We start from the raw sequence: 43,345 nt of genomic DNA, 5'->3' as shown, positions 1-43,345 counted from the left end.
GCGCTCGCTACCGCGGCGTCCGCAAGAACCTCTTCGACCTACGCCGCGCCTGCGCCATTCAGAACTTCGAGACGATCCAGCGAAAGGCCGCGTGATGAGATCCTTTTCAAACCGGTCGGCGTTCTAGTGCTGGACGGAGCCGGCCGTGAGCGCGCGTCGCTCGAACCGTTCTATGCGGACGGCGAATCCTTCGTGGATTACACCGTGGACGGGGCCGTTCCCGTGGTGCGGGGGACGATCACGACGTACGACGACCAACTCGCCTCGTTCGGCTACACCCGACGCGGAGCGGCCTGGTGCACTTCGTACCAGGTCATCACGGCCGGGAAGGTGCCCGGGCCGGCAGCGGATTGCGTCTCCGACTCGTCGAACACGTCGCGGTTCCGACTCGCGACGGAGACCCGGACGACGATCCGAACGATCTCCGGCGGTACCTACGGCCTCTACGTCGCGACGGAGGTGATCCCCCCGGACGTGAACGCGATCGGAGGCTCGACGCCTCGCGTGACGCTCGCCGGTCCTGGGGGTGAGCAACTCGGCTCGATCGATGGCGACGGTAACTTCACATGGATCGAGCGGGACGTGATGGGGAGGGAAGTCGCTTCGTGGCGCGAAGGCGCATCGCGGAGCATCCGAACGCCTATCCCGGTGAGCACGATCAAGTACAACCTCGCGGGACAGGTCGTCGAGACCTGGGACGCGAACTTCCCGACCGTCGCGCAGACGAATACGTATGACGAGGCAGGCAGGCTCTCGTTCGTCACGAAGGACCCCAACACAAAGGAAGGAATCGCCTACGTGTACGGGGCGGGCGGTCTCGGGCGCGTGACGGAGGTCCGCGAGGTCACGTATCCGGGAGGCGTCACGACGGAGCGAGTGCTCGCCCAGAACCACTACGACACGGGCTACGGGCCCGACTACACGTTCGTGTCCGGAAAGCTCTCCTGGACGCTCGACGGAGACGGCAATACCTTCGTCGCGTACGCGTACGACGACGCGGGGCGCGTGTCCCGCCGAGACCAGTGGTTCGGGCCGCTCGGCCAGTCGAAGCGCTTCACGGTGAACTCGACCTACGGGGCGGACGGCCGTGTGCTCGACTCCTGCGTCGTGAACCCGTTCGACGCCTCCCGGATCTTCCGCTACAAGGTCGAGTACGACTCCGCTGGGCGCCCAGTGGTGCTGTCGGGCTCGTACCGCGCAGACTGCGGGGGGACGGACATCGCTGGGACGTCGGCGAAGATCTACGAGGCCGTCCTGGGTACGAACGTTTACGGTGCGTACGATGCGCTCGGGCGCGTGCCCGTGATGAGGGCGGACGACGGCCGCGTGGTGAGCGCGCGCGTGTACGGAGCGAACAGCGGAGCGCTCGTTCGCGAGTGCAAACGGTTCTCGAACGACGTGAGCTGCGTCGGGACGTCACTCGAAGCGCAGAAGGACATTTACCGCACCGACGCGGTGGACGCGACGTACCGCGGCGCGAAGCTCGCGAGCTACTCGGACGCGGCGACCGGGACGAGGTACCAGAACGCGTATCTCTCGAGCGGCCGGCTGCAGAACGCGATGGCGACACCGACGAGCACGGTGGGCGACCTGACGCAGGACTGGACGGCGGCGTTCGTGTTCAACGGCATCGGCAATCTCGATGGCATCGCCACAACTCGCGATGCATCGAGCGGGAACGCGCGGACGGACTACTCCTGGACGGAGCGGTACGGTTACGCGTCGACGTCTTCCGGAGAGCTGCTGGACCGGGCCGTGGCCATGACGTCGTCCGGTACCGTGCCGCCGACGAGCGCTGGGACGACGGCGTACGCGTACGATCTCCTCGGCCACCTCACGTCCGTGACGCGGAGCGCCGGAGAGAGCGAGAACCTGTACTACGCTCCAGGCGGCGAGCTCCTGTACCGGCAGATCGGCGAGCGCTTCGTTTTCTATGTCGGCGAGTACGCAACGGTCACCGCGCGCGGCGCGCCGGGGTGCGGCGCGAGCTGCACGCCGCAACTGTCAACGGTCGAGCTGGACGCCCACGTCGTCTTCGCGGGGACGCGGATCGCGAGCGTGAAGCCGTCGCGGACGCTCTACTACTACCGGACGCGCCTCGGGACGGTGATCGCGACGAGCCTCAGCGGCGGAGTTGTGGGGGCGGCGTACCGCTACGACGCATATGGTGCCCTCGATGCAGTAACGAACGAGACCGAGGCGACGCGCTCAGAGCTGGGTTACACCAATGCTTTATTGTTAAGCGGATCGCTCATTTATCTGAAGACTCGTGTTTATGACACCAAGGCGCGATTGTTTATACAGTCTGACATTGTCGACCGCCTCAGGTACGCATACGTCGCCGGCGACCCAGTCAACTCGTCAGACCCGACGGGCCTCGCAGCAATTGAGAGCGCCCCTTCGATGACGGTCTCGATAATCCAGGATGGGAGCGTGTGGCGAGTCGTCGAGCGGGATAACAACACAGGACGTTTGACGGTGACCGCCTGCTACGACGCTCAATTCCCAGGGGACACGGCAAGCCGCGCAAAGTTCGCGCAGCAGATCGCGCTTCAGAGCGAGCAGGGCTCCGTGGAATATGAGCCTGCGGCCGCACCGTCCAGTCGGGAGCAAGGGACATCGTCAGTCCGCGCGACGAGCACTAATGGAGCGTCTAGGATTCCAACCACGTTCGAGGCAAGGAAACCCGGAAAATCGCCGCCCGGCAAATGGCCGGATGAAGGTCCGCCAGAGGAGGCGGTGGGCAAGAAACCGAAATGGAACCCGGAAGGCTACTGGGAAGGAAAGGGTGATCGCAAAGTGACATGGGACGATCGATCTCACGGGACAGGTGTCGATCGTGGCAAGGGAAAGCAAGACGGACACTGGGATGACGAATCTTCGAACAACAGATGGGACCGATACGGGAACCTGCTGCCGGGCTCGCCCGATCTCAAACGGGCTGAATCCCTACGGGCAGCAGAGGCAGCGGCAGCTACGATTGGGGCCGGCTATGTGATATACCGTGTCGTACGTTTCGCGCCGTCTCTGTTTCCGGCCCTATGGCCCACTATTCCTGTGAATGCCGTGGTACCCTGAGCACCTATTATGAAGCTTCCGAAGCGCTTTGAAACGCTCATTGAGTCCGGCCCCGGAGAAGTGCCGGACTTCTGTTGGCTCGCATTCGCCGTGTGCGCGCTGGGCGAGAACCCGTGCGGCTGGTCTGGATGGATCCTTGACGGTGTATTTCGGTCAGTCGTGGGCGAACAAGCACGCGACGATTCGCGCGTATCATTGCCCAGCAGCGATTCACAGACATGCCCAAGCTGCGGCGGCACGCTCTTTCGCACGGGTCACGACGTAAGGATGGACAGATCCGCCTCTCAAGACAAACGCCTGAAGCTAGGCACGGATTACGATCTTGCCGACGACGTCGAGTACGCGTAATTCGTAACTCCTCGCCGAAGCCGGTCGTGACCAAAGGGATCCCGAAACGCCCGACCCAGAGTTCCGTCGGGCGAACGATCCGGCCGAATCGCGGACCGCGACGATCACGCCTCCGGCGGTCTGCGCCCGCTTCTGCACTGAAGCCAGCGACCGCGACGTGCAGGGTAACCGCCCGGCGGCCGACGTGTTGACTGCGAACGGCTATCGCCGACCGAAGCGGAAGGCCCGATTCACGGCGTTCGCGTCGAAGCCCGCCGGGTCGAAGTACCCGCCGAGCCAGGTGACGATGCTGTCGTGCTCCTCGTCCTTCGGCGACTTGAGTACGCGACACAGTTCCTCGTAGCCAGTCGTGCCCCCGCAGTCCTCGGGAGGGCATGCGCGCTTCCCATCAACGCAGAGCGGGTAGTGGTGGCGAGGATCGGGTTCGAGAACGTCCTCGAGGTCCACGAGGTGCTCCCAGTCGTCGCCGTAGTCGTACCGATAGAGCAGGCGCGCCCCTTTGCTCGGGAGGACTGCCGCAAGCTTCACCTTTCGCTCATCCTTGAGGTCGTCGGCGTCCTCCTCGATCCCGAACATCCCGTAGCGACCCGACCAAGTCTCGAAGCAGTGGAGGTGCGAATCGGTCCACCCCATCGCGTCTTGAAGGACGGCGTGGAACTTCGCGAGCGTCATCTCGGCTGGGACAAGGAGCCGCCGCCAGACGGCGGGAGCCGTGTCCTGGAGCGTGACCTTGAGCTGGTAGATCTTCTTCTTCGTCGCGGCCATGTCCCGCAGGCGTACATGGCCTCCGCCCGCGAGGCAATCACTGAGGGGCGGCAGGTTTCCACCGGTACGGCAGCAGCTCGTCGATCCGCGAGGCCGGATGGGTCTGCACGCGGATGAGCACGTCGGCGAGGTAGTCGACCGGGTTCACGCCGTTCGCCTCGCACGTTGCGATGAGCGAGTAGAGCCCAGCGAGGTTCTCGCCGGCCTCGTTCGTGCCCACGAAGAGGAAATTCTTACGGCCGAGCGCGGCGACACGAAGCGCGCGCTCGGAGGCGTTGTTGTCGATGGGAAGGTGCGGGTCGGTGAGGAAGAGCGTCAGCGCGTCCCACTGGCCTACCGCGTAGCTGATCGCCTCGCCCATCGGTCCTTTCGGCGGGTGCCGCGGACGCTCGGCGTCGAGCCACGCCTTGAAGTTCTCCATCACCGCGCGGCTCTCGGTCTGGCGCATCTCGAGGTGCTCGGGCGTGCCGAGGAGATCGGCATCGAGTGCGGCGCGCTCGATCCTGTAAACCTCGAGGATGAAGACCATCGCCTGTATCGCGGCGTCAGGCGCGACCGACTGGCCATCGAAGAACTTTCGCCGGACGTGCGCGAGACAGCCGGCCCGGACGCGCCGGCCCGGCAAGGTGACGCGGTCGTATCCCTTGTACGCGTCGGCGACGAGCTTACCCGCGGTGCCCTCGAGCACGCGGTCGGGCGTCTCACTCGAGCGGCTCGGCGAGAAGACGTACGCGATCATCTCACGCTCGTCCTCGTCCTTTGCGATGAAGCTCCAGAGCCAGGAGCGCCGCGTCTTCCCCTTCGCCTGCACGCGGTGCGATGTCTCGTCGGCGAGGACGATCTCCTTCTCCGCGATCACATCGAGCAGCCGGTCGGAGATGGGCTTCGTGATCTCGGCGGTCCTGTGGAAGTAGTCGCCGAGCGTCGAGTCGTTCACCTGCACGCCGACTCGGCGGTACGCCTTGGCCTGGCGGTGGAGCGGCAGGGCGTCGGCGCACTTGGAGACGGCGACCTGCGCCATGAAGGTCGGGCCGACGCGCGCCTTGTCGAAGACCTTCGTCGGCCCGTCCGCCGTGATGACTGTCTCGCCGCACTTGCAGCGCAGCTTCTCCTGGATGTGGAGCTGCCGCTCGACGATGGCGGGGACGAGCTCGAAGAGCTCGCTCATCGCGCCGTCGCCGAGCTTCGAGAACTCGTGCCCGCCGCACTTCGGGCAGACCTTCTGGTCCTCGCGGACCTTGTGCTCGATCTTGCGGGTGACGAGCTGGCGCTTCTTCTCCGCGTTCTCCCGACGGGTCTGCAGGGCCGCGATGCGGTCGGCCTCAGCGCGCGCGGGGTCGCGGATCGCCGTCGCGAGCGGCGTGATCTTCTCCGACCGCTTTCCAAAGACGTGCCGCTGGAGCTTCTCGACGGTGTCCTTCACCGAGGCGAACTGCTCGCTCAACGTCGAGAGCGACTCGCTCTGAGCCTGGATCGTCTGCGCCTGGGCCGCGATGGTCTTCTGGGCGGCGTCGAGCTGGATGGCGAGGCTCTCGGCCTGCTCGCGCCACTCGCAGTCGTGGTCGCCGCTCCCCATCAACCATGTTCGATCACAATCAGATCGGCTTGTCCATGGGACGGCTGGTCGGACGATCCGCCTGGGACGGCGGCTCCCAGTGCGCGGGACGTCGGACGCGGCCGAACTCGATCCCGTCGAGCAGCATTGCGAGCTGCGTCGAGTCGATCTCGACAGCCATCGTGTCCTGCCCGATGTGCGGCAGCTTGAACTGCCCGCGCTCGAGCCGCTTGTAGAGCAGGACGAACCCGCCCTTGTCCCAGGCGAGGATCTTCACCCGATCCGCCCGCCTCGAGAGGAAGACGAACAGGTGCCCGGAGTAGGCGTCCTGCCGGAGCTCCTCCTGGACGACGCTCATCAGGCCGTCGATGGACTTCCGCATGTCTATCGGGTTCTTCCCGATGAAGATGCGGACGGACCGCGGGATGGTGATCACGGGCTACAGGGCCGCGGCGAGGGCCCGGAGGTACCTGAGATCCGTTCCCGCGGGGAAGCGGACTCGGACGCCGGACGGGAGGGCCAGCTCGAGGAGATCGTCGCCAGGGGCCGCCGCGATCACCGTGGTCCGCGGCTTCGCCGCGGACGTTACCACGCGCACCGGCAGCAGACGCGAGCCCTTCTCGGCGCTCCCCTGCGCGGGGGCTTGATCAGACGACTTCGCCGCCTCCGTCACGAGCGGACGCGATTCCTTGCGGAGCCGGTAGATCCAGTACCGCAGGTGACTGAGCGAGATCCCGCGCTCCGTCGCGAACTCGCGCTGCGTCAGGTCGCTCGACTCGAAGTCTGCGACGAGCTTCGTCCACCGCGTCCGATCCTGCTCGGCCATGCCGTCCTCCGTCGTGAACGGAGGAGCATCAGCCCGGCCGGTCAGCCCCGCCAGACGTCGATCCCCGGGCGGTTACCGTGCAGGGCCGAAGCGCGATCCCTCGGACCGAATACTGGAACTCTGGGTGGGGTCTTCTGAACCAGCACATCAACAGGCCCGGTGTTCGCGCGATTACGGGCACGTACCGAGGCAATCCGGTCACCCACTATCTCGACCCGCAGACCGGACTGAACGTCATTGCCGACCCCGCTGGAAATTACGTGAGCGGCTGGCGGCTCGGGGCGGAGCAGGTCGAAAGCGTCCTCACCAACGGGAGGCTCTTCTGATGAAGACCGAATCCGGGGTCATGCTCTCGTTGACCCATGACCAGGCGCTAGTCCTTTTCGAGTGGTTGAGCAGAGAAGACGGCAGGAGCGGCCTCCCGACTGAGCATCAGGCAGAGCAGAAGGTTCTTTGGGAGGTCGAAGCTCAACTCGAGCGGGCGCTCGCAGAGCCGCTGCAGCCAGTCTATGCGGCGGCGGTTTCCGCTGCACGGGAGCGTCTGATCTCCGAGGGGACATAGACAAGCTGTTAGGCGGTAAGCGCGCGGAGATGGACGTCTGGTGGTCGATGATCCTCACGGCCCTCAACTAAGGAGAGCGCGATGCGCGAGTCGTAACACCTCGCCCCACTCCGTCGTGACGCGAGGGCGAGCGCCGTCGACAGTGGGTGCCCGCGCGCCCATCAGGGACTAAACGCCCGACCCAGAGTTCCGTCGCGCGACCGATCCGGCCGAATCGCGGACCGCGATGATCACGCCTCCGGCGGTCTACGCCCCTTCGCACCCAGGACCAGCGGCAATAGCGGCGATCCCACGGACCGAATGCTGGAACTCTTGGTGGAGTTTTCCGTTTTGGGCGACGGCCGCGGGCGGCAGCGCAGGCGAGGGCGCCGGTCGATGACCGGCGCCGCCCGTACGGCACGCTGACGCCTCCCGTCAGCGCGAATCGACGGCGCGGTAACCGATCCGCACCGCGCCCCAGTGGACCCCCCGGACGAAGATCGGCACGGACAGATCCGCCATGGTCTCGCCGGTGTCTCTCTGGTAGCGCTGGATGAGGAACGGTGCCTCGCTCCGCGCGGCGGCGAGGCCGGTCCGGTCGTTGAAGATCCGCTTCGTGCGGTTGTTCACGAGGTCGTTCGCGAGGTTCCCGGTGAGGGGCTGCGAGTAGCGCTGGTTGTGCGTGGGGAGGTAGCCGTTCCGGTCGACCATCACCGCGAACTGGATGACGGCCGACTTCGCGAGGACGCTCTCCTCGATGGGGAGGATGTCGCGATCGGAGAGGCGGTCCCACTCTGTGGTGAACTTCGGGGGATCGGTCGCCGGGATCGGGTAGTAGAGGAAGCTGAACAGCCGCTCCTTCGTGACCTCCTTGTCGATCCAGCGGTCCAGGGCCGCGGCGCAGCGCGCGGCGAAGTGGGTCGCGAGGTCGAGCATCTCGCGCTCCTGGGCCGTGAGGCCGTCGGCGGACGTCACCGTGGCCGGGATCACGCTGGGGCGCGGCTCGCCCGCGAGGGCCGGGGAGGCGGCCGCCAGCGAGAGGGCGACGATCGCGAAGCGCGTGCGGGACATGGGCACCATGGTCGATTCTCCTCGTGCGCCTAGTGGCCGAGCCGTGCCATCGCCGCCTTCATGCTGACGCGCAGGCGATCGATGGTCTTCGTGAGCTGCCCGATCTCGTCGACCGCGTCCGACTTGATGGGCGTGTCGAGCGCCTCGCCGAGGCTGATCCGATCGGCCGTCTCGGTGAGCGCCACGACGGGCCGCATCGCCCGCCGCACGACGACGAACATGGCCCCGATCGTCACGAGCGCGAAGCCGCCGAAGACGAGGAGCAGCGACAGGAGGAGCTGGCGCTTGTGCGCGCCGATGCGCTCCATCGACACGCCCACCCGGAACCCTCCCCAGTGCTTCCCCTTCACGTAGATGGGCGAGGACACGTCCCACATCGTCTCGCCGGTGTCGCGCTGGTACTCCTGCAGGAACGAGGGCTGCACGTTGCGCGCGGCGGCGATCCCCACCGGGTCGTCGAACATGCGCTTCGTCCGGTTGCCGACGAGGTCCGCCTTGGCGTCTCCGGTGAGCGGCTTCTGGTAGCGGGTGTTGTGGGTGGGCAGGTAACCGCGCTCGTCGACGCCCACCGCGAAGACGAAGTCCTCCTGCTCGAGGACCTTGTCCTCGAACACGAGCACGGCGCGATCCGTCATGGCGTCGTAGCGCGTGTGGAACTTGGGGTGCGGGCCCCAGTCGTATCCCTTGATGGGCGTGTAGCTCTGGTCGAAGACGTCGGCGACGGTGAGCTGGCCGCTGTCGATGGCGTCGTCGAAGAAGCTGCCGTACTGCCGCGCGCCGAGGGAGGCGGCGACGCGCGCCTTCTCGAGAGTGAGCTCCTCCATTCGTCGTGTCTGCCCGACGGTGATGACGGTGGCCGCGATCGCGGTGAGGACGAGGGCGAGCGCGGCGAGCTTCAGCGAGATCGTGGCGGCGAGGCTCGCGCGCACGGATCGAACGATGGACATCGACTCACCTCCCGGGCCGCCGCCAAGGCGACCCGCCTGCGGGTGAATTGCGCTAGGGCTTCTTCTCCAGCGTGCGGAACCTGAGCCGGTCTCCGGCGTCGAGCGCTTCGCGGAACGCGGCGCGGTCCGCCGCGTCCTCGATCTGGGCGGCGAGGTCGTCGACGAGCGCGCGCGACGCCGCGAGCGCGAACGGGTGCTCCGGGGAGACGCGGTGGACGCCCTCCTCCACGTAAACCTTCGAGATCGGCCCCACGTACCGGGCGAGCTCCTTCGCGCAGCGCGACAGGAACGCGGCCGAGGCGGGGTCGGCGACGGCGATCCGCGAGAGGCCGCTGCTCGAGACCTTCGACCAGCTCAGCCCGGAGTTCGCGAGGACGGGCTTCGAGTCGGAGGGGAGCACCGAGGAGGACGCGGCCGGCGGCGGCGCCGCGGAACCGCCGAGGGTCTGCGACGAGGACGCCGCTCCCCCGCCCTCGAGGGCCTTCTTCAGCTTGGCCGTGGCCACGCGGATCGCGACCGTCGCGAACGACGGGTTCAGCGCGGCGTCCGCCACGAGGGCGAGGACGTGGCTCTTCCCGTCGCGGGAGAGGCCGAGGCTGCGCAGCAGGAGCTTGCCGTCAGCGAACTGGGCGGTCATCGACTCCCAGTCGCCCTGCTGGAGCTGGACCGCGTCCACGGCCTTCACGAGCCAGCCGCTCACCTGCTGGCACAGGTCGCGGTCGTAGATCGTGCGGCCGCGATGGGCGACGAGCTGCCCGTCCGCGTCGAACACGAGCGAGGCGTTCACGCCGGGGAGGTCGAGGAGCGACTGAAGGATCGTGTCCATGGTCACCTCCGCCCCTGGAGCGCGTCGTCCCAGGCCTTCTCGATCGCGGCCAGCGCGGCCGGGCGCGCGACGCGAGCCGCGATCACGTGGCCGCCGCGCAAGAGAACGGCGTGAGCGTCCGTCGCGCCCGCGAGCGACACGCGCTCGAGGGCGCCGAGGCCGAGCTCGCTGCCCACCTGGCCGACGAGGCTCGCGAAGAACCCCATCACCGCGGCCACGCCCTCCCCATCCGGCTCCTCGACGTCGTCGAGGAACGTGCCGGCGAGGTCGCCGAGCACGGCGCTCTTCACCTCGGGTAGACCGCTGATCAGCGTCAGGTCCGACATGGGCTCGCTCCTTGCGACGGAAGGCCGGCCGTTCCGCAGTGCGACTGCCTGGTTCGCATCGGTGTCCTCACGTTCGCGACGTCCTTCCCCGCGGCCAGGGAGGAAGGCCCGCGCCACGGCGGCACGCGTCGATGACGTCGGCGACCTCGGGCGGCGGCCAGCGGTCCGGCTGCCGAGGCAGCGCCGCGGCGGCGCGCTCGGACCAGCGCTCCTCGTCGGACGCGACCCACGCGTGCCACGAGCGGAGGACGCGGCGCCGCTCCGCGGCGGCGAGCACCAGCATGTTCTCGGCGATGCAGTCCACCCGGCCGAGGACGCCGTCCGAGCGAAGCGCGAGGAGGAGCACCGCGTCCGGCGAGACCACGATGGGAGGGGCCCCGCGCGCGAGCGCCGCGTCGATGGCGCCCCGCACGTACGCCCCGATCACCTGGGGATCGAGGGACGGCACCGCGAGCTCCGGGCCGCGCCCTTCGGGGAGCTCGATGCCACCCCGAGCGAGGGCCTCGACGAGCCCGGGCGCGCCCGCGAGCAGGACCTTGAACGATCCGGACCAGCGCGCTGCCTCGAGGACCCGCGCCACCCCCGCCGCGCAGGGCGGCGCCGCGGTCACGCCGTCGAGCACGAGGAGGGGCGTCGCCCGGCGGCGCTGCTCCTCGACGAACCGCTCGACGAGCGCGTCCAGGCAGGCCTCCTCGGACGCCTCCTCCGCCATCCCCGCCGCGCGGCAGATGCCCTGGACGAGGCCGCGTGAATCGACACCGGGCGCGGCGGCCACGACGAGCGTGAGCCGCTCGCCGGCGAGCTCACGCGCGAGCTCCTGGCACAGCGTGGTGCGCCCGCTCTCGCCCGGACCGGTGAGCGCGACGAGGAGCCGTCCCTCGTCGCCGACGGCATCGGTGAGCTCTCGCCGGATCGCCGCGAACGGCTCGCCCCCGCGCGGGCCGCCGGCCTTGTCGCCGCCCACGAACGGGCGGTGGACGAACCCGAGCGCCTCCGCGAGGAGGCGCGGCGCCGGGGCAGTGGAGGGGGCGGGCGGCTGCGCCCGCGCCGACGAGGTACGCGCCGTCATCGGGGCTGCGGAGCGGGGCGACCCGCCGGCCGCCGCGATGTCCTGCAGCACCCTCCTCCCCTCCCAGAGAAGGAGCTGCGCGGACGCGTGCCGCTCCCGCGGCGCCTTCGCGAGCGCGCGAGCGAGGAGGGCGGCGCACGAGGCGGGCAGGCTCGGCACGAGGGCGCGGACGTCGGGCACGCGCTCGCGGAGGTGGCCCTGCTCGACCGCCGCGACGTCGGGACCCGGGTACGGAGGGCGGCCGGTGAGCAGGTGGAAGTACGTCGCGCCCAGCGAGTAGATGTCAGAGGCCGCCGTGGCCGCGGCGCCGCTCCAGATCTCGGGAGCGGTGTAGTAGGGCGTGCCGACGCGCAGGTGGGCGGTGCCGATGCGCAGCTCTGCCGAGCCGAGGGCCATCCCGAAGTCGCCGAGCTTCGTGACGCCGCCGTCGCCGACGAGCAGGTTCGCGGGCTTCACGTCGCGGTGGATGACGCCGGAGCGGTGAGCGGCCTCGAGCGCCGCCGCGGCCTGCAGGAGGATGTCCGTCGCCACCTCCGGAGCGAGCCGCCCCCGCGCCGCGACCACGGCCTCGGCGGAGGAGCCGACCACGTACTCCATCGCGATGTAGCAGTGATCGCCGTGCCTCGCGGCGCCGTAGATCTGGACCACCCGCGGGTGGTTGATCCGCGCGACGAGGCGGGCCTCGGTGAGGAACCACTGGACGGGGTCGTGGCCCTGCGCGTCCGCGACTCTCCACGAGAGGATCTTGATGGCGGTGGGGCGGAGCAGCGCCTCGTCCTTCGCGAGGTAGACGACCCCCATCCGGCCGCGCCCGATGAGCCGCTCGAGCCGGTAGTTCCCGAGCTTCACGCCGACGAGGCGCGTCAGGTCCTCCTGCTCGGGACCGCGGGGCTCGTCCGTGGGGGAGGTCCGGTTCATGCGAAGGAGACCTAGAGCTCCACGCCGCTCGCGGCGGGGCGGGCCTGCTCGTCCATTTCCTTGAACACGTTCAGCAGGACCGCCTGGGGATCGAGCGCGACGGAGAGCTGTGCCGAAGTTTCGCCTCCCTCCGGCTCGCGGTTGAACGCGAACTCGCCGTCGGTCCAGCCGACGAGCTCGCGGATGGCGAGCGCGACCTGCTGCTCGAGCGCCTCCTTCACCGCCGCGGCGTCCGCGATGCCCTCGCGCACGAGCACCTCGCCGATCACCGGGTCCGGCTCGTCCTGCACGGCGTGCAGCGCGAGAGGCGAGACCTTCCGCGCGCGGAGGAGCAGCTCTCCCACCCTGGGCGTGCCCGGGGAGGCGCCGCCCGTGATCCAGCCGTCGCGCAGCCTGAGCGCCGCGACGCCCCGCGCGCTGCTGCACACGAGGAGCCCGGTGCGCCTGGCGCTGCGGAGGAACTCGAGCAGGTCGGGGAAGGCGAAGACGCTGAGGCGACCCGAGAACACCGCGTCGAGCGTGCCGAGCGCCTGCGAGCCGCGGGCGAGGAGGGTGGACCCGGAGAGCTGAGGGACGGGCGGCGGCTCCCGCGGCGCGGCCGGCGCGGCGGGGGACGCCACGGAAGCCGCTGCCACCACGGCGCGGAGCGCCGCGGGACCCCTCGCCGGCCGCTGCGCGTGCGAGATGCACCCGAGCCCGAGCATCACCGAGGCGCGATCGCCCGGGGCGAGAGGCTGGCCGAGGAGGCCGCGGAACACGCTGCCCGCCTCCGCGTACTTGCCGACCTTGAGCAGCATCCACGCGAGCGCGTCGCGCGCGGGGACGAACCGCGGCCACGCGTTCGCGATGCGCCCCAGCGCCTGGATCGCGCGCGCGCTCGGGGGCGCGTCGTGCTCCCGCAGGTACTCGCTCGCGTCCGCGCGGCTGACGGCGTCGCCGCGGATCGCCTCGATCACGGTGCGTACGCGGTCGGCGGCCGGCGTCTCCACGGCCTCGAGGATCTTCTCCGCCGCGGCGACGTCATCCCGCAAGAGCGCCCGCCGCGCGAGGAAGACCGCCGGCTCGTCCCACGCCGCGTCGAGCGCCGACGCGCGCGAGGCCGCCTCGGCGGCCTCATGCTCGCGCTCCAGCGAGGCGAGGGTGCGCGCCTCGGAGAGCGACACCTGCGCCGCGCCCCAGGCGTCCCCGAGCCGCTCGAACAGCGCGCGGGCGTCGGCGAACCAGGCGAGGGCGCGCGACGCGTCGCGGTCCTGCGAGAGCACGTCGCCCGCGAGCCACTCCGTGACCGCCCTCGACTCGAGGTCGAGCTGGCGTCCGAGCGGGAGCGCCTCCTTCACGTGGGCCCGCGCCGCGGGGAGGCTCCCGCTCTTGAGCGCGGCGCGCGCGCTCCAGTAGAGGGCGAGCCAGCGGAAGGAGAGGTTCGGCTGCGCGCTGACGGTGAGCTCGCGGAGCGCCCGCTCCCCCCCGATGCCATCGCCCGCGAGGATGCTCCCGACCCCCTCGAGGAGGCTCTCGAGCGTGGCGTCGAGCGCGGCGCGGTCCACGGGCTCGTTCCCCGCGCGCGCCGGAGCAGAGGGCGGACGCTCGCCGAGCGCGGACGCGAGCGTCACGGCCTCGCTGAGGTGGCCGCGCACCATCGCGCGGCGCAGGGCCGCAAAGCGGTCGCTCGCGGCCGAGCGGGTTTTCGGCGCGGACGCCGACGCGGCCTGGCCGCCGGTCGCGCCGCTCGCGACGGGCGGCGCGGGAACCGGAGGCGGCGTGGGCCGGGTGAGCCGCGGGGCGGGCACCGCGACGGCCTCGCGCGACCACTGGTGGAGCGCCGCCTCCACGGCCTTGGTCGCTTTCGAGGGGTCGAGGGCGAGCCGGAGGAACCCGTCCGCCCGGGCGGCGATCGCGATCGCGCTGCCCGTGCACTTGAGGAGCACCGACTCGAGCCGGGTGAGCTTCGCGGCCTCGCCCGCGGCGGTGAGCGCGTTCAGCGCCGCGGCCGTCTCCGCGGCGAGGTCCGCTGCGGCCGGCGTGCCGGGCGACGCGTCGAGGAGCGCCCCGCGCGCGTCGCCGAGGACGCCACCTCGCACCTCGGGCATGGCACGGAGCTGCTCCGGGAGCGTCATGGGCCGCCTCGCGGAACGAGGGCGCTGCACCGCGGCCGCGAGCTCCCGTCGCCCGACGACGCGGAGGCCTCGTCGGTGAGAGCGCGCTCTGGCGACGACGTGAACATCGTTCCCTCGGGTCCGGGTCGTGCCGCGCCACAGGGCCACGGCCTGCGACAAGACGCCGCGATGTTAGGGAGCGCGGTTTCAGCATGTCAATGCGACCATTCACTACCAGTTTACGAGCGATATCGGGCCGTCCCCTCGCTCGGGCTCCGGGCCCGAGCGGCGTGCGCGGGCCCATCGGCTCCAAGGGCGCCGAACTCCTGGAGCGGGGTCCGACAGAGACCGACCGCACCCCACCTTCGCGGATACGCGCACGCGCACACGCCCGACCCAGCGGCGCGCACGCCCGACCCAGAGTTCCGTCGCGCGAACGATCCGGCCGAATCGCGGAACGCGACGGTCACGTCTCTATCCGGATTCCCTGGTGCGACCTATTCCTCGGAGCGACCCGTGCCGCCACGATCGCGGTCGTACCGTCTCGTGAGCGGAAACGGCGGCAACCAGGACTCGCGACGGACGATCCAGCTCTCGTAGGTCGGCATCAGCTGGTCCGGGGCATCCAGGGATCCCAGGTTCACCTCGACCTCGTCTGCGGTGCGTCCAAAGACGGACGAGCCGCAGCGGAGACAGAAGAACCGACCGGCGTAGTCGCCGGTCTCGCCCTCGATCGTCACCGCATCCTGAGGAAACACCGCAGAAGCGTTGAAGAGGGCCCCGTGATGCTTGCGACAGTCGAGGCAGTGACAGATGCCGACGCGGTACGGGCGTCCCGATGCCACGATGCGGACGTTGCCGCACAGGCAACCGCCGGTGAATCGGTCCATGCTCCGTCTCCTCTCGAGCCGGTCGGGGGGCAGTGACGTGCGCGGCTGCGAAACCTCTCCGCCCGGCTGTTCTGTCCCGATATGTGACCGGCCCGCGGTCTACCCCGCCACCCGCTCCAGCCCGCGCACGAGGAAGTAGATCGCGTCCGGGTGGTGCAGGACGATCGCCGAGGTCGACGCCTCCGGCACCATCTGGTTCGCCTCGGTGAGCGAGACGCCGATGGTCCGGTCGGGCTCGAGCAGCTTCCAGACCTGACGCTGGTCGGCGAGGTCCGGCCAGGATGGATAGCCCGGCGAGTAGCGCTTGCCCTGGCCGTCGGGGAGGCCGAGCTCCTTGCGCACCTGGCGGTGCCAGTACTCCGCCATCGCCTCGGCGGTCTCGACGGCGAGGCCGTGCAGGAAGAGCGCGTGGGTGTAGTCGCCGCGCTCCTGCGCCTCGTGCGCGATCCGGGTGGCCTGGTCACCCACCGTGACGACCTGGAAGGCGCACACGTCGGAGCCGCGCTCCTCGCGGAACCAGTCCGCCATGCAGAAGTTCCGGTCGTCGGGCTGGCGCGGGAGCTTCAGGCGCGCGACCTCCGCCTTGCGGTGCACGGGGTCGAGCACCACGAGGTCGTTCCCCTCGGCGTGACAGGGGAAGTAGCCGTAGACCACCTTCGGCACGAGCCAGCCCTGCGCCTGGGCCTCGCTCTTCAGCTCCTCGAGCTTCGGCCCGAACTCCTCGCGGATGAGCTTCTCGTACTCCTCGCCCTTCGCCTTCACGCCCCACTGCAGCTTGAAGAGCTCCGGCAGGTCCAGCATCGGCCACACGTCGGCGAGCGCGATCTCCCCGGCGGGCACCACGCGCGGGCCCCAGAACGGCGGCGCGGGGATGCGCGACGCGGCGGCGACCGACGACCCGCGCTTCGTGGGCGCGGGCGGCGGCGCCGGGGAGGCCGGCAGGTCGCGGTTCGCGATGGCCTTCTGCAGCACCCCGTGCTTGAGCGCGTCGCGCTTCGCCGGGTCTACGAGCTGCTCGACGAGCTCGAGCCCCTCGAAGGCGTCCTTCGCGTAGAAGACGCCGCCCGCGTAGGGCGTTCCGCCCTGCGTGAAGTGGGTCTTGTAGCCGAAGCGCCGGTTGATGGCCGCGCCGCCGATGATGATGGGGAAGGCGAGGTTCCGCCGGGCGAGCTCCTCCACGCAGAACGGCATCTGCTTGGAGGTTGAGACGAGCAGGGCGGAGAGGCCGATGGCGTCGGCGTTGGTGGCGACCGCCTTCTCGATGACGGTCGCGACCGGCACCTGCTTGCCGAGGTCGTGCACCGTGAAGCCGTTGTTCGAGAGGATGGTCTTCACGAGGTTCTTGCCGATGTCGTGGACGTCCCCGTAGACGGTCGCGAGCACGACCGTGCCCTTCGTCGAGCCGGCCTTCTTCTCGAGGAACTGCTCGAGGTGGGCGACCGCCTTCTTCATCACCTCCGCCGACTGGAGCACGAAGGGGAGGATGAGCTCGCCCGCGCCGAACCGGTCGCCGACGTCCTTCATGGCCGGCAGGAGCACCTCGTTCAGCACCGAGACCGCCGAGCGGCGGGTGAGCGCGTCGTCGATGAGGGCCTCGATGCCCTCCGGGCGGCGGTGCAGGATCTGGAGGTGGATCCGCTCCTCCGCGCTCTTCCCGCCCGCGCCGGCGAGCGGGTCCACCGCCGCCTTCTCGGGCGCGCCCTTCGCGCCGAAGTGGGCGATGAGCCGCGCGAGCGCGTCGGGGCGGCGGTCGAAGAGGAGGTCCTCGGCGAGCGCGCGCTCCTCCTCCACGATGGCGGGGTAGGGGCGGATGTCCTTCGGGTTCACGATGGCGAGGTCGAGGCCCGCCTGCACCGCGTGGTAGAGGAAGACCGAGTTCACCACCTCGCGGGCGCCCTTCGCGAGGCCGAACGAGACGTTCGAGACGCCGAGGGTGGTGAGGACGCCCGGGTTCTCCGCCTTGATGCGCCGGATGCCCTCGAGCGTCTCGAGCGCGCTCCGGCGGTACTCCTCGCCGCCGGTGGCGAGCGTGAAGGTGAGCGCGTCGAACACCAGGCTGTCCGGCGGGACGCCGTAGTCCTGCGCGATCGCCACCGTCCGCCGCGCGATCTCCGCCTTGCGCTCGGCGGTCTGGGCCATGCCCTTCTCGTCGATGGTCATCGCGACCACCGCCGCCCCGTAGCGCCGCGCGAGCGGGAGGATCCGCTTCACGCGCTCGCCCGACTTCTCGAGGTTCACCGAGTTCACGATGCAGCGGCCCGGGTACACCTTGAGCGCGCCCTCGACCACGTCCGCCTCGGTCGAGTCGATCATGAGCGGCGCGTCCACCGACTGGGCGAGGAGCTTCGCGAGGGTGCGCATCTGCGCGCCCTCGTCGTCGCGCTCGTTGAGCGCCACGCAGACGTCGAGCACGTGGGCCCCGGCCTCGACCTGGCCGCGCGCGATCTGCACGAGCCCGGCGTAGTCGTCGGCGAGGAGCAGCTCCTTCACCTTCTTCGAGCCCTGGCTGTTGAGCCGCTCGCCCACGATGAGCGGCCGGGGCTCCATGGCGAGCGGGACCGCCTTCATGGCGCTCGACAGCTCGGCGGCGGCCCGCGGCCGGGACCGGCGCGGCGCGCGCAGGCCGCGCACCCGCTCGACGACCTTGCGCATGTGCTCGGGCGTCGTCCCGCAGCAGCCGCCCACGATCTCGACCCCGTACTCGGCGATGAACCCGGCGAGCGCTTCGGCGAGCGCGTCCGGCGAGAGCTTGTAGACCGCGTGCCCGTCCTCGTTCTCGGGCATGCCGGCGTTCGGCAGGACCGAGACGTAGTGGGAGGACCGCTCCGCGAGGTAGCGCACCGAGGCGCGCATCTCGGCGGGGCCGGTCGAGCAGTTGAGCCCGATGGCGTCCACCGGCAGCCGCTCGAGCGTGGCGAGCGCGCTCGCGACGTCGGTGCCGAGCAGCATCCGGCCGTTCGCGTCGATGAGGGTCGGCTGGGCGATGATGAAGACGTCGCGCAGGCACTCCTTGCGGCAGGCGTCGGCGGCGAGCACGGCGGCGCGCAGCTCCAGCATGTCCTGCTGGGTCTCGATGATGATCGCGTCGACGCCGCCCTCCACGAGCCCCTTCGCCTGCTCGAAGAAGATCCGCTCGAGCGCGTCGGAGGTGATGTTCCCGAGCGCCGGGTCCGAGGAGGACGGCAGCATGCCCGTCGGCCCGATGGAGCCGGCCACGAAGCGGGGGTGCTCGGGGCCGTGGAAGCGCTCCGCGGCCCGGCGGGCGAGGATCGCCGCGCGGAAGTTCACCTCGTAGGTCCGGTGGCCGAGGCCGTACTCGTCGAGCTTGAGGCGCGAGGAGCCGAACGTGTTCGTCTCGACGACGTCGCAGCCGACCGCGAAGTAGCGGGCGTGGATGTCCTCCACGAGGTCCGGGCGGGTGAGGGTGAGGAGATCGTTCGCGCCTTCCTTGCCGCCGAACTCCGCGGCGGTGAGCTGGTGGCGCTGGATCTGGGTGCCCATCGCGCCGTCGAACACGAGGGGGCGGCGGTCGATGGCTTCGCGGAAGGTCACTGGGCGGTCCTCGAAAATGGCAGGCCCGCGCGAGCGGCGCGGGCCGTCCTCGACAGATAGCACCGCCATGCGCGTCGATCGAGCGCGCGGACGCCAGGCGCCGCAGGCCGACGGGGCGGCGGACCCGCGGGCGAGGCCCCGCCGGCCCGCCCGCTGCCCCATGCTGGCCGGCCGGCTACGATCCTCCCATGCTCCACGAGGCGCGTCACTGGCAGCCCGCCGCGGACGGGCGTGTACTCTGCACGCTCTGCCCGCGCGCCTGTCGCATCGGGGAGGGGCAGGCCGGGTTCTGCTTCATCCGCCAGAACCAGGGCGGCCGCCTCCTCACCGCCGGCTACGGCCGCTCCACCGGCTTCGCGGTGGATCCCATCGAGAAGAAGCCGCTCGCGCACTACCTGCCCGGCTCGAGCGTCCTCTCCTTCGGCACCGCGGGCTGCTGCCTCGGGTGCCGCTTCTGCCAGAACTGGGACATCTCCAAGGCCCGCCTCGACGACCGCGCCGCCGAGGACGCGTGGACGCCGGAGCGGGTGGTGGACCTCGCCATCGCGCGCGGCGCCCCGGGGATCGCCTTCACCTACAACGACCCCATCATCTGGGCGGAGTACGCCATCGACGTCGCCCGCGAGGCGCACGCGCGCGGGCTCTTCACGGTGTTCGTGACGAGCGGCTACGTGGCCGGCGAGGCGCGGGCCGAGATCTTCCGCCACATGGACGCCACGAACGTGGATCTGAAGGCGTTCACCGAGGACTTCTACGCGCGCATCACCCTCTCGCACCTCGCGCCGGTCCTCGACACGCTCGCCTGGCTCGCGCGGGAGACGGACGTCTGGGTCGAGGTGACGAACCTCCTCATCCCGGGCCTGAACGACGCGCCTGACGAGACGCGGCGGCTGGCGGACTGGGTGGCGGAACACATGGGCCCGGACGTGCCCGTGCACTTCACGGCGTTCCACCCCGACTACAAGCTGCTCGACCGCCCGCGGACGCCGCCCGCGACGCTCACCCGCGCGCGCGCCATCGCCCGCGCCGCGGGGCTCCGCCACGTCTACACCGGCAACGTCCACGACCCCGAGGGCCAGACCACCTACTGCCCGCGCTGCGGCGCGCGCGTCATCGAGCGCGACTGGCACGCGGTGCGGGTGGTGCGGATGAGGGGCGGCGCCTGCGCCGAGTGCGGCGAGCGGATCGCCGGGCGCTTCGCGGAGGGGGAGGTCGCTCCGACCGCGGGAAGGCGCGTGATGCTGGGGCTGCCTGAGCGCTGAGCGCGCCTCCCGGACGTGGCCTACGGCGTGGTGGCAGGCTCGAGCGAGATCCCGCAGGCCGCCTTGGCGTCCGTGGTGTTGATCCACTCGCAGAACTTCGTGTCCGGCGGCGCGTGACAGGTGCCGAGCCAGGCGTCGCACTGCTTCTGCTTCGTGTCGCCCGCGCCGACCGAGGAGAGCCGGTCCTCCGCGCCGCGCTGGCAGGCGTCGCGCGCGCTGCCGCCGCCGGCGCACTCGCACAGGCGGTTCGCGAGCTCCTGGCAGGGCTCGGTGCAGGCGGAGAGCGCGACGAGGGCGAGGGCGGCGAGGAGGGCGCGCATCGAGCCGGGGAGGATCACCTGGGGCGCCCGCGCCGTCAAGGCGTGTGGGTGGCGGCCGTGAATGCCGCCCGCGCGCCGCCCGTCTGCTATCTAGCTCACCATGATCGCCGCCCTCGCCGCCCTGCTCCTCGCCGCCGCCCCGCCCCCCGCGGACGCGGGCGCGCTCGCCAAGAAGGTCCAGACCTTCTACGAGCGCACCCGCGATCTCGAGGCGCGCTTCCAGCAGACCTACACCTACTCCGGCTTCGGCCGGCGCCAGGTCTCCGCCGGAACGCTCCGGGTGAAGAAGCCCGGGATGATGCGCTGGGACTACGAGACGCCCTCCCCGAAGACCGTGGCGGTGAAGGGCTCGCGGCTCGTGCAGTACGAGCCGGAGGAGAACCAGGCCTACGTGGACGAGCACTTCGACGCGACCGCCATGAGCGCGGCGGTCACGTTCCTCCTCGGCAAGGGCGACCTCGCCCGCGAGTTCCACCTCTCGGTGGACGGCGCGGGGGCGCTCCTGCTCCGCCCCAAGGAGGAGGATCCGCGCGTCGAGTCGATCGCGCTCACGGTGGGCCCCGACGGCGAGGTGCGCGCCACGCGCGTCGTGGACGGGGCCGGCAACGTGAACGAGATCCGCTTCGAGAAGGTGAAGCGCAACGCCGGGCTCGCCGACTCCGCCTTCGAGCTCAAGCTGCCGAAGGACGTCCGGAGGATCGCGCCGCCGGGGGCGGAGCGGTAAAGAAGGGGGATGGCCCCTCCCGCTCCCATCCTCGTCGCGAAGAGCACCGAGGAGCTCCTGCTCCTCCCGGCGCTCGCGAACCGGCACGGCCTCGTCGCAGGGGCGACCGGCACCGGCAAGACCGTGACCCTGCGCGTCCTCGCCGAGGGCTTCAGCCGCCTCGGCGTGCCGGTGTTCCTCGCCGACGTGAAGGGCGACCTCTCCGGGCTCGCGCGCCCGGGCGGCGACTCGCCCAAGCTCGCGGAGCGCGCCCGCGAGCTGGGCCTCGCCCTCACTCCCGAGGCGAGCCCGGTCGTCTTCCTCGACGTTTACGGGGAGGCCGGCCACCCGCTGCGGACGACCATCTCAGAGATGGGCCCGCTGCTGCTCGCGCGCGTGCTCGGGCTCAACGAGACCCAGGCCGGCGTGCTGCAGATGGCGTTCCGGGTGGCGGACGAGGGCGGGCTCCTCCTCCTCGACGTGAAGGATCTGCGCGCGATGCTGGAGCACCTCACGGAGCGCGCCGCCGAGCTGCGGGCACGCTACGGGAACGTCTCCTCGGCGAGCGTCGGCGCGATCCAGCGGGCGCTCCTCGCGCTCGAGTCGCAGGGCGCCGACCGGCTCTTCGGCGAGCCGGCCCTCGCGCTCGAGGACCTGCTCCGCACCGACCTCTCGGGCCGGGGGCAGGTGACGGTCCTCCACGCGGAGCGGCTCGTCCGCTCCCCGCAGCTCTACGCGACGCTCCTCCTCTGGCTCCTCTCCGAGCTGTTCGAGCAGCTCCCGGAGGTGGGCGACCCGGAGAAGCCGCGGCTCGTGTTCTTCTTCGACGAGGCGCACCTGCTCTTCGAGGACGCTCCGGACGAGCTGCGCGCCAAGATCGAGCAGGTGGTGCGGCTCGTCCGCTCGAAGGGGGTGGGGGTCTACTTCGTCACCCAGAGCCCGCTCGACGTGCCGGACGCGGTGCTGGGCCAGCTCGGCAACCGGGTGCAGCACGCGCTGCGCGCCTTCACGCCGCGCGATCAGAAGGCCGTGCGCGCCGCGGCGGAGACCTTCCGCGCGAACCCCGGCCTCGACGTCGAGGCCGCCATCACGCAGCTCGGCGTGGGCGAGGCGCTCGTGTCCTTCCTCGACGCGCGCGGCACGCCCGCGCCGGTGCAGCGCGCGCTCGTCGTGCCGCCGCGCTCGCGGCTCTCGCCGCTCACGCCCGAGGAGCGCGCCCAGGTGATGGCCGCCTCGCCGCTGCGCGGCCGCTACGACGCCCCCGTCGATCGCGAGTCCGCCTACGAGCGGCTGCAGCGGCGCGCGACGGAGCGGGAGGCAGAGGGGGAGCGTCCCGGGCCCGCGGGCGGTGCGCCGCGCGGACGGCAGGACGCGGGCGCGCTCGGCCAGGCCGGCGACATGCTCGGCAAGATGGCCACGAGCGCCATGCGCGCCGCGGGGACCCAGATCGGCCGCGAGATCATGCGCGGGATCCTGGGCTCCATGTTCGGCGGGGGCCGCCGGCGCTGAGCCGGAGCCGGCGGTCAGCGCCGCCCGAGCCGCAGCCGCGCGCCGAGCGCGACGAGCTGCAGGCCGGCGGCGAGCATCGCACCGGGGCGGAGCTTCGAGCCGCCCACGTCGCGCCAGGCGAGGAGCGGCACCTCCTCGAACGCGTCTTCCCCGAGGGGCGCGACGCCGGGGCCGCCGGCGCGGAGGCGCGCGAGGAGCTCCACGTCGAAGATCCAGCGCGTGCGGAACGGCGCCTCGAGCGCGGCGGCGAGCGCGGGCGTCGCGCGGAAGAGCTTCGCGCCGCACTGGGTGTCGTAGACCGCGAGGCCGAGGGCGAGCGAGGCGAGCGTCGCGAACACGCGGCCGAGGTAGTGGCGGAGCGGCTGACGCTCGATGCGCCTGCCGAGGAGCCGCACGCGCGAGCCGAGCACCGCCTCGCGGCGCGAGGCACGGGCCGTGTCCACGAGCCGGGCGAGCTCGTCGACCGGCGTCGAGAGATCGGCGTCGGCGTAGCCCACCACCGCGGCGCCGCCCGCCAGCGCCCGGCGGAGCCCCTCCCGCACCGCCTCGGCCTTGCCGCGGTTCCGGGGGAGGAGCACGACGGAGATCCGCGCGGGCTCCGCGCGGCGGAGCTCGTCGAGCACCGCCACGGTCCCGTCGGTGGAGCCGTCGTCCACGAGCACGAGCGAGAGGCCCTCGCGCGCGCGGGCGAGCCGGAGGAGCTCCTCGCGCTGGAGCCGCACCGCCTCATTGAAGCAGGGGATGACGAGCGCTACGGCTTCCGGCATAGGGCCCAGTAGCTCAGGCCGGGCAGGTCGAGCCCGAGCCGCGAGAGCAGGAGCGAGAGGGACGCGTCGAGCGCGAGCGCGCCGCGGACGGCGGCCGTCACGGACGCGGGCGCGTCCCACTCGCCGAGGTCCTTCGGCGGGGGCGCCGAACGGGAGAGGCGCTCGAGCGCGACCTGCGCCGCCCGCGGCGCGACGAGGGCGTGGAAGAGGCCGCCGCCGCGGACCACCTCGAGCCCGGCGCGCGCGAGGACCGCCCGCGCGGCCCGCGGCGCGTAGCGGCGGTGGTGCCGGAGCTTCACGTCGTGGCTCGAGAAGAGGGCGGGCCAGGCCGGCACCGACACGAGCGCGTGCCCGCCGGGCGCGAGCCGCGCCTCGACCACCTCGGCGAGGAACGCGGCGTCGTCCTCCACGTGCTCGAGCACGTCGAGGAGGAGGGCGAGCCCGAACGCGCCCTCCGGCGCGGCGCGGGTGAAGCGCAGGCCTGCCGACGGGGCGAAGGCCTCCGAGGCGAGGTGCGCGTCGGTGTAGTTCGTGTCCCAGCAGGTGACGGACGAGCCCTCGGCGAGCGCCTCGGTGAGCCGGCGGGAGAAGAAGCCGTCGCCCGCGCCCACGTCGAGCACCGCCACGCCCGGCCCGAGCAGGCCCGCGCCGCGCAGGACCCGCAGGAAGAAGGCGACCCGCGCCTCCTCCCAGGGGTGGCGCCGGACGGGGGCGCGCTCGAGCTCCAGGAGATCCATCGTCGGCGGAGACTTTCGCGCGTTCGGGGCCGCGAGGCCAGCCCGTTGACACTCCCATCGCGCGCGCGGATCCTCGCGCCCGCGTGCAACGGATGTCCCCCGGCGCCCCCGACGAGAAGGGATCCGCTCCCGGCGTCCCGGCGGGAAGGGCGGGCGGGCGACTCGCCCCCCTGCGCGCGCGCCTCGCGCCGCACGCCCCCGCGCTCGTGGCGGGACTCGCGGGCGTCGGCTGGCTCGCCTGGAACGCCGGTGGCCTCGCCCTCGCCGCGCCGGGGAACGTCCGCTGGCTCCTGGGCAGCGACTTCGGGGCGAGCTACGTCGGGTGGCTCTTCTTCCGCTCGGCTCCGTTCACGCTGCCCCTCGGCGCGAACCCGCTCTATCCCTTCGGCATCGGCTCGACGCTCGGCTTCACCGATTCGCTCCCGCTCGTCGCGGTGGTCCTCCGCCCGCTCGCGGCGCTCCTCCCGCAGGACTTCCAGTACGTGGGGAGCTGGCTCGTCGTCTCCTTCGCGCTGCAGGGGTTCGTGGGCGCGAAGCTCGCGCGGCTCGCGACGCCGGACCGCGTCGCGCAGGCGCTCGGCGGGGCGCTGTTCGTGCTCGCGCCGCCGCTCCTCCACCGGCTCGTGGGCCCGAAGACCGGTCACGCGAGCCTCTGCGCGCAGTGGATCCTGCTCCTCGCCCTGTGGCTCGCGCTCGCGCCCGCGCGCGAGGACGCGCCCCGGCTCCGCGCGAGGCTCGCCGCGGCGCTCCTCCTCGTCCTCGCCGCGGCGGGGGTGCACCCGTACTTCGTGGTGATGGCGGCCGCCCTCGCCGCCGCCCTCCTCGCGCGGATCGTCCTCGTCGAGCGGCGCGGGGGCGCCTCGCTCCTCGCGGGCGGCCTCGCCGCGATCGCGCTCGCGGCGGGCGCGGGGCTCGCGCTCTTCGGCTTCCTCGTGAGCGGGGTGCGGGCGCGCGCGAACGGCTTCGGCTACTTCTCGGCCGACCTCGCGACCCTCGTGAACCCCATGGGCTGGTCGCGCGTCTGGGCGGGGCTCCCCGTCCACGCCGGCCAGTACGAGGGGTTCGGCTACCTCGGCGCGGGCGTCCTGTTCCTCCTCGTCCTCGGCGCCGTCCTCGCCGCCGCGCGGCGCCGTCCCCCCGCCGCCGTCGCGCTCGCCCGTGTGGCGCCGATCGTGGTGATCGCGCTCGTACTCGGCTTCTTCGCGCTCTCCGGCACCGTGCGGGCGGCGGGAGAGGTCGTCGGGCGGCTCCGCTTCTACGAGGCGGTGCCCGCGCTCTCCGGCACCTTCCGCTCCTCGGGCCGCTTCGTCTGGCCCCTCCACTACCTGCTCCTCCTCGGCGGGATCGGCCTCGCCGCGGCCGTGCTCGGCGAGAAGCCGCGCGCGCTGCGGGGCGTGCTCGCGCTGGCCGTGGTGGCGCAGGTGCTCGACGTGAGGCCGCCCGCGCCGCTCCGGCTCGCCCCTTCCTTCCCACCTCCCGCGCCGGAGTGGGCGCTCGCGGAGGGCGCGTACCGCCACGTCTCGATGTTCCCGCCCTACCTCCTCGCCGGCGGGGACCCCATCGCGCCCGAGCCGGAGCTCTGCGGTCCGCACCTGTATCCGCCGGACAGCTACCTGCCGCTCGCGGAGGCGGCGTATCGCCTGGGCGCCACCTTCGACGCCGCGTACGCCGCCCGCCTCGATCCCGGGCGAGCGATCGCGGCGTGCCGGGCGACCCGCCGCGCCGTCGAGGCGGGAACGCTGGATCCCGCGACGATCTACGTCGTGCACCCGAGCGCCATCGCGCGCCTCCTCGCGGCGGGCGCGGACTGCGGCGCCGTCGGCGACGATCGGGTGTGCGTCGCTCGGGGGCGGCGGGATCCCTTCGCCGAGGCGCTGCGGGCGCACCCAGTGCGCTGAGAGCTCAGCCGACGACGGGGAGGCCACCGCGGCGGCGCGGGCCTGCGTCGCGGGGTTCCGCCTGGGGAAGCGGGCGTCGCGCCCGCTCCGGATCGCGCGCCACCACGCGGCCGACGAGGTCGTACTCGGAGGCGTCGGTGATCTCGACGGTGGCGAGCTCGCCGGGGTAGGCGACCCCGTCGTTGATGTAGGTGATGCCGTCGATCTCCGGCGCCTGCTGCGCGTGGCGGCCGGCGAGCAGGTGCTCGGTCTCCTCCGAGCGCCCCTCCACGAGCACCTCGAGCTGCCGGCCGATCATCGCCTGCTGGTGGTCGCGGGAGATCTCCTGCTGGAGCGCCATGATGCGATCGCGGCGGGCGCGCTTCACCGCCTCCGGGAGCTGCCCGTCCATCTCCGCCGCGGGCGTGCCGTCCTCGGGCGAGAACTCGAACACCCCGAGCCGCTCGAAGCGCTGCTCCTCCACGAAGCGCACGAGATCCTCGAAGTCCTCCTCCGTCTCGCCGGGGAGCCCGACGATGAGCGAGGTCCGCAGCGCGATGCCGGGCACGCGCGCCCGAAGGCGAGCGAGGAGCTCGCGCAGGAACACCGAGTCGCGGCCGCGCTTCATCGAGCGGAGCAGCCGGTCGGAGGAGTGCTGCAGCGGCATGTCGAGGTACTTCACGATCTTCGGCTCGCGCGCGATCACGTCGACGAGCGCGTCCGGCACGTCGCGCGGGTACGCGTAGTGGAGCCGCAGCCAGCGGATGCCGTCCACCTTACACAGCTCCGGCAGGAGGTGGTGCAGGCGGACCTTGCCCGGCAGGTCGTAGCCGTAGGCGGTGAGGTCCTGCGCCACGAGCGAGAGCTCGACGGTGCCCTGCGCCGCGAGCGCGGCCGCCTCGGCGACGACGTCGTCCACCGGCCGCGAGCGCTGCGCGCCGCGGAGCTTCGGGATGATGCAGAACGCGCAGGCGTTGTCGCAGCCCTCGGAGATCTTGAGGTAGGCCGTGTGCGAGGGGAGCGAGTTCACCCGCGGCGTCGAGGCGGAGTGGACGAAGTCCGGGTCGGGCACGACGAGCCGCTTCGCCTGCGCGTCCGAGACGACGCGGGCGATGTCGGCGTAGGCGCCGGTGCCGAGGAAGTGGTCCACCTCCGGCAGCTCGGCCGACAGCTCCTCGGCGTGACGCTGCACGAGGCAGCCGGTCACGACGAGCTTCTTGCAGCGCCCCTCCTGCTTCATGCCCGCGAGCTCGACGATGGCGTCGACCGACTCCTCCTTGGCGCTCTCGATGAACCCGCAGGTGTTCACCACGATCACGTCCGCCTGGGCGGGGTCGCGCTCGAGGCGGTAGCCGGCGCCCGTCAGGGTGCCGAGCATGACCTCGCTGTCCACCCGGTTCTTCGGGCAGCCGAGCGTGTGGAGGTAGACGCGGGTGGTGGTCATCGGGGCGCCCGATCTAACAGACGGGGTGGGCGCGGACAATCCGCGGTGAGCGGGCGGGCGGGGGGTAGGTCTCTCACTCCCTGAAGTTCTGGAACTGCAGCGGGACGCCGAGCGCCGCGCCGCGGATGGCCTGCATCGCCGCCTGCAGGTCGTCCTTCTTCTTCCCGGTGATCCGCACCGCCTCCCCCTGGATCGCCGCCTGCACCTTGAGCCCGCTCTCCTTCACGAGCGCCACGATCTTCTTCGCGTCCTCCTGCTTGAGCCCGCGCTTCAGCTTCACGAGCTGTCGCACCGAGCCGCCGGAGGCGGGCTCGACCTTCTGCGGGTCGAGGCCCTCGAGCGGGACGCCTCGCTTCGCGAGCTTCTCCATGAGCACCTGCAGGGCCGCCTCGGCGCGCCCCTCGGAGGCGGCCTTCACGACGACGTGCAGGTCCTTGTCGCGCTCGAGGTCCGTGTTCGTGCCCTTGAAGTCGAAGCGCTGGAGGATCTCCTTCCGCGCCTGGTTGAAGGCGTTCTCCACCTCCATGAGGTTCAGCTCGGAGACCACGTCGAAGCTCGGCATAGACCGCTGTTCCTCCCCGCGCGTCGCCGCGCCTTAGAGCTCCAGCACCACCGGCAGCACCGTGGGCCGCTTCCCCGTGGCCCGCTTCAGCGAGCGCCGGACCGCGACCCGGAGCGTCTCCTGCACCTCCTCGACGGAGAGGCGGGCCTGCGGCGTGAGCTCGTCGAGCGCGCGCAGCGCCTCCGCCCGGAGCTCGTCCTCCGCCCCCTCGAACCCGGCGACGCCGCGGGCGAAGAGCTCGGGCCCGCGTATCACCGCGCCGGTCGCCTTGTCCACGACGAGCACCGCGATGCAGAGCCCCGCCTCCGCGAGCAGGCGCCTGTCCTTCACCACCATCGCGCCGATGTCCTGCCCGAGCAGCGCGTCGCGGTCGGTGTAGACGCGCCCCACCGGGACCGGCTCCGCGAGCACGCTCACCCCGCCGTCGCCGAGCTCGAGCACCTGCCCGTCGAGGAGCAGGTGGCGCCCGCGCACGCCCTCGGAGGCGGCGTGGGCGGCGTGGCGGGCGAGGTGGCGGTACTCACCGTGAATGGGCACGAAGTGCTCGGGGCGGGCGAGCGCGATGAGGCGCCGCTGCTCGGCCTCCTGCGCGTGCCCGGAGACGTGGAGCGGCCGCAGCCCCTCGTAGGCCACCTGGGCGCCGCGGCGGCAGAGCGCGTTCACGACCTCGCCCACCGCGACCTCGTTGCCGGGGATGAAGCGCGAGGAGAGGATGACGAGGTCGCCCGGCGCGAGGTCGAGGTCGGGGTGCTCGCCGCGCGCGAGCCGTGAGAGGGCGCTCCGCGGCTCACCCTGGGTGCCGGTGGTGAGGACGCACAGCTCCTTCGGCGGCAGCTCGCGCGCCTCGGGGAAGCCGACCGGCATCCAGGCGGGCAGATCGAGGTACCCGAGCGACTGGGCGAGCCGGACGTTCGACTCCATCGAGCGGCCGAGGAGCGCCAGGCGGCGTCCGAAGGCGCGGGCGGCGTTCGCGACCTGCTGGATGCGGTGGATGTTGGAGGCGAAGCAGGCGACGAAGACGCGCCCGGGAGCGCGCTCGAAGGCCTCCTCGAGCGCGGCGCCGACCTCCGCCTCGGAGAGCGAGGAGCCGGGGCGCTCCGAGTTCGTCGAGTCGGAGAGGAGGAGCCGCACCCCGCGCGCGCCGAGCGCCTCGACGCGGGCGAGGTCGAAGCCGGGCCCGGCGATGGGCCGCGGGTCGATCTTGAAGTCGCCGGAGTGGACGATCGTCCCCTGCGGCGTGGAGAAGGCGAGGCCGCACGCGTCGGGGATGGAGTGGGTGACGGCGTAGAACTCGGCCGCGAGCGGCGACGCCTCCCCCGCCGGCCGCAGGTCGCCGGGCGCGACCTCGCGCAGGTCCGCTGCGACGCCCGCCTCGTCGAGCCGCGGGCGCAGGAGCGCGAGCGTGAAGCGCGTCCCGTACACCGGCGCCTTCACGTCCCGGAGCAGGAAGGGCAGCGCGCCGATGTGGTCCTCGTGCCCGTGCGTCAGGTAGATGGCGCCCACCTGCTCGCGCCGCTCGCGCAGCCAGCCGAGGTCGGGGGCGATGAGGTCGACGCCGATCGGCTCGTTCGGGAAGAGGATGCCGCAGTCGACCACGGCGATCCGGCCGTCGGCCTCGATCGCCATGCAGTTCATGCCGATCTCGCCGAGGCCTCCGAGCGGGACGATGCGGACGGGAGGCGCCACGCGGGGAATCTACTCCTCGCGCCGGCGTGGAGGGGCGGGAACCCGGCTCCCTGGCTCCGGGCTCCCCACCCGCTCCGCCCGACGCGTTCGGCGCCGGGCGGGAAGCGCGAGGCCGCGGACCGGCTGCGGACCTGTCCGCGGCGCGCTCCCCGGGGTGAGAGACCCGCGAGCCGCGGATCGTGACGCGACGGCCCCGTGGTAGCCTCGGCCGCCCATGCGAAGCCTCGCCCGCGCGGCCGTCGTGCTCGTGTTCTCCCTCGCTCTCACCGCCGGTGCGGCGCGCGCGAAGGACCGGCCCGCGCCCCGCAGGACGGGGGCCCCCGCGCGCGAGGCTCCCCGGGCGAGCGGGCAGTCCGCGCCCGAGCCTGCGCCCGCTCCCGGGGCGAGCGACTCCGACGTCGTCCGCCTGCGCTTCGCCTGGCCGGCCGCGGCCGAGGTGCAGGCGACGCAGCGGAGGACGCGGCACCGCACCGGCCTGCCGCCCAGCACGACGATCACGCGGTTCACCCAGCGCCTCGAGCAGGCCGGCGGCGCGCTCCGCATCTCCACCCGAGGCACCTCGTGGGAGGGCGACGCCCCGTACCCGGGCCCGCCGGCGGCGGTGGACGGGATCCTGCGGGCGGCGGAGTCCGTGGTGCAGGTGGTGTCGCCGGAGGGCGAGTTCGTCGCCCTGGAGGGCGTGGAGGCGCTGCGGCCCGGGATGGCGCGCATGCTCGAGGGGTCGGTCCCCGACGATCAGCGGGAGCGCGCGCTCGCCTTCGCCGAGGCGGCCACGCAGGCGCAGGCGCGCGAGATGTGGAACCTCGCGGTCGGGTTCTGGATCGGCGCGGACCTCGAGCTCGGCGAGCGCTACGGCATGAGGACCGAGGCGGAGGTGCCGCTCCTCGGCACGAGAGCGGACTTCGAGCAGGAGTTCTCCGTGCGGCGCAGGGTGCCGTGCTCGGCGCGCGATCACGAGGAGCGCTGCGTCGAGATCACGCTGCGCGCGGCGCCGGATCCGGCCGCGCTCCCGGGCCTCGCGCGGGCGGTGGTCGCGAAGCTGGCGGGGCCCGAGGCGAGGCTCCCCGAGGACGCGCTCCGCGAGCTCGTCGTGGAGAACGAGCTCGTGCTCGTCACCGAGCCGGCGACGCTGCTCCCCCACCGCTTCGTGTGGACGCGCTCGGTGCGGGCGACGGTCGCGGAGGGCGGCGGCGAGCCGCGGGTGCTCGAGCAGGTGGAGCGGAGCGAGTCCGACTACCAGTACGGCGCGCCCGCGCGGAAGAAGCCCGCGCGCAAGGCGAAGCGCACCGCCGCCCGGGGCTGAGCTTTCGCCTCGGGGCCCTCGCCCCGCGCGGCCCGGGCCCGCTTCGATTATCCTTCCCGACCCCATGTCGACGTCCGACCCGCTCCTCGAGGGCCTGAACGACGCCCAGCGCGAGGCCGTGCTCCACGGCGAGGGCCCCCTCCTCGTCCTCGCCGGCGCCGGCAGCGGCAAGACGCGCGTCATCGTCCACCGCATCGCCCGGCTCGTGCGCGACGAGCGGGTGATGCCCTGGCACATCCTCGCCATGACCTTCACGAACAAGGCGGCGGGCGAGATGCGAGAGCGGCTCGAGCGGCTGCTCGGCGTCCAGGCGAACGAGCTCTGGGTGCAGACGTTCCACGCCTTCGGGGCCCGCTTCCTCCGGCGCGAGGCGGCGCGCGCCGGCCTGCCGCCCTCCTTCGCCATCTACGACGACGACGACCAGATCCGGCTCGTGAAGCGCATCTTCCAGGAGCTGCGCGTCGAGGACGGCGAGCCGCTCACCGCGCGGCAGGCGCTCTCGCGCATCGACCGCTGGAAGAACGCGGCGCTGCGCCCGGACGAGGTCGTCATCGGCGAGTACGACGTGGAGGGGCAGCTCGCGCGGGAGGTCTACGGCCGCTTCGAGGCCGCCCTCGCGCGCGCCGGCGCGGTGGACTTCGGCGACCTCCTGCTGCGCCCGGTGCGGCTCCTCGAGGAGGACCCGGCCGTGCGCCGCACCTGGTCGGGCCGCTTCCGCCACCTGCTCGTGGACGAGTTCCAGGACACGAACGCCGCGCAGTACCGGCTCCTCAAGCTCCTCACGAACGAGAAGCGGAACGTCTGCGTGGTGGGGGACGACGACCAGGCCATCTACCGCTGGCGCGGCGCCGACGTGACGAACATCCTCGAGTTCGACCAGGGCTTCCCAGGCGCCCGCGTCGTGAAGCTCGAGCAGAACTACCGCTCCACGCGCACGGTCCTCGACGCTGCGCACGCGGTCATCTCGAAGGCGCGGCGCCGGCGCGAGAAGCGGCTCTGGACCGAGAGCGGCGCGGGCGAGCCGCTCGCCCTCGTCGTCGGCCAGGACGAGCACGACGAGGCGGAGCGCATCGCGCGCGCGGTGCAGACGGAGCGCGCGCGCGGCACCGCCGGCGACGAGATCGCCGTGCTCTACCGCACGAACGCGCAGTCGCGGCCGCTCGAGGCGGCGCTGCGCGCGGCGCGCGTGCCGTACGTGATCGTCCGCGGCACGAGCTTCTACGAGCGGGCCGAGGTGCGCGACGCGGCCGCCTACCTGCGCCTCTCCCTCTCGCCCCGGAGCGACCTCGACCTCGAGCGGGTGGTGAACCGGCCGCCGCGCGGCATCGGCGAGAAGACCGTCGAGCGGCTCCGCGCGCACGCCCAGGCGCGGGGGATCTCGCTCTTCGACGCCATCGCCGACCGCGACGCGGTCGAGGACCTGAAGCCCGCCGCGCGGCGCGCCCTCGCCGAGTTCCACGCGCTCGTGGCGGGCCTCGCCGCCGACGTCCCCGCCCTCGACGCGGGGATCGCCGTGCAGGAGGCGCTGAAGCGCTCGGGGCTCCTCGCGCGGCTCGAGGAGGAGCACACCGACGAGGCGGTCGAGCGCGCGGAGAACCTCGTCGAGCTCGTCGCCGCGGCGCGCGAGTTCGACGAGTCGCTCCTCGGCGAGCCGCCGCCGCGCGATCCGGACGACGTCCGGCCGCCGCCGCTCGCGCGCTTCCTCGAGCAGATCGCGCTCCTCGGCGAGGCCGACGCCGAGACGCCGGAGGGGCGCGTCTCGCTCATGACGCTGCACGCCGCGAAGGGCCTCGAGTTCGAGGCCGTGTTCCTCGCCGGCCTCGAGGACGGGACCTTGCCCTACGAGCGGCCCTGGTCCGACGCGGGCCCCGCCGAGCGCGAGGCCGCCGAGGACGAGGAGCGGCGGCTCTGCTACGTGGGCATGACGCGGGCGAAGAAGCGGCTCACCCTCTCGCTCGCGCGCCGCCGCATCGGCTACGGCGAGGGCGGCCCCTCGTACCGCTCGATGGAGCCCTCGCGCTTCCTCGCGGACCTGCCGCCGGAGCTGTTCGGGCTCGCCCACCGGATCGCGCCGTCCGCCGCGCCCGCCGCGCGCGGCCCCGTCATCCGCCGCCCGCCGGGCTCGCTCCCGGGCGAGCCGCACATCGAGCTCGAGGACGACGGCCCGCGCGAGACCCCGCCGCCGCGCCGGACGGCGCCCCAGCGCCAGGGGCCGGTGGTGGACTACTCCTTCGACCAGCGGGCGGAGACGAGCGGCACGCTCCCGCGCGGCACGCGCGTCCTCCACGCCTCGCTCGGCGAGGGGACCGTGCTCGCCTGCGAGGGCGCGGGCGCCGGCGCGAAGGTGACCGTCGTCTTCGACGAGGTCGGCGAGAAGCGCGTCCTCGCCCGCTTCCTGTCGGCCGTCTAACGGGGGCTGCCGCCCCCGCCCCGCCGAGCGAAGCTCCGCGCGCTCGTGCGCGCGTACCGATCGATGCCCCACCCCGACAGCCGGGTCCCGCGCGCCGCCGCGAGCGGCTTCGCCGCTTCCGCGGCAGCGCCCCGGCGGGCTCGCTTCGCTCGCCTGTTCGTGAATCATGATCGGCGCCGTTTAGTTCGCGGCCCCCGGAGTGCGCGCGACGTTCGCGAACGTCTCGGCGCCGTCGCTCGTCCGGCCGTAGGCGCTGCCGCTCGCGCGCGGGCCGAAGTAGACGAGGTCGTACGGAGCGTGGATGGTGCCCGCCGGGAACACGCCGAGCTCGCCGCCCGAGGTGGAGAGGACGAACGGCAGGTGCGGAGGCCCCGCGGTGGGATCCGGCGGCAGCGCCGGATCGGGAGGCGGCGGGGGCCAGGGCGTCCCGTCCGCGACGAGCACGAGGTGGCCGTGGCCGGGCAGGACCGTGCCCGCGGGCAGCGCGTACTTGGCGGGGACGCGCAGGTCGTCCGTCACCTGCGCGCCCGAGAGGTCGAGGTCTGCGTCGCCGCGGTTGTAGAGCTCGACGTAGCCCGGCCCGGTGGCACCCGGGAGCCCGAGCTCGTTCACGACGAGCGGCCCCGAGCCGTGCGCGCGGAGCGCGGGCAGGCGGGAGAGGAGCACGCTGCGGCGGTCGCGGACGAACGCCAGGAGGCGGGCCGGCTCCGTCGCGGCGCGCGCCGCGTCCACGAACGGATCGCCCAGGATCTCGGGGCCGACCGCCGCCCAGAGCGCGTCGAGGTAGGGGCCGACCCGCTCCGGCGTGAAGACGCCCTGGAGGGCGGACTCGAGCCTCGCGAGCAGGCGCGCGCGCAGGGCGGGGTGATCCCAGACGCGCGTCGCGAGCACGCTCCAGGTCGGCTTCTGGCCCGCGCGCTCGTTCACGCGCACGTCGTAGATCCGCTTCACGGCGTCGTCGTAGATCGAGAAGATCTGCGCCTCGCGCCAGACGCCGCCGAGCGGCGCGCCGGCGGAGAGGTCGCGCGACCAGTAGGGCTGCGCGTTGTTGAGGTCCCACGGCACGTAGGTCCAGACGTCGCGGTGCAGCTCGTGCACCCAGTACGCGCGGGCGTCCTCGAGGACGGTGTTCGCGATGAGCTCGTCCGCGGCGAGGTTCCCGAGGTAGGCGTCGAGGTCCATGACCTCGCCGAGCCGCCGCTCGAGGTCCGCGTCGTCGGTCCGGCTGACCACCTCGAGGAAGCGATCCAGGTCGTCCCACGGGAGCGCCTCGTTGCGGGTCTTCGTGAAGTCCTGCTGGTAGGAGGCCTCGAAGCGCGGCTGCTGCTTCAGCTCGCAGTTGCGCCCCCCGCAGCGGTAGATGGAGGCGTCCGGCTCCTGGCCGTGGTGGACGAGGTACTCGCCTCCCACGCGCTCCATGTCGAGGAACACCCCGCGGTACTCGCCGTTCACGGTGAGCTTCACGAAGCGCGCGTACGGGACGGGGAGGCCGAGGACCCGGTAGAGATCCACCGCGAACCGCTCGACGAGCTTCGCCGCGTCGTCGTACTCCGCGAGCAGCGCGAACCGGTCCCGCCCCTCGAGCGCGTAGCCGGGGTCGAGGTCGATGCGCCAGCTCTTCTGCGGCCGCGTGCGCGAGGAGGCGCCGCGGTAGCGCACGAGCCCCTTCGCCTCCCGGCCGTCGAGCTTCACCGTCGCCGGATACATGACGTCCCAGTACGGGTTCGCGTCGAGCGCGGCGAGGTCGCTCGCCGCGAGCGTGACGTCGAGGCGGCGGAGGCGGACCTCGGGGGAGGGGAGCTCGCCCGGCGCGGCCGCGGGCCAGGACGGACCGGGCGGGGGGAGCTGCTGGTAGGGAGGCGGCTCGACCTGGGGCGGCGTGGTGGCGGGCGGCTCGCCTGCGCCGGTGCAGGCGAGCGCGAGGAGGAACGCCATGGGCAGCGGGGCTCGCCTGTTCACCCGTGGAAGGTGCGATCCAGGTGCGCGGATCCACCAGACGCCGGGCGGGGAGCGCCGCACCTCGGGGAGCAGGCGACCGGGCAGGTCATCGCCGTCGAGCCCCCGCCGGGCTTAAGCTTCGGGCATGACCGCGAAGACTGGCGCCGCGCCGATTCCCGTGACCGACGAGCTGCTCCGGGCGCTGCCGAAGACCGACCTGCACTGCCACCTCGACGGCTCGATGCGCCTCGGCACCCTGCTCGAGCTCGGGGAGGCGCAGGGCGTGCACCTCCCGGCGGACACGCCCGAGGGGCTCGCCCGCGCGGTGCGGATGGGCGAGCAGTGCGAGTCGCTCGAGGACTACCTGACCGCCTTCGACGTGACGCTCTCGGTGCTCCAGACCGAGGACGCGCTGCGGCGGGTGGCCCACGAGCTCGCGCTCGACTGCGCGGCCGAGAACGTGCGCTACCTCGAGGTGCGCTACTCGCCGGTCCTCCACACGCGGCAGGGGCTCAAGCCCACCGCGATCGTGGACGCCGTGCTCGACGGCCTGCGCGCGGCGAACCGGGCGACCGGCATCCGCTCGAACGTGATCATCTGCGGGATCCGCCACATCGACCCGCAGACCTCGGTGCGGCTCGCCGAGCTCGCCGTGGCCTACAAGGGCAAGGGCGTGGTCGGGTTCGACCTCGCCGGCGCGGAGGAGGGGCACCCCGCCCGCCGCCACCGCGAGGCGGTGCAGCTCATCCTCGACAACAACGTGAACGTGACGATCCACGCCGGCGAGGCGTTCGGCCCCGAGTCGATCGCCCAGGCGGTCCACACCTGCGGCGCCCATCGCATCGGCCACGGCGTGCGGCTGCGCGAGAACGGCGACCTGCTCAACTACCTGAACGACCACCGCATCCCGCTCGAGATGTGCCCGTCCTCGAACGTGCAGACGCGCTCGGTCGCCGACTACGCGAGCCACCCGCTCAAGTTCTACTTCGACTTCGGGCTGCGGGTGACCCTCAACACGGACAACCGGCTCATCACGGACACGAGCCTCACGAAGGAGCTGCGCCTCGCCCACGAGAAGATGGGCTTCACGCTGGAGGACCTCTGCACGCTCCTCGTGCAGGGGTTCAAGAGCGCGTTCCTGCCGTTCCGGGAGAAGGCGGAGCTGCTCCGCGACGTGAACGCCGAGATCGCGGCGGTGCTGGCGCGCTTCGCTCCCCCGGCGGCGGGCGGCCGCGCGGCGGAGCAGGCGGGGGCGGCGGTGACCGCCGCGGCCGCGGTGCGGTAGAGTTCGAGGCGTGACCGCACGCCTCCGGTACCGCTCCCCCATCGGCATCCTGGGCGTCGAGGCGACCGACGCGGGGGTGGTGGGCGTGACCTTCGGCGACCGCGGCGGCTCGCGCCCCGGGCCCTCGGCGCAGGCCCGCGCCCACCTCGACGCGGCCGGCGCCGCGCTCGACGCGTACTTCGCCGGCCGGCCGCCCGTGCTGCCCGCCCTCGATCTCCGCGGGACGCCGTTCCAGCGCGCCGTGTGGGCCGCGCTCGTCGAGATCCCCTGGGGCGAGACCCGAGGCTACGGCGAGCTCGCCGCCCGCCTCGGCCGGCCCGGCGCCGCGCGCGCCGTGGGCGGCGCGAACCACGAGAACCCGGTGGCCGTGCTCGTCCCCTGCCACCGGGTGGTGCAGGCGGGCGGGCGGCTCGGGGGCTACGCCGGCGGCCTCGACGTGAAGCGCTGGCTCCTCGCGCACGAGGCCGCCCACGCGCCGCTCCTGCGGCTCGCCTGATCGCTGGCCCCGCCGCCGCCGTGGAGCGCGCCACGTCCTCGCGACACCGCCCGGCGCGGTCCAATATGGAATCCGCGGCCCTGACGGGGCGACCCGCGTCCGCGTTCTCGCTCGCGCGCCTTTCGTCGCGGTAGAGCGAGACGACGCCGCGCTGGTGCGGCCGCTTCCTTGCCCCGCCTCGCGCGGGTGCGTAGCCTCGATGATGTTCCAGCCTCACGCGGAGTGACCCGATGGCGAAGCTTCTCGCGATGATCCTCGCCGGCGGCGAGGGGCGCCGGCTCGACCCGCTCACGCGGGAGCGCGCCAAGCCCGCCGTCCCCTTCGGCGGCCGCTACCGGATCATCGACTTCGTGTTGTCGAACTTCGCGAACTCGGGCGTCCTCAAGATGAAGGTGCTCGTGCAGTACAAGTCCGAGTCCCTGAACGCCCACATCCAGCGCGGCTGGCGGCTCACGGCGCTGCTCGACCAGTACGTGGAGATCGTCCCCGCGCAGATGCGCGTCGGCCCGAAGTGGTTCGAGGGCTCCGCCGACGCGATCTACCAGAACCTCAACATCATCACCGACGAGGAGCCCGAGTACACCTTCATCTTCGGCGCCGACAACATCTACCGCATGGACGTCCGGCAGATGCTGGAGTTCCACGAGGAGAAGCGCGCGGACCTCACCGTCGCGGCCATCCCGGTGCCGGTCCACGAGGCGGGCGAGTTCGGGATCATCGAGGTGGACGCCGACGGCCGGATGATCGGCTTCGTCGAGAAGCCGAAGAGCGACGTGAAGACCATGCCCGGCGATCCCACCCGCGCGCTCGCCTCGATGGGGAACTACCTCTTCACGACCGACGCGCTCGTGCAGGAGATCGTCCGCGACGCCGGCGACACCAAGAGCGCGCACGACTTCGGCAAGTCGATCGTGGCCGGGATGTACGGGAGCAAGCGCGTCTACGTCTACGACTTCGCGAAGAACGTGGTCCCCGGTCAGGGCCAGAAGGAGGCGGGGTACTGGCGCGACGTCGGCAGCCTCGACGCCTACTACCAGGCCAACATGGACCTCGTGGACGTGGACCCGTCGTTCTCGCTCTACAACGACCGCTGGCCCATCTTCACGGCGCAGCACAACTTCCCGCCGGTGAAGTTCGTCTTCAACAACGAGGTGGAGCAGCGCGTCGGCCACGCCACCGACTCGCTCGTGTCGGAGGGCTGCATCATCTCCGGCGGCCACGCCCACCACTGCGTCCTCTCGCCCAAGGTGCGCATCAACAGCTACAGCCTGGTCGAGGACTCGATCCTCTTCGAGAACGTGAACATCGGCCGACACTGCCGGATCCGCCGCGCCATCGTGGACAAGCACGTGGAGATCCCGGCGAACACCACCATCGGCTACGACCTCGAGCAGGATCGCAAGCGCTTCCACGTCACCGAGAGCGGCATCGTGGTGATCCCGAAGGCGATGCGGATCGAGCCGGATCGGTGAGCGGCGCCCGCCCCGTCCCCCAGGACCGGGCCGCGGCGTGAGCGCTCCCGCGCTAGCCGCGCACCATCCGCTCGGCCTTGTTGAACGCGATCTGGAGATCGACCGGCTTCTCCATCACGTCCGAGGCGCCGAGCTCCACGAGCAGATCGCGCATGTGCTGGTCGCCCCCCAGCGCGGAGACGACGAGCACGGGGATCGCCGCGGTGCGGGGGTCCGTCTTGAGCTGGCGGAGGACGTCGCGGCCGTCGAGCGCCGGCATGGCGACGTCGAGCAGGATCACGTCCGGGAGCTGCGCCAGCGCGGCGGCGAGGGTCTCGACCCCGTCGCGCGCGAACGTGACCGCGTGCCCCCGGTCGCTCGCGTAGGAGCCGTAGAGCTTCGCGAGCGCCGCGTCGTCCTCGGCGAGGAGGATCCGGAGCGGCGGCTGCGAGCGGGGCGCCATGTGGGAGGAAGCATACCGCCACGGCAGGCGGGCGCAACCCGGGGGGCCCCACGGCCGCCCGCCCCCTCGCCAGCGGGCGTCAGCGGGTCCAGTAGTACGTCCACTTCACGAGGAAGGTGTCGGTCGCCGGCCCGGCGCCGAGCGCGTGCGGGCCGAGCGTGACCGGGAGCGCGCTCGCGCCGTCCCACTCGAGCTCGCGCTGGGCGCGCGTGTAGACGAGGTACAGGGTGGAGCCGAGCCGGTACTCCCAGCGCAGGACGGCGTTCAGGTTGAGCGCGCCCTCGCGGAAGTCGTTCTCGCTCGGCGGGGGCGCCTCGGCGGGCGAGAGCGAGGCGAGCGTCACCTTGCGGTCCCGCGCGGCGGCCTGGCGGAACCCGCGGAACTCGCCGTACGACGCGAAGAGCTGCGCGTAGCCCTGGAGGGTGAGCCGCGGCGTGACGACCAGCTGCTGGCGCACCGTCACGGAGAGCGAGGGCGCGCCGAGGTCGCCGAAGCGGTAGACGCCGGGGGTCGGCTCGTCGACGTACCGCGCCCGCCAGCGCGACGCCTCGTAGTGAACGTCGAGGCGGCTCTCGAGCCGCGCGTGCGGCCTCACGACGAGCATGCCCTTCGTTCCCCAGTAGCCGAGCGCACCGAGGGGTCCGACCGCGGCGGTGCGCCCGCTGCCGGCGGCGACCTCGAGGTACACGGGCCTCGAGGGGTCGAGCGCGGCGTAGCATTCGGCGTAGGTGAACGGCGCCTTCTCGAGCGCGACGCCGGTCTCGGAGATCTCGCGCACGTCCCAGGAGCGGTCCTCCGCCAGGGCGGTGCAGCCGACCCACTGGTAGGTGCGGAGCTGCGCCTCGCCGCCGATCCAGACCTGCTTCGTCCGCGCGAGGCCACGCCCGTCGGTGGTGCGGTGCCCCTCGACGCCGGTGACGAGCGCGTAGGAGTGGAACGGCCCGCCACCGGTCGGCCGGACGTAGCGCACGAGCGCGCGCCCGAGCTGCTCGTTCTGGGTGCGCTGGTAGCCGAGGGCGTTGAGCTCGAGCTGGGGTGACTCGTACTCCCAGTGGACCTCGAAGCGCCACGGCTCTCCCCCGACGCGGCCGACCGCGGCGTGAGCGCCGTAGCCGAGGTCGCCCTCCTCGAGCACCGTCCCGTCCGCGAGCGTGCGCGAGCGGGGCGAGATGGGCGCGCCGGGCGCGGTCCGCGTCGGCGCGCCGCCGAGCGCCTGCGAGCCGGTGACCTGGCCGAGGAGGAACCACGCGCCGTCGCGCGAGCGCAGGTTCCAGTCGAGCGCGGCGGCGTTGCCGCCGAGCACGTCGCAGCGCGCAGGGCGGCGCAGGCGCGGGTCGTCGGCCTCGTCGTCCTTCTCGGCGTCCTCGATCGAGCAGGCCGGGCCGAGGGGCAGCGCCGAGGTGAAGGTCGCGCCGAAGCTGCGCGACGGCGCGGGCTGGTAACGCGCGACGCCGGCGAGGAAGTTGCGCGGCGCCGGGGCGAGCTCGGGGAGCGCGGCCCGCGGCCCGAAGTGGAGCGGCTGGGCCGCGTCGAAGCGGAAGGAGCGGTCGGGGGTCGCCTCCGGCAGCCCCGCGCCGGCGCCGGTGACGAGCGCGTCCGCGAACCCGACCTGGAGCGTGTCGGAGGGCTTGCCGGTGAGCTTCGCGGCCCCGAGGATGGGCGCGTCGAGGCCGATGCGGCGGGAGTAGAAGAGCTGCTGCGGCGAGCGGCGATTGGGGATCGCGACCGGCTGGAACAGGTCCATGCCCTGCGTGAAGAACGGCCGCTTCTCCGGGAAGAAGATCTCGAAGGTGGAGAGGTTCTGGATGATCTCGTCCGCCTCCACCTGCCCGAAGTCCGGGTTGAGCGTGCCCTGGAGCGAGACCGCGCGCCCGAGCGAGGCGCGCACGTCGAGCCCGACGTCGCCGACCGGATCGACGTCGCGCGGGCGCGGAACGTCCGAGACCCGCGGGCGGAAGGCGAGCCGGGCCGCGGTGTAGGGGGCGACCTCGAGCTCCTGCACCGGCCGGAGCCCCTCCAGCCCGACCAGGCTGCCGAGGCGCGCGATCTGCCCTCGCGTGCCGCGGGGGATGAGCACCGAGAGGACCTCCTCGTGCCGGCGCGCGATGACTCGCTTCACCCCGAACCCCCACGTCTGCACGGGCGCGTTCGAGAAGCGCAGCGCGGCGAGCGGGATGCGCAGCTCGGCGCCCCAGCCGTCGGGGAGGGCCGCCGTGGCGGCCTCCCACACGGCGTCCCAGTCTCCCGTCGACGAGTCGTCCTCGAAGAGCAGCGCGTCCGTCTGCACCCCGGCCGCGTTGAGCTCGAACACGTAGGCGGCGCGGTGATCACCCATCGAGTCGATGACCACCGTCACCGCGTCGGAGTACGGGGCCCGATCGCGCCGCCCGAGCGGCCGGCGCACCTCGCCGGGGCTCCGGTCGTGGGCGACGATCCCCACGTACAGCGCCCGGTCGTCGAACAGGACGCGCACCTCGGTGCGCTCGGACGGCGGGGCCCCCTGCGCCGGGAAGACCTGGACGAAGCCGTCGAAGGCGGGGGTGAGATCCCAGGCCGGATCCTCCAGCCGACCGTCGAGGACGATGTCCCCCGTGCGGCGGGCGGCCGTGAGCGGCTCGCCCGGGGCGGCGGCGAGCGCCGGAAGGGAGAAGGCGACGGAGAGGAGCGCGAGCGAGCGTCGGAGCATGAAGGCGGAGGGCGCCGGGCGGCTGAGGCGTTCGGGGCGTCTACGCCGCGGAGCAGGGAATATTTCGCACGGCGGGTCGGCGGTACGGAGGGGGCCCGCTACGGAACGTGACGCCGGAGGAGGCGGGGCTTATAACGCCGCGCCATGACGCCGAGAATCCTCGCGACCGCGCTCGCCGTCGCGCTCCTCCCCGCCCTGCCGCGCGCGCAAGCTCCCGCCGTCGCGGCCGACGCCGCGAGCGCGCCCGAGATCCCCTACACGCTCTTCCGGCTCGAGAACGGGCTCACCGTGATCCTCCACGAGGATCACACGACGCCCATCGTCGGCGTCCACGTCCAGTACGACGTCGGCTCGAAGAACGAGAAGGAGGGGCGGACCGGGTTCGCCCACCTCTTCGAGCACCTCATGTTCCAGGGGACCGAGCACCTGCCGAAGGGCGAGGCGGACCGGCTCCTCGACGCGGCGGGCGGGAGCGGCAACGGCTCCACCGCGCAGGACACCACGCAGTACTGGGAGCAGGTCCCGACGAGCGCCCTCGAGCAGATGCTGTTCGTCGAGGCCGACCGCATGGGCTACCTCCTGCCCACGCTCACGCAGGACAAGCTCGACAACCAGCGCGACGTCGTGCGCAACGAGCGGCGCGAGAACTACGAGATGCAGCCGTACGGGCTCGCCTACGAGCGGATCCTCTCGAACCTCTGGAGCCCGGAGTTCCCGTACCACTGGATGCCCATCGGCTCGCACGAGGACCTGGAGGCCGCGACGCTCGGCGACGTGAAGGAGTTCTTCCAGCGCTGGTACGGGCCCGAGAACGCGGTGCTCGCCATCGCCGGCGACATCGACCCGGCGAGGACGCGCGCGCTCGTCGAGAAGTGGTTCGGCGGGATCCCGGGCAAGCAGAAGCCGGCCGCGCCGAGCGTGCCGGCGCCCGCGCCCATCACGGCCGAGAAGCGCGTGACGATGCAGGACCGCGTGCAGCTCCCCCGCCTGTACATCGCGTGGCAGACGCCGAAGCTCTTCGCCGACGGCGACGCCGCGCTGGGCGTCGCCGGCCAGGTGCTCTCCGAGGGCAAGAGCGCGCGCCTCGAGAAGCGGCTCGTGATGGACGAGCGGATCGCGCAGAGCGTCTCGGCGGGCCAGTCCGGGCAGGCGCTCGCGGGCATGTTCCTCGTCGTGGCCACCCCGAAGCCGGGGATCTCGCTCGAGCGGCTCGAGAAGGAGATCGACGAGGAGCTGGCGCGCCTCGCCGCGGAGCCTCCGAGCGCGGAGGAGCTGCAGCGCGCGAAGAACGTCATCGAGTCGAGCGCGATCTTCTCGCTCGAGCCGGTGGGCGGGTTCGGCGGCCGCGCCGCGACCCTCGCCGACTACTACCTGCGGGCGGGCGACCCGGGCTACCTCGCGAAGGACCTCGCCCGCTACCGCGCCCTCACCCCCGCCGACGTCTCCGCCGCCACCCGGCGCTTCCTCCGCAAGGACGCGCGCGTCGTCCTGACCGTGACGCCGTCCGCCGGCGGGCCGGAGGTCCCCGCGCCGCAGCGTCCGCCAGCGGGCGCTCCCCCCGGCCCGGGCGCCCCCGCGCCCGCGCCCAGCCCGGCGCCTCCGCCGCCCCCCGCCGCCAGCCAGCCGAACCCGCCCGCGAAC

At 72.5% G+C, this 43,345-nt stretch carries 34 protein-coding genes; 13 read left to right on the top strand and 21 right to left on the bottom strand.

Annotated features, from left to right (window positions below; all coding sequences use genetic code 11):
* Window positions 1-126: 126 nt before the first annotated feature.
* Window positions 127-3,078, top strand: coding sequence for an RHS repeat-associated core domain-containing protein (locus MNZ39_RS12020; protein WP_242338721.1), 2,952 nt, complete (start codon window positions 127-129; stop codon window positions 3,076-3,078).
* A gap of 549 nt (window positions 3,079-3,627) precedes the next feature.
* Here MNZ39_RS12020 and MNZ39_RS12015 read toward each other — a convergent pair.
* Genes MNZ39_RS12015 through MNZ39_RS12000 form a run of 4 tightly spaced genes read right to left on the bottom strand, consistent with a single transcriptional unit; the run spans window position 3,628 to window position 6,572 of the window.
* A complete protein-coding gene (locus MNZ39_RS12015) occupies window positions 3,628-4,191 on the bottom strand; it encodes a plasmid pRiA4b ORF-3 family protein (protein WP_242338719.1) in 564 nt (187 codons plus the stop codon).
* 37 nt (window positions 4,192-4,228) lie between these two features.
* On the bottom strand, window positions 4,229-5,767 hold the full coding sequence (locus tag MNZ39_RS12010; protein WP_242338718.1) for an IS66 family transposase: 1,539 nt from the start codon (window positions 5,765-5,767) through the stop codon (window positions 4,229-4,231).
* A 19-nt stretch (window positions 5,768-5,786) separates the two neighbouring features.
* Complete coding sequence (gene tnpB / locus MNZ39_RS12005) at window positions 5,787-6,182, bottom strand: IS66 family insertion sequence element accessory protein TnpB (protein ID WP_242338716.1); 396 nt, start codon at window positions 6,180-6,182, stop codon at window positions 5,787-5,789.
* Window positions 6,183-6,185: 3 nt separating this feature from the next.
* Window positions 6,186-6,572 carry an IS66 family insertion sequence element accessory protein TnpB gene (locus tag MNZ39_RS12000; RefSeq protein ID WP_242338715.1) on the bottom strand — a complete coding sequence of 129 codons (387 nt, stop codon included), beginning with the start codon at window positions 6,570-6,572 and terminating at the stop codon, window positions 6,186-6,188.
* A gap of 77 nt (window positions 6,573-6,649) precedes the next feature.
* Between MNZ39_RS12000 and MNZ39_RS25100 the strand changes: the two genes are divergently transcribed.
* Complete coding sequence (locus MNZ39_RS25100) at window positions 6,650-6,898, top strand: colicin D domain-containing protein (protein WP_374109396.1); 249 nt, start codon at window positions 6,650-6,652, stop codon at window positions 6,896-6,898.
* Entirely contained in the window at window positions 6,898-7,134 is a 237-nt protein-coding gene (locus tag MNZ39_RS11995) for a hypothetical protein (protein ID WP_242338713.1), read from the top strand. Before MNZ39_RS25100 ends, MNZ39_RS11995 begins: the two co-directional genes overlap by 1 nt.
* Window positions 7,135-7,548: 414 nt before the next feature.
* Here MNZ39_RS11995 and MNZ39_RS11990 read toward each other — a convergent pair whose 3' ends face one another.
* From MNZ39_RS11990 to metH, 8 genes are all read right to left on the bottom strand, one after another.
* A complete protein-coding gene (locus tag MNZ39_RS11990) occupies window positions 7,549-8,193 on the bottom strand; it encodes a hypothetical protein (RefSeq protein WP_242338712.1) in 645 nt (214 codons plus the stop codon).
* Window positions 8,194-8,213: 20 nt separating this feature from the next.
* Window positions 8,214-9,131, bottom strand: coding sequence for a HAMP domain-containing protein (locus MNZ39_RS11985; RefSeq protein WP_242338710.1), 918 nt, complete (start codon window positions 9,129-9,131; stop codon window positions 8,214-8,216).
* Window positions 9,132-9,183: 52 nt separating this feature from the next.
* A complete protein-coding gene (locus MNZ39_RS11980) occupies window positions 9,184-9,957 on the bottom strand; it encodes a roadblock/LC7 domain-containing protein (protein ID WP_242338708.1) in 774 nt (257 codons plus the stop codon).
* A 2-nt stretch (window positions 9,958-9,959) separates the two neighbouring features.
* Window positions 9,960-10,283, bottom strand: coding sequence for a hypothetical protein (locus tag MNZ39_RS11975; RefSeq protein WP_242338706.1), 324 nt, complete (start codon window positions 10,281-10,283; stop codon window positions 9,960-9,962).
* Window positions 10,284-10,350: 67 nt separating this feature from the next.
* Complete coding sequence (locus MNZ39_RS11970) at window positions 10,351-12,270, bottom strand: protein kinase (protein ID WP_242338704.1); 1,920 nt, start codon at window positions 12,268-12,270, stop codon at window positions 10,351-10,353.
* Between the two features lie 11 nt (window positions 12,271-12,281).
* Window positions 12,282-14,384 (bottom strand): DUF4388 domain-containing protein, encoded by a 2,103-nt coding sequence (locus tag MNZ39_RS11965; protein ID WP_242338702.1) that lies wholly within the window; start codon window positions 14,382-14,384, stop codon window positions 12,282-12,284.
* Window positions 14,385-14,860: 476 nt separating this feature from the next.
* On the bottom strand, window positions 14,861-15,253 hold the full coding sequence (locus tag MNZ39_RS11960; RefSeq protein WP_242338700.1) for a GFA family protein: 393 nt from the start codon (window positions 15,251-15,253) through the stop codon (window positions 14,861-14,863).
* A gap of 99 nt (window positions 15,254-15,352) precedes the next feature.
* Complete coding sequence (gene metH, locus MNZ39_RS11955) at window positions 15,353-18,805, bottom strand: methionine synthase (RefSeq protein ID WP_242338694.1); 3,453 nt, start codon at window positions 18,803-18,805, stop codon at window positions 15,353-15,355.
* 188 nt (window positions 18,806-18,993) lie between these two features.
* Here metH and amrS point away from each other — a divergent pair, with 188 nt between their 5' ends.
* Entirely contained in the window at window positions 18,994-20,067 is a 1,074-nt protein-coding gene (amrS, locus tag MNZ39_RS11950; protein ID WP_242338692.1) for an AmmeMemoRadiSam system radical SAM enzyme, read from the top strand.
* 20 nt (window positions 20,068-20,087) lie between these two features.
* On the opposite strand, the gene MNZ39_RS11945 is transcribed toward amrS, so the two are convergent.
* On the bottom strand, window positions 20,088-20,426 hold the full coding sequence (locus tag MNZ39_RS11945; protein ID WP_242338690.1) for a hypothetical protein: 339 nt from the start codon (window positions 20,424-20,426) through the stop codon (window positions 20,088-20,090).
* Between the two features lie 61 nt (window positions 20,427-20,487).
* On the opposite strand from MNZ39_RS11945, the gene MNZ39_RS11940 reads away from it, so the two are divergent.
* Both MNZ39_RS11940 and MNZ39_RS11935 read left to right on the top strand, forming a co-directional pair.
* Complete coding sequence (locus tag MNZ39_RS11940; protein ID WP_242338688.1) at window positions 20,488-21,111, top strand: outer membrane lipoprotein carrier protein LolA; 624 nt, start codon at window positions 20,488-20,490, stop codon at window positions 21,109-21,111.
* 9 nt (window positions 21,112-21,120) lie between these two features.
* A complete protein-coding gene (locus tag MNZ39_RS11935) occupies window positions 21,121-22,599 on the top strand; it encodes a helicase HerA-like domain-containing protein (RefSeq protein WP_242338686.1) in 1,479 nt (492 codons plus the stop codon).
* Window positions 22,600-22,613: 14 nt separating this feature from the next.
* On the opposite strand, the gene MNZ39_RS11930 is transcribed toward MNZ39_RS11935, so the two are convergent.
* Together MNZ39_RS11930 and MNZ39_RS11925 are read right to left on the bottom strand one after the other, a co-directional pair.
* Window positions 22,614-23,366: a glycosyltransferase gene (locus MNZ39_RS11930; protein WP_242338684.1), complete on the bottom strand. Its 753-nt coding sequence runs from the start codon at window positions 23,364-23,366 to the stop codon at window positions 22,614-22,616.
* On the bottom strand, window positions 23,351-24,103 hold the full coding sequence (locus tag MNZ39_RS11925) for a bifunctional 2-polyprenyl-6-hydroxyphenol methylase/3-demethylubiquinol 3-O-methyltransferase UbiG (protein ID WP_242338682.1): 753 nt from the start codon (window positions 24,101-24,103) through the stop codon (window positions 23,351-23,353). Before MNZ39_RS11925 ends, MNZ39_RS11930 begins: the two co-directional genes overlap by 16 nt.
* Window positions 24,104-24,195: 92 nt before the next feature.
* Here MNZ39_RS11925 and MNZ39_RS11920 point away from each other — a divergent pair, with 92 nt between their 5' ends.
* The gene (locus MNZ39_RS11920) at window positions 24,196-26,001 is read left to right on the top strand and encodes a DUF6311 domain-containing protein (RefSeq protein WP_242338723.1); all 1,806 of its coding nucleotides are present in this window, start codon (window positions 24,196-24,198) and stop codon (window positions 25,999-26,001) included.
* A gap of 4 nt (window positions 26,002-26,005) precedes the next feature.
* Here the strand turns inward: MNZ39_RS11920 and rimO are convergent, their stop codons facing one another.
* The 3 genes from rimO to MNZ39_RS11905 all read right to left on the bottom strand — a co-directional run bounded on the left by rimO (window position 26,006) and on the right by MNZ39_RS11905 (window position 29,672).
* The gene (rimO, locus tag MNZ39_RS11915) at window positions 26,006-27,424 is read right to left on the bottom strand and encodes a 30S ribosomal protein S12 methylthiotransferase RimO (RefSeq protein WP_242338680.1); all 1,419 of its coding nucleotides are present in this window, start codon (window positions 27,422-27,424) and stop codon (window positions 26,006-26,008) included.
* Between the two features lie 73 nt (window positions 27,425-27,497).
* Complete coding sequence (locus MNZ39_RS11910; protein WP_242338678.1) at window positions 27,498-27,986, bottom strand: YajQ family cyclic di-GMP-binding protein; 489 nt, start codon at window positions 27,984-27,986, stop codon at window positions 27,498-27,500.
* A 33-nt stretch (window positions 27,987-28,019) separates the two neighbouring features.
* Window positions 28,020-29,672, bottom strand: coding sequence for a ribonuclease J (locus MNZ39_RS11905; protein ID WP_242338676.1), 1,653 nt, complete (start codon window positions 29,670-29,672; stop codon window positions 28,020-28,022).
* Window positions 29,673-29,886: 214 nt separating this feature from the next.
* Here MNZ39_RS11905 and MNZ39_RS11900 point away from each other — a divergent pair, with 214 nt between their 5' ends.
* On the top strand, window positions 29,887-30,975 hold the full coding sequence (locus tag MNZ39_RS11900) for a hypothetical protein (RefSeq protein ID WP_242338674.1): 1,089 nt from the start codon (window positions 29,887-29,889) through the stop codon (window positions 30,973-30,975).
* A 64-nt stretch (window positions 30,976-31,039) separates the two neighbouring features.
* Window positions 31,040-33,385 carry an ATP-dependent helicase gene (locus MNZ39_RS11895; RefSeq protein ID WP_242338672.1) on the top strand — a complete coding sequence of 782 codons (2,346 nt, stop codon included), beginning with the start codon at window positions 31,040-31,042 and terminating at the stop codon, window positions 33,383-33,385.
* Between the two features lie 180 nt (window positions 33,386-33,565).
* Here the strand turns inward: MNZ39_RS11895 and MNZ39_RS24695 are convergent, their stop codons facing one another.
* Window positions 33,566-35,344 carry a CotH kinase family protein gene (locus MNZ39_RS24695; RefSeq protein WP_308197193.1) on the bottom strand — a complete coding sequence of 593 codons (1,779 nt, stop codon included), beginning with the start codon at window positions 35,342-35,344 and terminating at the stop codon, window positions 33,566-33,568.
* A gap of 124 nt (window positions 35,345-35,468) precedes the next feature.
* On the opposite strand from MNZ39_RS24695, the gene add reads away from it, so the two are divergent.
* From add to glgC, 3 genes are all read left to right on the top strand, one after another.
* The gene (add, locus tag MNZ39_RS11885) at window positions 35,469-36,608 is read left to right on the top strand and encodes an adenosine deaminase (RefSeq protein WP_242338670.1); all 1,140 of its coding nucleotides are present in this window, start codon (window positions 35,469-35,471) and stop codon (window positions 36,606-36,608) included.
* A gap of 10 nt (window positions 36,609-36,618) precedes the next feature.
* Window positions 36,619-37,104 (top strand): methylated-DNA--[protein]-cysteine S-methyltransferase, encoded by a 486-nt coding sequence (locus tag MNZ39_RS11880; protein WP_242338668.1) that lies wholly within the window; start codon window positions 36,619-36,621, stop codon window positions 37,102-37,104.
* 230 nt (window positions 37,105-37,334) lie between these two features.
* On the top strand, window positions 37,335-38,576 hold the full coding sequence (gene glgC, locus MNZ39_RS11875) for a glucose-1-phosphate adenylyltransferase (protein ID WP_242338666.1): 1,242 nt from the start codon (window positions 37,335-37,337) through the stop codon (window positions 38,574-38,576).
* A gap of 52 nt (window positions 38,577-38,628) precedes the next feature.
* Here glgC and MNZ39_RS11870 read toward each other — a convergent pair whose 3' ends face one another.
* Together MNZ39_RS11870 and MNZ39_RS11865 are read right to left on the bottom strand one after the other, a co-directional pair.
* Entirely contained in the window at window positions 38,629-39,018 is a 390-nt protein-coding gene (locus MNZ39_RS11870; protein WP_242338664.1) for a response regulator transcription factor, read from the bottom strand.
* 79 nt (window positions 39,019-39,097) lie between these two features.
* Window positions 39,098-41,704, bottom strand: a complete 2,607-nt coding sequence (locus MNZ39_RS11865; RefSeq protein ID WP_242338662.1) for a DUF5916 domain-containing protein — start codon at window positions 41,702-41,704, stop codon at window positions 39,098-39,100.
* A gap of 144 nt (window positions 41,705-41,848) precedes the next feature.
* Between MNZ39_RS11865 and MNZ39_RS11860 the strand changes: the two genes are divergently transcribed.
* The coding region (locus MNZ39_RS11860; protein ID WP_242338660.1) for a pitrilysin family protein at window positions 41,849-43,345 on the top strand (1,497 nt) is incomplete at its 3' end.

The sequence above is a fragment of the Anaeromyxobacter sp. SG66 genome, from assembly GCF_022690805.1.
GTDB classification, from domain to species: domain Bacteria; phylum Myxococcota; class Myxococcia; order Myxococcales; family Anaeromyxobacteraceae; genus Anaeromyxobacter; species Anaeromyxobacter soli.
This window is presented reverse-complemented; position numbering and strand designations above follow the sequence as displayed.

Coding starts and splice junctions, on each gene's coding strand:
- MNZ39_RS11990 (WP_242338712.1), bottom strand. CDS start 8,193: ATGGTGCCCATGTCCCGCACGCGCTTCGCGATCGTCGCCCTCTCGCTG.
- MNZ39_RS11870 (WP_242338664.1), bottom strand. CDS start 39,018: ATGGCGCCCCGCTCGCAGCCGCCGCTCCGGATCCTCCTCGCCGAGGAC.
- MNZ39_RS11920 (WP_242338723.1), top strand. CDS start 24,196: ATGTCCCCCGGCGCCCCCGACGAGAAGGGATCCGCTCCCGGCGTCCCG.
- MNZ39_RS11940 (WP_242338688.1), top strand. CDS start 20,488: ATGATCGCCGCCCTCGCCGCCCTGCTCCTCGCCGCCGCCCCGCCCCCC.
- glgC (WP_242338666.1), top strand. CDS start 37,335: ATGGCGAAGCTTCTCGCGATGATCCTCGCCGGCGGCGAGGGGCGCCGG.
- MNZ39_RS11970 (WP_242338704.1), bottom strand. CDS start 12,270: ATGAACCGGACCTCCCCCACGGACGAGCCCCGCGGTCCCGAGCAGGAG.
- MNZ39_RS11900 (WP_242338674.1), top strand. CDS start 29,887: ATGCGAAGCCTCGCCCGCGCGGCCGTCGTGCTCGTGTTCTCCCTCGCT.
- MNZ39_RS11960 (WP_242338700.1), bottom strand. CDS start 15,253: ATGGACCGATTCACCGGCGGTTGCCTGTGCGGCAACGTCCGCATCGTG.
- MNZ39_RS11965 (WP_242338702.1), bottom strand. CDS start 14,384: ATGACGCTCCCGGAGCAGCTCCGTGCCATGCCCGAGGTGCGAGGTGGC.
- MNZ39_RS11995 (WP_242338713.1), top strand. CDS start 6,898: ATGAAGACCGAATCCGGGGTCATGCTCTCGTTGACCCATGACCAGGCG.
- MNZ39_RS11985 (WP_242338710.1), bottom strand. CDS start 9,131: ATGTCCATCGTTCGATCCGTGCGCGCGAGCCTCGCCGCCACGATCTCG.
- MNZ39_RS11935 (WP_242338686.1), top strand. CDS start 21,121: ATGGCCCCTCCCGCTCCCATCCTCGTCGCGAAGAGCACCGAGGAGCTC.
- MNZ39_RS11980 (WP_242338708.1), bottom strand. CDS start 9,957: ATGGACACGATCCTTCAGTCGCTCCTCGACCTCCCCGGCGTGAACGCC.
- MNZ39_RS11925 (WP_242338682.1), bottom strand. CDS start 24,103: ATGGATCTCCTGGAGCTCGAGCGCGCCCCCGTCCGGCGCCACCCCTGG.
- add (WP_242338670.1), top strand. CDS start 35,469: ATGACCGCGAAGACTGGCGCCGCGCCGATTCCCGTGACCGACGAGCTG.
- MNZ39_RS11895 (WP_242338672.1), top strand. CDS start 31,040: ATGTCGACGTCCGACCCGCTCCTCGAGGGCCTGAACGACGCCCAGCGC.
- MNZ39_RS11865 (WP_242338662.1), bottom strand. CDS start 41,704: ATGCTCCGACGCTCGCTCGCGCTCCTCTCCGTCGCCTTCTCCCTTCCG.
- MNZ39_RS12000 (WP_242338715.1), bottom strand. CDS start 6,572: ATGGCCGAGCAGGATCGGACGCGGTGGACGAAGCTCGTCGCAGACTTC.
- MNZ39_RS11910 (WP_242338678.1), bottom strand. CDS start 27,986: ATGCCGAGCTTCGACGTGGTCTCCGAGCTGAACCTCATGGAGGTGGAG.
- MNZ39_RS11975 (WP_242338706.1), bottom strand. CDS start 10,283: ATGTCGGACCTGACGCTGATCAGCGGTCTACCCGAGGTGAAGAGCGCC.
- rimO (WP_242338680.1), bottom strand. CDS start 27,424: ATGACCACCACCCGCGTCTACCTCCACACGCTCGGCTGCCCGAAGAAC.
- MNZ39_RS11930 (WP_242338684.1), bottom strand. CDS start 23,366: ATGCCGGAAGCCGTAGCGCTCGTCATCCCCTGCTTCAATGAGGCGGTG.
- MNZ39_RS12010 (WP_242338718.1), bottom strand. CDS start 5,767: ATGGGGAGCGGCGACCACGACTGCGAGTGGCGCGAGCAGGCCGAGAGC.
- amrS (WP_242338692.1), top strand. CDS start 18,994: ATGCTCCACGAGGCGCGTCACTGGCAGCCCGCCGCGGACGGGCGTGTA.
- MNZ39_RS12015 (WP_242338719.1), bottom strand. CDS start 4,191: ATGGCCGCGACGAAGAAGAAGATCTACCAGCTCAAGGTCACGCTCCAG.